Genomic DNA, 57,030 nt, shown 5'->3' on the forward strand with positions numbered 1-57,030 from the left:
ACTTAATAAAAACTGAGTAGTAACCACTTTGCCCGTGAGGGCATCACCAAGGAGGTGTCTCGAAATGGCGGTTCCGAAGAGTAAAGTCTCTAAGCAGAGACGGGATAAGCGGCGTGCCAACTGGAAGCTGGCAGCTCCCGCAGTCACGACCTGCCCCAAGTGCGGCGCATATCGGCTGCCCCACCGGCTGTGCAAGGCCTGCATGACCTATGACGGCAAGGTGTTTGGTCAGGTTCAGCAGGAGAACGGTTAATACGCGGAAAAAGAAGAGGGGACCGCCCCTCTTTCTTTTTTTGCGCAAGTACGGGAGAGAGCCCGGGAGAAAGGCGGAAGAGCCATGTCCAAGACGATCATACAAACCGTCCAGCCGGGCAGTCCGGCGGACCTTGCCGGGGTGCTGCCTGGCCAGCGGCTTCTGGCCATCAACGGCCACCGGGTGGTGGACGTGCTGGATTACAAATACTATTCCTATGACGCCAAGCTCACCCTGACCCTGGAGGGGGAAGGCCCCCGGGAGGTGGACCTCACCAAGGACGTGGGGGAGGATCTGGGGCTGGAGTTTGAGACCTACCTCATGGACCGGGCCCGGTCCTGCGCCAACAAATGCGTGTTCTGCTTTGTGGACCAGCTGCCCGAAGGGATGCGGGAGACCCTGTATTTTAAGGACGACGATGCCCGTCTGTCCTTTCTCATGGGGAACTATATCACCCTCACCAACCTGAGCAAGCGGGAGCTGCAGCGCATCCAGGACCTGCACATTTCCCCCATCAACATTTCCGTCCACGCCACCGACCCGGAGGTGCGGAAGGTGCTGTTGGGCAACCACCGCCGGGGCGGGGAGTGCCTGGAGATCATGCAGAAGTTTGCCCAGGCGGGGATCGTGATGAACTGCCAGATCGTCTCCTGTCCGGGGCTCAACGACGGCCCGGTGCTCCAAAAGAGTATGGAGGACCTGACGGCTCTGTATCCCCAGGTGAAGAGTGTGTCGGTGGTGCCTGTGGGGGTGACCCGTCACCGGGAGGGCCTGTATCCTCTGCGGCCCTACACGGTGGAGGAAGCCCAGGGAGTGGTCCGCCAGGTGGAGGCCTTTGCGGAGACCTGTCTGGCCGAGAAGGACAGCCGGATCTTCTGGTGCTCCGATGAGTTTTACCTCCAGGGCCATCTGCCCCTGCCGGAGGATGAATATTACGAAGAGTATACCCAGCTGGAGAACGGCGTGGGGATGCTCCGCCTGCTGGAAGTAGAGCTGCGGGGGGCCTGCATGGGCGCCCCGGAGGGGATGCAGGTCAAGCCCTTTTCCATTGCCACCGGGGTGGCGGCCGCCCCTTTCCTGCGGGAAATCATTGACAGGGCGGCGGGAAAATGTCATACTGAATTAGATTACCAAGTCTATCCAGTAGTGAACCATTTCTTTGGGGAGACCATTACCGTGGCGGGCCTTTTGACCGGGCAGGATTTAAAGGCGCAGCTGCAGGGGAAAGACCTGGGGTGCCGCCTGCTCATTGCCCAGAACATGCTGCGCCATGGGGAGACGGTGTTCCTGGACGACATGACCTTGGAGGAGCTTTCCCAGGCCCTGGGCGTGCCGGTGATCCCGGTGGAGCAGGATGGGTTTGCGTTATTCGAGGCTATATTTGAGTCAGACTTTTAAAAGGGGCAAGCGGGGCTTGGTGCTTCGTTCGGTTTGGTAGAGAACGGGGGTATCAAGCTTTCTGTTTGGTATGTGGCCCCTTTTAAAAGTAAGGGATAGCAGCCTCTGCGCGCGCCCTTCGGGCACACTGGAGGCTGAGAAGTAAAAAAGTCCCGGCAGAGCCGGCACTTTTTTCTATCCGATTTTCTTCCCCTGTCTGCGGACAGGGGAACTCTGCGAGGCTGGGGCGACAAACCATAGACGTCCTGAAAGGGCGAATGTGTCACCCTGCGACCGTTTCGGAGAAGCGTTCCCAAATCGACGGAGAACAACAATGGGGAAGAAGGGAAGCCCATCAGGGCTTTGCATTCCCCAGGCGAGCGAGTGAGAACGAGCGGACCATTACGGGGTCCAGGGGCTTGCCCCTGGTGCTCTTTCGCCCGGGCTTTCTCCAGAGAAAGCCTGGGAAAGGTTCCCATTCCCTCGGGGTGGACAGGGCATCCGAACGGATTTTGTCTTGCCGGTCGCCAACTTGAAGGGAAAACCGAAAGATTGGAACTGGTTTCGACCTGGAGAGAATGTAAGAAGGATTCACACCGGAACGGCGTGTGAAATAATACGAATTGTAATAGAAAAGGAGGTTACAGAACCATGGCAAAACCTCTGGTAGCGATTGTAGGACGGCCCAACGTGGGCAAGTCCATGCTCTTTAACAAGCTGGTGGGCCGTCGGCTGTCCATCGTGGAGGACACCCCCGGTGTCACCCGGGACCGTCTGTATGCCGAGTGCGAGTGGCGGGGCCGCCGGTTTGACATTGTAGACACCGGCGGTATCGAGCCGGGTACCACCACGGAGATCCTGGCCTTCATGCGCAAGCAGGCGGAGATCGCCATTATGAACGCCACGGTGATCGTCTTCCTGTGCGACATTAAAACTGGCCTGACCGCTTCCGACCAGGACGTGGCCAACATGCTCCTGCGCGCCCGGAAGCCGGTGGTGCTGGCGGTGAACAAGATGGACCAGGTGGGTATGCTGAACCCGGATGTGTACGAGTTTTACAACCTGGGTCTGGGCGATCCCATTCCTGTCTCTGCGGTCCACGGCCACGGCACCGGCGACCTGCTGGACGCCTGTTTTGACTACTTCCCCCCCGAAGAGGAGGAGGAAGAGGAGAGCGACGTCATCAAGGTGGCGGTGATCGGCAAGCCCAACGTGGGCAAATCCTCCCTGATCAACCGGGTCCTGGGAGAGGAGCGGGTGATCGTCTCCAACATGGCAGGCACCACCCGGGACGCTGTGGACAGTTACTTTGAGAACGAGGACGGAAAGTTCCTGTTTATCGACACCGCAGGGATGCGGAAGAAGTCCAAGGTCAACGACCAGATCGAGAAGTTCTCGGTCCTTCGGGCCACCATGGCCATTGAGCGCTCCGACGTGTGTCTCATTATGATCGACGCAGCGGAAGGGGTCACAGAGCAGGACACCAAGGTAGCCGGTCTGGCCCACGAGTCGGGCAAGGCCTGCATCATCGTGGTGAACAAGTGGGACTCCATTGAGAAGGACGGCAAGACCATGGACCGGATGCGGGAGGATATCCGCCGGGACCTGAGCTATATGAGCTATGCGCCCATTCTGTTCATCTCGGCCCTCACCGGCCAGCGGGTCCCCCGTCTGTTCCAGCTTATCAAGTACGTGAACGATCAGGCGGCCATGCGCATCACCACCGGTATGCTCAACAGTCTCCTGGCCGACGCCACGGCCCGGGTCCAGCCCCCCTCCGACAAGGGGCGCCGCCTGAAGATCTACTATATGACCCAGGCGGGGATCCGTCCGCCGCACTTCGTCTGCTTCTGCAACGACACGCAGCTTTTCCATTTTTCGTACCAGCGTTATCTGGAAAATCAGATTCGGAACACCTTTGGCCTGGAGGGTACGCCCATTCGGCTGACCATCCGGCAAAAGGGAGACAAGGAGGACTAACACCCTATGGAACAAGGCATTTCGGTGCTGTTGGAGGCCCTGCGCCCTGGCTCGGCGGCCCTCTGGCTGCTGGTGACGGCGGTCATTTCCTACCTGCTGGGCACCTTGAACGGGGCCATTCTGGTCTCCAAGTTCTTTTTAAAGGATGACGTGCGCAAGCACGGCAGCGGCAACGGAGGTCTCACCAACTTCCAGCGGACCTACCGGGGCAGCAAGCTGATCCTCATTGTGCTGGTCACGGACATGCTGAAGATGGTGCTGGCAGTGGCCATCAGCTGGGGCCTGTTTTCCGTGGCGCTGGCCGGGGCTCCGGTGCCTCTCTTTGTGAAGTATTGGGCCGGTGTGTTCTGCGTGCTGGGCCATGTGTTTCCCTGCACCCTCCACTTCCAGGGGGGCAAGGGCATTCTGGCCGGTGGGACCCTGGCTCTTCTGGTGGACTGGCGGGTGGCGCTGTTTGCCTGGGGCTTTTTCCTGCTGGGGGTGGTGTTCACCCGGTGGGTGTCTCTGGGTTCGGTGATGGCGGCCACGGCCTTTGGTGTGAGCTCGTCCATTCTGTTCCCTATCCCGTCCATTATGATCCCCGCGCTGCTGGCAGCCGCTCTCATTGACTGGAAGCACCGGGGCAACCTGAAACGACTCATCCGGGGGGAGGAGCCCAAGCTCTCCTTCCGCAGTAAGAAGAAGGAGTAGTCCTTCCCATTCACGACCGAAAGAAGGTGCAGTCATGAAGACAGTGGTACTGGGCAGCGGCGGCTGGGGTACGGCTCTGGCGATGCTGCTGGTGGAAAACGGCCATGAGGTGACCCTCTGGTCCTATCTGGAGGAGGAGTCCCGACGGCTGCGGGAGACCGGGGAGAACCCCCTTCTGCCCGGGGTCAAGCTGCCGGAGGGGTTGCGGTATACCAGCGACCTGTCCTGCGTGCATGGCAGCCAGGTGGTGGTGATGGCCACGCCCTCCTTTGGGGTGCGGTCTACCGCAGAGCAGATCAAGGGCTATCTCACCCCGGATATGACCCTGGTCTCCGTGTCCAAGGGCATTGAGAAGGGGACCTCCCTGCGGATGACCCAGATCATCCAGCAGGCCACGGAGGATCGCTGCCCGGTGGTGGCGCTGTCTGGTCCCTCCCACGCAGAGGAGGTGGCCCGGGGGGTGCCCACAGCGGTGGTCTCCGCCTGCCCGGACCGGGCAGCAGCGGAGCGGATCCAGGACCTGTTTATTAACCAGCGGTTCCGGGTGTACAGCACCTCCGACGTGGTCGGGGTGGAGCTGGGGGCGGCGCTGAAAAACGTCATGGCCCTGTGCGCCGGGTGCTGCACCGGCATGGACTACGGCGACAACACCAAGGCCATGCTCATGACCCGCGGTCTGGCGGAGATGGCCCGTCTGGGCGTAGCCCTGGGGGGCCGTCGGGAGACCTTTGCGGGCCTGGCGGGCATGGGTGACCTGGTGGTGACCTGCACCTCCATGAACTCCCGGAACTACCGGGCAGGCATCCTCATCGGACAGGGGGTCCCCGTCCAGGAGGCCATCCAGTGGATCGGCGCCGTGGTGGAGGGCTATTACGCCGTGGACTCTGCCCGGGAGCTGGCCCAGAGCGTAGGGGTGGAGATGCCCATCACCCAGGCGGCCTATGAGGTGCTCTACCAGGAGAGAGACCCTGGGGACGTGGTTTTGTCCCTGATGCGCCGGGAAAAGCGTCACGAGACCGAAGAAACCTGGCTCTGATTTTTTTGACCCCGCTGAAAAAACTGTAAAATAGGACTTGCATTTTTCCCGTATTTCTGCTATTATACTAACCGATGCTTTTTAGATATCAATGCACTGGTACCAAGGGCGGTTCTCCTGTCCCCGGTTCCGGTGGAATCATAAACCAGCGAGGAGGTTCAAGCGAATGGCTAAATGTGAATTTTGTGACAAGGGCGTCGTGTTCGGCATTCAGGTTTCCCACTCCCACCGACGCTCCAATCGTCCCTGGAAGCCCAACGTGAAGCGCGTCAAGGCGATCGTCAACGGCACCCCGAAGCACGTCTACGTGTGCACTCATTGCCTCCGTTCGGGCAAAGTGACCCGCGCTGTCTGATCGACAAGCCAAGAAAAGCACAGGCCAGTGGCCTGTGCTTTTTTGCGTTTTCCGGGCGGCTGGAGCAGGGCTGTCTTGTCAGGGGGGCGGGGGTATGCTATAATGACACAATCCCTTGTTTTCTGCCCTTTCCCCGGGCGGGGACAGGGGGGCCTGCCGGGGCGGCCTGGCAGGCGGTTCCCAAGCATCCCTGAACGTGGAGCGAATCCAACAGACTGCCGGGCCGGCGGGAAAGCCGGTCCAGATCACAAGAGGAGGAATTATTGTGGCATCGCAATCGTCTATTAAACTCTCCAAACTGGTGGAGCGGTTCGAGCTGGAGATCATCAACCTGGGCAAGAACTATGACAGCTGCCTCATTCGAAAGAATGACATCAACCGGCCCGCACTGCAGATCCTTGGTTTTTTTGACTATTTTGACCCCAGCCGCCTCCAGGTGATCGGCAAGGTGGAGTGGACCTATCTGAACAACCAGACCTCTGAGGAGCGCCTGAGATGCTTCGACGCCTTTTTCCGGCGTCCCATCCCGGCCCTGATCCTCACCCGCAGCCTGGAGCCTTTCCCCGAGCTTATGGAGATGGCGGTGAAGCATGAGCGCACCATCCTCCGCAGCAAGGAGAATACGTCTCTCTTTATCCCCAACCTCACCGACGTGCTGAAAGCCAAGCTCTCCCCCCGGATCACCCGGCACGGGGTGCTGGTGGACGTCTACGGCGAAGGGGTGCTGCTCATGGGCGAGTCCGGCGTGGGTAAGAGCGAGACCGCAGTGGAGCTGCTCAAGCGCGGCCACCGTCTGGTGGCGGACGACGCCGTGGAGATCCGGCACATCGGCACCCGCCTGGTGGGCACCGCCCCGGAGATCATCCGGCACTACATCGAGCTGCGCGGCATCGGCGTGGTCAATGTCCAGCAGCTGTTCGGCATGTCCTCGGTGCGCGAAGAGAAGAACCTGGACCTGGTGGTGAATCTGGAGCCTTGGAACGAGAACACGTTCTATGATCGCATGGGCACCAACGAGGAGTTCACCACCATTCTGGATATGAAGATCCCCTCCATCACCATCCCCGTGAAGCCCGGCAGAAACCTGGCCATCATCGTAGAGGTGGCTGCTATGAACAACCGCCATAAGCGCATGGGTTACAACGCCGCCAAGGAGTTTGCCAAGCAGCTGGACGCACATTTCGAGCAGATGATGCAGAACTCCCAGCTGGAAGCGGCAGACGACTACGACGAGTATGAGGACCTGAGCGCCCAGGACGAGGATTGATGCGTTCCCTCATAGGGAAAGGAGATGGAAACAAATTGAATTTTAAGAAAGCAGCAGCGCTGCTGCTGGCAGGGACCTTATCCCTGGGGCTTCTTTTGTCCGGCTGCGGCCAGGACAAGGGGGCCGAGACCCCGGGTCAGACCGAAGAGACCCAGAAGGTCAACGTGAACTATGGCATTTCCAACGGCTGGGATTCTCTGATGCCCTACTACACGGTGTCGGGGAGCAACTATTCCCGGATCATCTATGATAAGATCTATGACCGCCTGGCCTACATCCAGCCGGACGGCACCTGCCTGCCCCGGGGGGCAGAGAAGTGGGAGAGCGCAGACAATGGCAAGGCCATCGTCTTTACCCTGGACAAGGATGCGGCCTTCCACGACGGCACCAAGGTGACCGCCCAGCACTGGGTGGAGACCATCCAGCGGGTGACGGACCCAGCCAGCCAGACCCTGGGCCGCACCACCTTTGCCGGCCTCACCGGCACCGATGACACGGGTACCGCCGTGGCCGGGGAGAAGCTGGGGGCCGAGGCAGTGGACGACTACACCCTGAAGCTCACCTTTGATCACCCGGTGATCCCCGAGGAGTTTCTGGTGGACAAGAGCCGGGACCTGTACGTGCTGCCCACCCACCTGCTGAAGGACATCTCTGCGGAGGAACTGGTGAAGGCAGACTTCTGGCAGAAGCCGGTGGGCTCCGGTCCCTGCAAGTTCGTCTCGGAGGTCTCCGGCAGCAGCCTGGTGCTGGAGGCCAACAAGGACTATCAGCTGGGCGCACCCGGGTTTGACACCATGATCATCACCGTGATGGACAAGGCCAACCTGCTCACCGCCCTCATTGCCGGCGACCTGGATTACTATACCTTCGGCGGCACCGTGTCTGAGGAGAACCGGCCTGTGGCAGAGCAGGCAGGCTTTACCGTGTCCGAGGGCACCGTTCCCAACATCTTCTACGAGCTTATGCTGAACAATGAGACCATTTCGGAGCGGGCGGTCCGCCAGGCCATCAACATGGCCCTGGATAAGGAGCTGCTGTGCCAGCAGACCACCGGAACCCTGGGGTCTGTGACCAACTCCAGCATCCTGCCGGACACCCCCTATTCTCAGCCCATGACCGCAGGCAGCTACGATCCCCAGGGGGCCATCAACCTCCTGAAGGACAGCGGCTACCAGGGCCAGACCTACACCCTGGCCTGCACCAGCGCCCGGTCCAGCCTGGCTGCCCTCATCCAGCAGAACCTGGAGGAAGCGGGCATCAAGACCGAGATCCAGACGGTGGATTCTTCCACCCTGTTTTCCGGGTTCTCCGATGGGAAGTATGACATGGCCATTGCCAGCCACACGCCCAACAGCCTGCCGCTGTGGTTTGTGAGCAGCCGCTTCAACCAGGACAACAACATGTTCCGGGTGGCGGACCTGAAGAACTACACCACCTTGATCGGCGCCATTGGTCAGGAGACCAACGAGAAGGCGCGGATCGCACTGGTGGATGAACTGGAGGCTTATTTGAGCCAGGAGATGCCCTTCGTGCCTCTCTGGTTCGGCAAGGCGCTCCATGTTCAGTCCAAGACCGTCAGCGGCATTGACTACGCGGCGGCGTCCTACTGCAACGAGAACGTGTGGCAGTGGGAGAAGAAGTAAAGGGAGACCCTTTGCTTTTACATGATACATGAACCTCCGTAAGGCGGGGCACTGCCCCTGCCTGTGCCCTTCGGGGCCGGAAGTGCAGGAGGGATTTTCTTGGGAAACTATACTGTGAAACGGCTGCTGGGTGCCATTCCCGTGTTTTTCGGGATCACCTTGCTGGTCTTTTTCATGATGAATATGGCCCCTGCCACCATTGCGGATGCGGCAGGGGCAGGGGAGGCCTCCAGCGCAGCGATGCGGGCTGCGCTGGAGGCTGATCTTGGTTTGGACAAGCCCATCGTGGTACGGTACGTGCTGTGGCTGAAGGAGGTCCTTACCGGGGACCTGGGGCTGTCCTACCGCACGGGGCAGCCGGTGCTGGATATGATCGCCCAGCGGGTGGCCCCGTCTCTGCTTCTCACGGGGACAGGGGTCGGGCTGGCGGTCCTTCTGGGGGTGCCCCTGGGGGTCATGGCCGCCTGGAAGCCCAAGACCGTCTGGGGCCGGCTGGCAGGGGGATTGACCCTCTTCAGCTTCAGTGCGCCGGGCTTTTTCCTCTGCCTGGTGGGTATTTTTGTGTTTTCGGTGGTGCTGGGCTGGCTGCCTGCCGCCGGGATGTACACGGCGGGGCACAGCGGCAGCGGAGGGGACCTCTTGCGGCACCTGATCCTGCCGGCCTCGGTGGTGTGTCTGGGGAGCCTGGGGAACCTGATCCGCCAGACCACCTTCGCCTGCCGGGAGGTCCTGTCGGAGGATTACATCCGCACTGCCCGGGCCAAGGGCCTCAGCGAAGGGGCGGTGGTGTGGAAGCACGGCTTCCGCACCGCCCTCATCCCGGTGCTCACCACCATTCTAAACCATATCCCCCATGTGATCGGCGGCTCCATGGTGGTGGAGCGCATCTTCGGCTGGCCGGGGATGGGAAGCCTGTTTTTCACTTCGGTGAACAGCCGGGACTATCCTGTTATCATGGGCCTCACGGTGGTGATCGCCCTGGCGGTGCTGCTCACAGGCATTCTTATGGACCTGGTGTACCGGCTGGCGGACCCCGGCATGGGGTGGGGAGGGGCGAGACCATGAAGAGACGAACCCTTTCCCCAACGGCAGCGCGGTTTTTCGCCCAGCGCAGCGCTGTGGTGGGCCTGGTGTTTCTGGTGATAGAGATTGCCCTGGTGCTGGTGCTCCCCCTGGTTTTGGGCCAGGACCCCAACGCAGTGGACCGGACGGCGGGCTTTTGGGCGCCCCCGGGCGGGGCCCATCTGCTGGGCACCGACGACGTGGGCCGGGATGTTCTGGCCCGTCTGCTGTACGGCGGACGGATCTCTCTGCTGGTAGGGTTTTCCTCTGCGGCCCTCAGCGCTGTGATCGGCATTCCTTTGGGCCTTTTGGCCGGGTATAAAGGCGGCCGCTGGGAATACTGGATCATGCGGGCCTGCGACACCTTCCAGTCCTTCCCCAGCCTGATCCTGGTGCTCTGCCTGGTGTCCCTGGTGGGGCCGTCGGTGTGGAACCTGATTCTGGTGATCGGCGGGCTGGGCTGGTCCTCTCTGGCCCGGCTGGTGTACGGCAGCACCTTGTCAGTGAAGGAAAAGGAATATGTGGAGGCGTCCCGGGCCCTGGGGGCCTCCGATCGGGAGATCCTGCGATACACCGTCTTCCCCAACGTGGTGGCGCCGGTGTGGGCTTCCCTGCCCATGAAGGTGGCCCGGGCCATTTTGTCGGAGTCCAGCCTGAGCTTTCTGGGGGTGGGCCTGCGGCCCCCCCAGGCCTCCTGGGGCAACCTCATGAAAAACGCCATGGAGCTGGCGACCCTCACCGGACGGCCCTGGGTATGGGTCCCGCCGGGGCTGTGCATTATGGCCACGGTGCTCTCCCTGCTGCTGGTGGGGGAGGGCCTGCGCAAGGCCATGAATCCCAGGACCTGGACCAAGGCGTAAGAAGAGCCTTGCCTTTTTCCGGGAAACTGTGTACAATATATCCTTCTAAAGCATTGGAACGAACACGGCACGGACGTCCCAGAGGGACGGAACACATGGAGGTACCATACCGTATGAGAAAAACCAAAATCATTTGCACCCTGGGCCCTTCTACGGATTCCCCGGAGGTGCTGGAAGCTATGATGCAGAGTGGCATGGACGTAGCCCGGTTTAATTTTTCCCACGGCTCCCATGCAGAACATAAGAAGCGGCTGGATCAGCTCAAGGCGCTGCGGAAGAAGCTGAACAAGCCGGTGGCAGCCCTGCTGGACACCAAGGGGCCGGAGATCCGCCTCAAGACCTTTTTCAACGGGAAGGAGACCCTGGAGGCCGGGCAGATCTTTACTCTGACCGCCCGGGATGTGGAAGGCACGAAAGAGATTTGCAGCGTCACCTACCGGAACCTGGCCCAGGACGTCCGGGTGGGCAGCCAGATCATGCTGGATGACGGACTCATCAGCATGACCGTGGTGGAGCGCACTGAGACGGACATCACCTGCCGGGTGGAGAACGGCGGTCCCATCAAGGACCGGAAGGGAGTCAACGTCCCCGGGGTCCATCTGTCCATGCCTTATATGAGCGCCCAGGACCGGGCGGACATCCTCTTCGGCATTGAGCAGGGCTTTGACTTTGTGGCAGCCTCCTTCTGCCGCAGCGCCCAGGACGTGATGGAGATTCGCCGCCTGCTGGACGAGAACCATTCCGAAATGCGTATCATCGCCAAGCTGGAGAACCAGGAGGGCGTGAACAACGTGGACGAGATCCTGGCGGTGGCCGACGGGGTGATGATCGCCCGAGGCGACATGGGCGTGGAGATCGACTTTACCGAGATCCCGGTGATCCAGAAGGATATCATTGCCTACACCCTGGGTTACGGCAAGCATGTCATCACCGCCACCCAGATGCTGGACAGCATGATCTCCAATCCCCGGCCCACCCGTGCGGAGATCACCGACGTGGCCAACGCCGTGTACGACGGCACCTCTGCCGTCATGCTCTCCGGGGAGACCGCCGCGGGAAAATATCCGGTGGAGGCGGTAAAAACCATGGCGGCCATTGCCCGGCGCACCGAGGCGGACATCAACTACTTCGGCCGGATGCGGAACATGACCCCGGACATTCGCCTGGGCATCGGCGGGGCCACGGCCCACGCCGCCTGTACCACGGCGACGGATACCAACGCTTCTGCCATCATTACCGTGACCAAGAGCGGGGCTACCCCCCGGCTCATCAGCCGGTTCCGTCCGGAGACGCCCATCATCGCCTGCGTGATGGATGAACCGGTCCAGCGGCAGCTCTCCCTCACCTGGGGCGTGTACCCCATCATCATGCCTTGTGTCCAGAGCACCGACGAGATGATCGAGGGCTCGGTGGAAGTAGCCAAACAGGCGGGCCTCATCCACGACGGGGAGATCGCTGTGGTGACCGCCGGTGTGCCGGCCGGTATTGCGGGAACCACCAACATGATCAAGGTGCATCTGGTGGGCAGCAGCCTCATCAGCGGCGCCGGTGTGGGAGACGAGAATGTGAAAGGCATCCTCTGCGTCTGCCGGACCCTGGAGGACGTGAAGATCAAGTTCCGCGCCGGAATGATCCTGGTGGTGCCTCACACCAACAATGAGATGATGCCCTATCTCCGTCAGGCGGCGGGAATCATCACCGAGGAGAACGGCCTGGGCAGCCACGCAGCTGTGGTGGGCCTGAGCCTGAACAAAGCGGTGATCGTAGGGGCCATCGGGGCCACCCGCACCCTCCACGACGGCATGAAGGTCTCCATGGACTGCCGGCAGGGGTCGGTGCAGAGCCTCGCGGAGTAAAAGATTTTTAAAAGGGGAACGAGGGGTTGTTTCTTCGTTCGGTAGGATAGAGAACGGGGGAGTCAAGTTTTTTGTTTGGTTTTTATCCCCTTTTAAAAATGATAAATTGCAGCCTCTGCGTGCGCCCTTTGGGCACACTGGAGGCCGAGAAGAAAAAAAGTCCCGGCGGAGCCGGGACTTTTTTGTATCTCATTTGCTTCCCCCGCCTGCGGGCGGGGGAACTCTGCGAGGCAGAGGAGACGATCAGCAACAATAAAATTGAATACACATCGTGATGCATAGATTCGATTCTTTATCTCGTTCACTCCAATTGAGGTTACGCATCATTTTTTTCTTTAGACTTGTTGGAACCCATGGTGTTTGCTTGACAAACTTACCTGCCATGTTATAATAAGGGTACGGGTACTGCGACAAGCGGTTTCAACCCGTCAATGAAGTTCTTTTATCGTCAAAGAAACCGTCACTTGCCGGAGTGGCGGTTTCTTCCTTTTATCCGTACCGTTACGGTATATCCAAAGATATGTAACGTGATCGTGATAGGCATGGCCTCTGCGGGAGGATCTGGCTGAAACCGCCTGCCGTTGTTGCAGTACTCGTACGCTTGTATTGTATCATTTTCGTTGTTTTGTTGTCAATGTGAATCCCCGCGCCCACCCTTGACAAGCGGCGGGGAAAGGACTATAATACCCCCGTCAAATTGGCAACGACGGGAACCTTCCCGGAATCCCCGCCCAGAGAGGGTGCGCCTTGGGCTGAAAGCGCGCCTGCGGAGGGAGGCCGGAGCAAGCACCATCCCTGAGCCGCCCACCGAGCGCGCGAGCAGTAGGCTGGGCCGGGCCCGCCCGTTACAGCGGCAACGAAGCGGCGCAGGCATGAGATGTCCTGCGCAAGCAGGGTGGAACCGCGAGATATTTCTATCCCGCCCCTGACAGAAATGCAGGGGCGGGATTTTTTTACGCCCCAATATCCAATCAGGAGGAGTTTGTTATGTCTGACGCAAATCTGTATACCTTTGAGAATCCCGAGTATAAGCAGACCTATTGGCACACCTGTTCTCACGTCCTGGCCCAGGCTATGAAGCGCCTGCACCCGGAGGTGAAGCTGGCCATTGGTCCTTCCATTGAGAACGGCTTTTACTATGACTTTGATACCCCCGAACCCTTCAGCGAGGCCCAGCTGGCTGAGCTGGAAGGGGAGATGCGGAAGATCTGCAAGGAGAAGCTGAAGCTGGAGCGGTTTGAGCTCCCCCGGGCAGAGGCCATCAAGTTCATGGAGGAGAAGGGCGAGCCCTACAAGGTGGAGCTCATCAACGACCTGCCCGAGGACGCTGTCATCTCCTTCTACAAGCAGGGCGAGTTCACCGACCTGTGCGCCGGTCCTCACCTGGATTCCACCGGCCGCATCAAGGGCAACGCCATCAAGCTCACCGCCTGCAACGCTGCCTATTGGCGCGGCGACTCCAACCGCCAGACCCTGCAGCGGATCTACGGCATCGCCTTCCCCAAGAAGGATGAACTGGACGAGTACCTGAAGAAGCAGGAAGAGGCCCTCAAGCGGGACCACAACAAGCTGGGCCGTGAGCTGGAGTACTTCACCACCGTGGACGTGATCGGCCAGGGCCTGCCCATCCTGCTGCCCAAGGGCGCCCGGGTCATCCAGACCCTGCAGCGCTGGATCGAGGACGAGGAGCAGCGCCGGGGCTATCAGCTCACCAAGACCCCCTTCATGGCCAAGCGGGACCTGTATCGGATCTCCGGCCACTGGGATCATTATCTGGACGGTATGTTCGTGCTGGGTGACCCGGAGGACGAGACCAAGGAGTGCTTCGCCCTGCGTCCCATGACCTGCCCCTTCCAGTATCAGGTCTTCCTGAACCGGGGCCGGTCCTACCGTGATCTGCCCATGCGTCTGGGCGAGACCTCTACCCTCTTCCGTAATGAGGACTCCGGCGAGATGCACGGCCTCATCCGTGTCCGTCAGTTCACCATTTCCGAGGGTCACCTGATCCTCCGTCCCGAGCAGCTGGAGGAAGAGTTCCGCGGCTGCTTCGAGCTGGCCAACTACTGTCTGGAGACCCTGGGCCTCAAGGAGGACTGCTCCTTCCGGTTCTCTCAGTGGGACCCCGACAACACCGACAAGTACGAGGGTACCCCCGAGCAGTGGGCCCACGCACAGGAGGTCATGGGCAAGATCCTGGACGACCTGGGCGTGGATTACACCATCGGCATTGACGAAGCTGCGTTCTACGGCCCCAAGCTGGATATCCAGTGCAAGAACGTGTTCGGCAAGGAAGACACCCTCATCACCATTCAGATCGACATGCTCCTGGCAGAGAAGTTCGGCATGGAGTATGTAGACGCCGACGGCCAGAAGGCCCGTCCCTATATCATTCACCGTACTTCCATGGGCTGCTATGAGCGCACCCTGGCTCTGCTCATCGAGAAGTATGCCGGCGCTCTGCCCTGCTGGATGGCGCCCGAGCAGGTTCGTTTCCTGCCTGTGACCGACCGTGCCTCCGACTACTGCGCCGACCTGGCCAAGACCCTGACGGCAGAAGGCTACCGGGTGGAAGTGGACTACCGCAACGAGAAGATCGGCAAGAAGATCCGGGAAGCCCAGCTGGAGAAGGTCCCCTATATGGTCGTGGTGGGCGACCGGGATATGGAGAACGGCACCGTGTCTCCCCGTCACCGTTCCGCCGGCGACCTGAGCGCCATGTCCTTCCAGGACTTCCAGCTCATGCTGAAGAAGGTCGTGGACGAGAAGCGGAAGGACAGCGACCTGTAAACAGCCATGGCAGCGAAGAAGGAGATGGTTCGGGATCGGCTTATCGTCCGAACCAGTGTCATTGCGATTGTCACCAACCTGTGCCTGGTGGGGTTCAAGGTGCTGGTGGGGCTTATGGCCAACTCCATCGCCATTGTGCTGGACGCCATGAACAACCTCAGCGACGCGCTCTCCTCGGTCATTACCATTCTGGGAACCAAGCTGGCCTCCCGGCCGCCGGATAAAAAGCATCCCTTTGGATACGGCCGGGTGGAGTACCTGACGGCGATTTTGATCTCCTGTCTCATCCTCTTTGCCGGGGTGAGCTTTGCGGTGACGTCAGTAAAGAAGATCATTCACCCCGACGAGACCAACTACTCCCTGGTTACGGTGGTCATTGTTGTGGTGGCCATTGTGACCAAGCTGGTGCTGGGCGCCTACACCAGGCGGATGGGGAAGGAGACCGAGTCCGATGCCCTGGTGGCGTCGGGGGCGGACGCCACCTTTGACGCGGTGATCTCCGCCGGGACCCTGGTGGGCGCTCTGGTGGCCATGGCCACAGAGTATGTGATCGACGGCTGGATCGGCGCCCTTATCTCCCTGGCCATTATGAAGGCCGGCCTGGAACTGCTGATGGACACCCTGAGCAGCATTGTGGGCCGCCGGGCGGACAGCGCCCTGACCAAGGAGATGAAACAGCGTCTGTGCACCGTGGATGGCATCCTGGGAGCCTATGACCTGGTGCTCCACAATTATGGTCCCACCCGGACCATCGGCGCAGTAAACGTGGCCGTGTACGACTGGCGCACTGCGGCAGAGCTCCACGCCATCAGCAAGCAGGCCCAGCAGCTTATTCTGGATGAGTACGCCATCCAGCTGTATGTTGGGTTTTACGCGGTGAACACCCAGGAGGATGATCTGAAAGAACTGGAGCAGTCGGTGCGGGAGTATGTGCAGGCCCAGCCCTATGTGCTGTCCATGCACGCCTTTTATGAGGACAGCAGGACGAAAGCCATCTCTTTTGACGTGGTGATCGACTTTGCCGCCAGCAATGTGCGGCGGGAGCTGGCCCACGGCTTGGAGGAGGCTCTGGAGGCCCAGCATCCCGGTCGGAGCTTCTCCATTCGGATCGACCGGGACTACAGCGACTGACAAGGAGGAAAGGGCATGTTTCTGGAGACCACCCCGGAGGGGAAGATGCGGAAGGAACCGGCAGATTACCACTTTGTGGACCCGGAAGGGTTGGGCCGGTACGCGCTGTTTATCCGTCCCTCCCAGGGGGACATCATTCCTGCGCCCCAGATGGAGCCCGCCCTGCTGGTGACCGGACGGTACCGCCCGGTAAGCCTGGAGGGACGGAATCTGTTTGTGACCAAGGACTGCTATGCCTTTTTCCGCCATTTGGACGAGAAGGGCATTGAGGCCACGGAAAAGGGCGTGGTGGTGATCGCCATGGGCAAGCTGCGGGAGATCCTGCAGGAGAGCCCCGAGGCCCTGGACAACGCCCGTCTGACCGCAGACGGGAAGAGCCTGTACCTCATTAAGAATAAGCGAACCAATTTAGGATGATAGAAGACAGGGGAAGGACTGCGGCCCTTCCCCTGTTTCTGTTGCGGGAGGGACCCCCTCCCGGATAGACGAGAGAGAAAAGGGGGTAGCTATGACCTTTCAATCCTACGGCTTTCTGTTTCTCTTTCTCCCCCTGACGGTGCTGCTCTGGTGGCAGCTGAACCGAAAAGGGTGGGGGAAAGGTGCCCAGGTTTGGCTGCTGGGGGTGTCGCTGTTTTTCTACGGCTGGCACCGGCTGACCTGCCTGTGGGTGCTGCTGGGAAGCATCCTGTTTAACTTCCTGCTGGGGAAGGCGCTGGCCCGGACGGGGCAGAAACGGTGGCTGATCCTGGGGCTTGTGGGCAACCTGGGGATCTTGGGGTACTTTAAGTACGCCAACTTTTTCCTGGAAAACCTGAATCTCCTCTTTCCCACGTCCTTTGGGACCTTACAGCTGCTGCTGCCTTTGGGGCTCAGCTTCTTCACCTTTCAGCAGATCGCCTTTCTGCTGGACGCAGCCCACGGGGAAAAGACCGACTACACTTTGTTGGAGTACGCCTGTTTCGTGAGCTTTTTCCCCTGCGTTGCGTCGGGGCCCATGGCCTTTCACCATGAGGTGATCCCCCAGCTGCGGTCGGCCTCGGGCCGCACCCTGACCCGGGGAGAGCTCACCCAGGGGCTATGGCTCTTTTCCCAGGGCTTGTGGAAAAAGGTGATCGTGGCGGAGGCCTTCGACGCGGGGGCGGACTGGGGGTTTGCCAGCGTGGGCCAGCTGAACAGCACCACGGCGGTGCTGGTGGCCCTGAGCTATACCTTCCAGCTGTACTTTGACTTTTCCGGCTACACTGACATGGCCCGGGGCTTGGGCCGGATGCTGGGCCTGAACCTGCCGGACAACTTTGACACCCCTTACCAGGCTTTGACCATTGGCCAGTTCTGGAAGGGATGGCATAGGACCATGACCCGGTTCTTCACCCGGTATGTGTACATCCCCCTGGGGGGCAGCCGCCGGGGCACGGCGGTGACCTGTCGGAACATTATGATCATTTTCCTGCTTTCCGGCCTGTGGCACGGGGCGGACTGGTCCTTTGTGCTGTGGGGTGGGCTCCACGGAGCCGCCATGGTGGCAGACCGTCTGCTGGGCAAGCGGGTGGAGCGGCTCCACCCGGCGCTGTCCTGGGCGCTGACCTTTGGGTTTGTTACCTTCTGCTGGGTGTTCTTCCGGGCGGAGAGCATTTCCCAGGGGATGGACCTGTGCCGCGCTGTGGGCGTGTGCAGCTTCGGGGGGATCGACCCCGGCTTTACCTCTGCCTTCCTGCTGCCCCTGCCTGCCTGGCTCACCCGGTTTTTGTCCCTGGACCCCCAGCGGGCGGCGCTGGGCATGACCCTGGTGTTTTTCGCCTTTGCCTTCCTCTTCTGCTTCCAGGAGCGGGGCGGCAAGGAGAAGGAGACCCGGGTGTCTCTGGGCGGCTGGACCGGGGTGCTCTGCGGCCTGCTGCTGTTCTGGTCGGTGATCTCCCTCACCGGAGTGACCCAGTTCCTTTACTCGGAGTTTTAAGGAGGCAGGACCATGGAAAAACGATTTTTACGGGGCTTTTTTGCAGTCTTTCTGGTGCTGACCCTTCTCTTTGCCGGGGTGGTATACGTGGTGGACCCCTGGTACCATTACCACGGCCCCTGGGGGAACCTTCCCCTTTGCCTGCGGGACGGGCGATACCAGAACGACGGGGCCGCCCGGCACCTGTCCTATGATACCCTGCTTCTGGGTACGTCGGTGACCGCCAACTTCCGGGCGGAGGATATGGATCAGTACACCGGGGGCACCACCCAGAAGCTGATCGTCCAGGGAGGATACTTCCAGGACTTTTACGGCCCTCTGGACGCAGCGCTCTCCACCCATTCGGTGGAACAGGTCTACTGGGGGGTAGACTCCAACTGCTTCCGGCGGTACGACAGCGAGAGCACCTGGCAGGCGCCCTCCTACCTGTTTGACCGCAACCCCTTCAACGACGTAAAGTACCTTCTGAACAAGGACATGATGTTCTGGGACCTGACGGAGGTGCTGGAGCGGGCCGCGGAGGGGAACCGACAGGATGAGAAAACCGGCGGTTACACCTGGGGCGAGGACCAGGAGTGGTCCCGGCGGATGGCTCTGGGCTGCTATCACCGCCCGGAGGTCCAGGCAGCGCAGCAGCCCAAGGACGCTTTCCTGGGTCCCACGGAGGAGAATCTGCGCAACGTGTTGCAGCGGGTGGACGACCATCCCCAGGTGACCTTTACCTTCTACCTGGCCCCTTACAGCATTCTCTTCTGGGACGATGCCATCCGCACAGGGGAGCTGGACGCCACTCTGGAGATGCATCGGGTGATCCTGGAGGAACTGACCTCCCGGGAGAACACGCGGATGTTCTACTTTATGGACAACACCCAGCGGATCACCCACCTGGACAACTACTGCGACTACATCCATTACTCACCGGAGGTTTGCCGCCAGCTGGCGGAGGAGATGGTGACGGGAACCCCCATGACCCGGGAGGAGATTGCCCCCAGACTCCAGGCCTTTCGGACCTTCCTGACAACCTATGACTACGAGAGCCTGTTTTCGTAACCAATGCAAAACGGCAGGGACTGCGTATGCAGTCCCTGCCGTTTTTGGTTCAGGGTAAGGCTTGGGTAGCTGCTACCGGAATCCCCAGACCGAAGGGGTCGGGGTAGAGGACGGTGCCGGGGGTCACGGGTCCTGCCGGGGCGGGCAGGGCGGAGAGACGAGCGGCGCAGTCCAGCAGCGCTTCTTTGGGGACAGCGCCCAGGGTTTTCATCGGCAGAAGGGTGCCGTCCGGGCGGCGGAGGGTGGTGGTGAGCACCCGGCGGGGGACTTTGGTCCCGGCCAGGGCGTAGGCTTTCCCCTTGGGACAGCAGTTGCCAGTGACCGTCCCCTCCTTGTCTACCTCCACCCGGCAGCCCTTGGGGCAGAGGATACAGGTAATGGCCCCCGGGCGGGGCAGGCCTTTGGCCATGGCGTTGGAGGTCTCCGGGGGCATCTCTTCCAGAGGTTTCCCTGGACGAAGCCGTCGAGGATGCCGTCGTCATGTACGTAACCTTTCTTCGTATTCATAGATCTGTATTCCTATATACAAAGTATATCTGTGTCAGTATAGCACGCCTCAAGCCGTTCCCGCACCCTCATTGGCAATTCAGAACAAGAATTGGGCAGTTTGTACCAAATTACTTGAAATGCGGGTAGGGGGTTGGTATAATAAAAAACAATTCAATAAGTGCTCCCAACGGTTAGCTTTTGCTAACCGTTGGGAGCCAAGGTATCATATGCGAGAAAGGCTGTTCATGAAAGTAAAGATTAATCAAGATAAGAACATGTCCGAGATTGAGATTATCGTCAACTGCCCCACTGTGGATACCCACGTGCGCAATCTGCTGGACGTCCTACAGCAGTGTGCGGTGTCGCTGCCGGGCATGGTAGATGATATGTCCGTTTGCGTTCCTCTCTACGCCATTCTCTATATCGAGAGCATCGATCGGAAGATTTTTTTCTATGATGAAAGCCGGGTCTTCCAGCGCAAGGATTCCTTGGCTGCCCTGGAGTCTCTGCTGGAGCAGTACCGCTTCCTCCGCATCAGCAAGAATTGTATTGTCAACATCTTCCAGATAACTGCTACCTACCGTTGTGACAATCATCGGTTGGGTATCCTGCTGCGGAACGGGGAACGGCTGGTGGCAGGTCGAGTCTATACGTCGAAGGTGCGGAAGAGCATCCAGCAGCTTGGGATGTCCCTGTCTGGGACGGCACAGATGCTGGAGCATTCTTGGCAAGAGCGGGACACATGAGGGACTGGTTGGATGGTTCCGGAGAGAAAACTGCTGGAGCATCTTTTTTTGGCACAAAGTTAGCGGAAGCTAATTCTTTGGGTGGCTTGCTTTCCGGAGAAAGCATCCCTGTGTTTTTGTTTGCCATCCATCGCCTGCACTCGGACATCTTGGAAAAGGCTGCTCCATTCCTCACACCAGAGCGCTGGCGTCGAGCTACCGCCTTTCACCGGGAGGCAGATCGACTGCGCTGTGTGGCCGCTGGGCTGCTGAGCAACTTTTGCTTGTGGAAGTGGTGCGGGGAACGTCCTATGACGTTGCGGCGGAACCGGTACGGAAAGCCTTTTTTGGAGGGGAGCCCAGTCCAGTTCAGCCTTTCTCACGCGGGAGATTGGGTGGCCTGTGGGCTGGCTGATTGTCCCCTTGGTGTGGACATCGAAAAAGTCCAGCCGGTTGAGCCGGAGATGTACGGACTGTGCTTAACACCTCGGGAGCGACAGCAGCTGGAGTGGATGCCAATGGCTCCAGAGCGACGATTTATCCAGCTTTGGACATTGAAGGAGAGCTTTGGTAAGCTGCGCGGGGACGGGCTGAACTGTAGGTTTCCGCGATTTCAGGTGGAACCGTTGGAAGGATCCCTCTACCATGCCGTCATCCGCCATGTCCAGACCGGCCAACCCTGCGCCAACGCCGTCACCCAGTCAGTGGAAGAGTGCTACTGCCTCTCCGCTTGTGTGCTGCCAGAGCGAACGCTGCGTTCCGTTGTCACCGTGCCGGTGACCTTGGCGGACATGGAGCCGTGGATGGTGCAGACAAAGTCGGTCAGATGGTTGTAGACGGAGCGGGTAGAAAGGAACTTATGAAGCTGATTTGTTTTCCACATGCCGGTGGATTTGCGTTCTATTTTAACTTTATAAAGAGGATCGAGACGCTGGACAAAGAGGACGTCTTCCTCTACGAATACCCCGGCCGTGGCTACCGGGCCAGAGAACCCGGTGCCAAAAGTCTCATGGACATCGCTCAGAAAGCGGCGGCGCACATCGCGGACTTCGTCGGCGACGAGTCTTTCTGCATCTTCGGACACAGCATGGGCGCCTTCGTGGCCTACGAGACGGAAGTCATATTGGAAGCCGAACACGGCAAACAGGCTACCCGCCTCATCCTATCCGGACAGCACCCGCCGGTGTGCTTCCAGCCGCGCCGTTACGGGTTCGATTCTGAAGAGGAGCTGAATCACTACCTGATGCATCTGGGTGGCTTCCCGGAGGAAGTGAAGAGAAATTTGGAAATGTTCCATACGCTTTTCGTCCTCTGCTGGGAGGACATCCGGCTGTTAGAGCAGTACCGTCCCACCTGTGATGTCGTCCAGGCGGAGACAGTGGTCTTATGCGGCGACGATGACGCAGAGGTAAGGGACCTGGAGAAACTAATCCAGTGGCGGGAGACCACCCCCAACCTATTGGAGGTAAAGGTCTTCCCTGGTGCCCACTTTTATATGCGCGAACAAGAAGCGGATTTTCTGTGTTATATCCAACAAACCATAGAAGGAGAAAAGACAGTATGAGTACATTGATCAAAGGAATTGGTGGGTATCTGCCGGAACGGGTGGTTACCAGCGAGGAACTGGAGGAGATGGTCGGCTACAAGGAGCACGGCGTGAAGTTTGGCCTGTGCAAAATGCTCACCGGCTGCGCCTCCCGCCACTGGGCAGGCGAGGACGAGTTGTGTTCCGACATCGCCGCCCGAGCAGGGGAGATTGCCATGAAAGAAGCCGGCGTGGAACCTCAGGACGTGGACGCCATTTTGTTCACATCAGTCACCCAGGATTTCGTGGAGCCAGCCACTGCCAACGTGGTGGCGGATAAGCTGAACATCCGCAATGGCTTTGCGTTTGATGTCAAAAACGCCTGTAACGCCTTTCTCAGCGGCGTGGACATCGCCGACAGTTTCATCGCCACCGGCAAAGCGGAAACCATCCTGGTGGTCTCCGGTGAGTGCTTGTCTAAGTGGACCAAGCTCCACTACGAGGATAAGGAAGAACTCATCCAGCGTGCCCCGGTGGCGCTCTCTGTGGGCGACGGCGGCGGTGCCTTCCTACTGCAAAAGTCTTCGGACAACGAGCGAGGCATCCGCACCTCTTGGTTCAAGACCACCCCGGAGATTTGGAACAACAACGTCATCTGGGGTGGCGGCGTAGCGTACCCCGGTGACCCGGATAAGATGTACGTCCCCGGTACCACCAAAGTTCTTATTGACGCCGCAGCGGAAACGCCCTACACTATCCCTAAGGTGCTGGCTGCCGCTGGTTGGACCAAGGAGGATCTGGACTATATCGTCCCCACTCAGGTGGCCAAGTGGATTGTGGCCCACATCAGCAAGGCTATGGACATGGATTTGAGCAAGATTGTGGAGATTGTCAAGGACTGCGGCAACATGGGTGCCAGCAACGTGCCTCTGGCGGCTTACCGCGCCTGGCAGGACGGGCGGCTCCGTGATGGGTCCAAGGTTTTGATGGTAGGCGGGGCGGTCGGCGCCAATATCGGCATGATGACCGCTGTTTTGTGAGAGGAAAAGGGTCTTATGGAGCAGAGAATGAATTTTCGGACCTTGTTGGAAGAGACCGTTGGCAATATGGCCGGTCACACCGCAATCGAATATTACGTAGACAAGGAGAAAAGGAAGGTCAGCGGTGATACCTACCTGACCCACATCCAGGCCATGACCAACTACCTGAACCACCGGATGCAGCCCCTGGAACCAGGTGCTTGGGTGGCGCTGAAAGCCCCCAACTCTGTCTACTGGTTCGGTGTCATGTTTGCCCTCATGAAATGCGGTTATCGGGTCATACTGATAGACGCCCAGAACCCCCGCCAGTTGGATGAGCACTTCGTGACAGAGGCCGGAGTGAAAGCCTTCATCAGCCACCGTCCCGCCGGCATCCCCGGTGTCCTGGATGTGGACATTGTAGAGGTGGAAAGCATCGGCGACCAGACGATTTTGAGCGACCCGGCCACTTACCCGCCCGTAGGCGATGACCGCTGGGCGGACAAGGTCTCCTTTCACACTTCTGGTACCACTGGCACCGCCAAGGCCTACGTTTTCGCCGCCTCCGCCATCGTGGGGACGGTGCGCTACATAGCAGAGTATTGGCTGAGCAACGACTGCATCACGGAGCGGATGATTTCCTCCGACTTGGAGGAGAATAAGAGCCTGATGGCTCTGCCTTTCCGGCACATCTCTGGCTTTTTGCTGGTGGTCACCTTCTGGCACAGGGGGAGCTGCTTGGTCTTCCCACCCAACAGCGGGGTGTTCTCCATCATCGACATCTGTAAGCAGGAGAACGTCTGGATGATGTTTTGCGTCCCTGCCATGTGGAAGAGTTTTATTCGCATCGCCCAGGCGCGTTACGGTGGCTGTGGGGAAAAAGAGTTCCAGAAGCTACTGGGCAAGAACCTCAAAGTGGGCATCAGCGCAGGCGCCAAGCTGGATGCGGAATCCGTCAAAGTCCTGTTGCATAGTGGCATCTACTTCCTCAACAGCTGGGGAATGACTGAAATTGGTGCCTCCACCATGGGTGGCATCGACGAGGACCCCTCTGTCGATTACGTAGGCTGCTTCTTCAACAAGCACAAGGCCAGAATTTTACTGGAGGACGGCACCTATGTAGACAATGGCATAGGTGAGTTGGTACTGGACGGCCACTCTTTGTACGAGTCCATTCTTATTGGTGGAAAAGAGGTTTTCCGGGAAGGGCCTTTCCGCTCCGGCGATATTTTCAAGCTGGACGGACAGCGTGCTTACTTCCTGAGTCGTTGCAAGAGCGTCATCGTCACCGACTCCGGCGAGAACGTTTACCCGGAGGAGATCGACGTTTATTTCGAATTCCTCAACGACTACTCTAGCGGCTACTGCACCGCAGGCTATCAGGATCAGGTGACCCTCTTTGTAAGCCCCAATGACTATGATGAGTTCGAGCAGACGGAGTGCTTCGCACAAATTCGCAAGGTAAACGCTGGTCTGCCTATAAATAAGAAAGTGACCAAGCTCTACGCCTTCCGCGATCCGTTGCCACGGACGGGCAAGGGGGAAGTGGCACGGTTCCAGATGGCCCAGGTGCTGGAGGAACGGGCAGACGGCGTGAAAGAGATCAAGATGAAGGGACGGAATGTATGAGATGACCATTGAAACAGTAAAGAGCACCATCAAAGGCCACCTGGGTGAGCTGCTGAACCTGGACCCGGCGCAGATTGACGATAACGACCTGCTCATCGACGACCTGGGGGCGGACAGCATTGTCATCGTCCAACTGTACCTGAGCTGCCAGGAGGATTTTGGCGTCCTGATGTCAGAGGAATTGGATCTGTACATCTCCCAGAGTGTGCAGTTGCTCAGCGAGGTGGTCATGCAAAAGCTAAGTGAGGAGGCAAGGCAGTAAATGTTTATCGAATTGAAGGACGCCAGCAAGGTGTATGGCGAAGGAGAATCCGCCGTCAAAGCCCTGGACAGGGCAGAGATGAGCGCCGAGCAGGGCGAAGTCATCGTCGTGTTGGGTCCCTCCGGCTCTGGCAAGAGCACCATGCTCAACATCATCGGTGGCTTGGACACCCTGGACAGCGGTTCCCTGACCGTAGGCGGCCGGACGGTCTCTGGCTTGAAACAGAAGGCACTGACCGAGTGCCGCCGAGAGGACTTGGGGTTCATCTTCCAATTCTATAACCTCATCCCTGACCTGACCGCCCGGGAGAACGTGGAAGTGGTGGCGGACATCGCTTCCAGGCCCATGAATATGGACGAGATCTTCGACACCTTGGACATCAACGGCCTCCAAGACCGCTTCCCCAGAGAACTCTCCGGCGGCCAGCAGCAGCGGGTGGCCATTGCCCGCGCTATGGTCAAGAATCCCAAGTTGCTCCTGTGTGACGAGTTGACCGGCGCTCTGGACACCAAGTCCTCCCTGGGCGTCCTCCAGGCAGTGCAGGCCCTGAATGACCGTTATCACACCACGGTGGTCATCATAACCCATAACGCCGCCATCAGCGGCATGGCTGATCGGATCATCCGGATTAAGGACGGCAAGATTCAGAGCAACGAGGTAAACGTAAACAAAGTGAGTCCGATGGATCTGGTGCTGTGATGAAACTGAATCGAAGATATAAGCATAATATCAAACACAACCTTTCCTTCTACCTGGCAACCATCGTCCTGACGGCGGTCTCCATCTTCCTGTTCTTGTCCATCCTGACCACCGGCACCGGGCTGGACGGCTACGTGACCGATTTCGCAGAGCGGCACAACATGGAGGGAGCCCAGTTCTCCACACTCATTCCCGTTGAGAAGGAAGACCAGAAGGAATTTGAGAAGAAATATGATCTGAGCCTGGAAGAGACCGGCTACGTGGATGTGGAGGAGAAGGACTACACCGTCCGTGTCCTGAAACGGAACCGGAAGATCGACACATATGAGGTCTTCGAGGGAAAGGATGTGGTGGACGACGACGAGATCGTGATCTCCAAGGGCTTCGCCCAGGCCAATGACCTGACCATCGGGGAGAAACTCAAGCTGGACGGTAAAAAATATACCATTACCGGCTTTATGCTCCGTCCTGACTATATCAACTGCCTGAAAAACCTCACCGACTCCTATCGAGACAACGAGGGCTTCGCCGTGGCGGCAGTGTCTGACGCCGCCTATGACAAGCTGGAGGACGAGACCGTCTATTACACAGTGGTCTACCATGACTCCGCCAAAGAAAAGGTGTTCCGCAAAAAGGTGAACAAGGACTACACCATCCTTCAGTACACCGATGCCTGCGTCAACCCCCGCATCGAGGCGGTGCAGAACAACCCCAAGACCTACATGATCATGTCCTACATGATCATGTGCCTGATGATGGTCATCGTCAGCGTCCTGGTGGCGGCCGTCCTGAACCGGAAGGTCAAATCCGAGTGTAAGATCATCGGCACCCTGAAAGCTCTGGGCTATCGCAAGGGTGAGTTGGTCCGCCACTACGCCGCTATGGCCCTCATCGTCAGTATCGCTGGCACCGTTATTGGTCTAATCATGGCCGTTGTGGGCGCACAGAGTATGGCGGAATACTACGCCGTGGACTACGAACCCATGCCCATCCACTACGCCGTCCCCTTATACGGCGCGGCCATCTGCATCGTCCTTCCTACTCTCTTCTACGTGGTCTCTGCCATCCTGACCACCGAGCGGCTACTCCGGTGGAACGCAGTGGACCTGCTCAAGGCTTCCACCAGCAAGAATGGCGGTTCCAAAGCCTTTGCCAGCAATCGCACCATGAAATTCAAGTGGAAGTTCCGTCTGCGTACCCTGCTCAGCAACAAGGCCCGGGCGCTGGTGGTGCTCATAGGCCTGGTAGTCGGCGGCTATATCATAGCCATGGGGCTGACCTTCTTCGACAGCTGCGACAACTTTGTCAACAACTCGGTCAACAACATCGGCAGCTTCTCCTACCGCTACTACCTGACCAGTTATGAGACAAAGGAACAGGGGAAGGGCTGCGAAACCTACATCAACGAGTCCCTCCAGCCCAAGGATATCGAGAACAGCCAGTTCAACCTAAGTGGATTGCAGAAGGATTCCAAATACATCACTCTCACCGACCTGGACGGAAAGAAGGTCTCTCTCCAGGACGGGGACTACTACCTGACCGAGATGGCCGCCAAGGTCTACGGCTTGGACGCTGGGGATAAATTCACCTTCTTCAGCCCCATTACCATGGACGAGTACACGGTAAAGATCACCGGCATCGTAGAAGACTGCGCTCAGAAAACCCTGTACACCACCGGCAAGACGGTGCGGGACCTGATGGAACTGGACAACGATGTGTATAACGTCATCATGTCCGACCACAAGCTGAAGCTGAAGGACAGCGAGGTGGCCGTGACCAACACCAAGGAGTCGGTGCAGAATCAGATCCAGTCGGTGATCAACGACCTTCAGCAAATTATTATGGTCATGATCCTCTTGGGTGCTGTCCTCTGCGTGGCAGCTGTCTACCTGACCGTGAACATGATGGTGGAAGAGAACGGAAACACTATCTCCATGCTGAAGATTTTTGGATACCGGAAGAGTGAGATTAACTCCCTGGTCCTATCCGCCAACCACATCCTGGTGCCTCTCAGCATAGTCATCAGTATCCCCTTAGGCATACTGGCCGGCGACCTGTTCTACACCATGATGATTGACAACCTGTCCGCTTACATCAAATCGGTCATCAGCGTCAAGAGCAGTATCATCTGTGCGGTGCTGGTGGTGGTCAGCTACATCATATCCCTGACCCTGCTCAAGTGCAAGGTGTTCCGGGTGAACATGGTGGAATGCCTGAAGGACAACCGGGCGTGACCCAGATTTGACAGTAGAACCATAAGACGAACATAGCCGGGATGGGAGATCCTTGTCCCGGATGTATGTGATTCAGAAAGGGATTTTTATGACTATCACATTGGATTTGAATCAGTTTCAAGAGAAAGATAAGAACTTTTTCACCGAAATGCTTCCTTATGTCTCCCCAGCCATCCGGAACATCCAGCGCCAGGGCGACCAGGTGTCGGTGGAGTTGGAGGAACGGGACGAGGCAGAGGTGACCCAGAAGGTGGGACAGCTGCGAGACATGATCCTGAACGGCCAGCTCAGCGGCAAGGAGGTCAAGATTAGGACTCTGGAGGATCACTCCGGCTCCGTGCCCTTGAACCAGTCTCCCATCTTCCAGACCCTCCTGGATACCGAGGGCGTTAAGGAGATCGCCGATGGCGTGTACGCCTACAGCGACCTGTTCCTGCAGGTCTATCGCTACTTTGACCGAAAAATTGAAGCCTTCGGCAAAGAGGCCTTTGGGCCGGTAAAACAGTACGATTTTCCGGTGCTCTATCCCATCGACAGCTACGAAAAGGGTGGCTACTTCGAGACATTCCCCCACTACATCATGTTTCAGACCACCATGAAGAACGACCTGGCCGTGCTGGATCGCTTCGCCCAGAACGGCACCCAGGACAAGACAATCTTTGAGGAGATGAAGACGCCCGCTCTGGTCCTCCGCCACGCCACCTGTGCTCCGGTCTATCAGTTTCTCAGCGGTAGCACCATCCAGCGGGACGCGCCCCAAACCTACCTGGTCTCCGGTCGCTGCTTCCGAAACGAGGCGGGAAACGCCTACGAGCTGGCGCGGCTGAACGAGTTCAACATGAAGGAGTATGTCTTCGTGGGCGCACCGGAGACCTGTGTGGAAAAAATCGGCCAGGCCAAGGAACTGTGGCACTTCTGGCGGGACACCTTTGACCTGAACTGCAAAGTGAACACCGCCAACGACTCCTTCTTCGCCAGCAACTACAAGAAGTTGCAATTCTTCCAGGCTCTGGGCGACTCTAAGCAGGAGTTCGTCTGCCGCCTGGACGATCCCAACAAGGAAATTGCCGCCGCCTCCGCCAATTTCCACCGCACCCACTTCTCCAAGCCCTACAACATCCGCTTGGACAACGGCAACTTCGCCTACACCGCCTGCTTCGCCTTCGGCGTGGAGCGGTTGACCTATGCGCTGTTGTGCCAGAAGGGGTTGGATGTGAGCAAATGGGACGAGAAGACCGTACAGGAGTTAAAACAGTATGACATTGAACTATAACGGCCCTCGTTGCGCCTGTTGCATCATGCCGGAAGCCAAGGGACATATTACCCTGGGCGACGACGGCGTGTGCAACGTCTGCCGGGCTCTGCAAGAAAAAGTATCCCCCAGCCAGTCCTTCGACAGCAAGATCCCGGAGGAGAAGCTGGAGACGCTGAAAAAGATCGTCGCCCCCTACAAAAAGGGCAACCAGTACGACTGCGCCGTCAGCGTATCCGGCGGCAAGGATAGCATCATGACCCTGTATGTAGCCGTCTGCGTCCTGGGTCTCACCCCCCTGGCCATCATCATAGACAACGGCTTCGCCCTGGATGAGATGTACGACAATGTCAAGAATGCCACCGACATCCTGGGAGTGGATCTGATGGTCTTCAAGACCGCCGATCTGCTGAAAATCTTTCCCCAGATGATCCGCTCCGGCAAGCCCATCTACTACTGCAGGGTCTGCCATGCCCTCATCGACAACGCCATCCGCCGCATCGCCCATCAGAACGGCATCGACCTTATCTTAGGCGGCTATACCAAGGGACAGCAGTACATCCGTAACTCCGAGCTGTTCTGGATCTATAAGGAGTCTGACGAGAACGCAATGGAGTTGTTCCGGAATATGCCGGGCTACGAGGACTACGCCAACCTCATCCACAACCAGAACAAGTACTTCCGGGAGCACTACGGCAACATACGATTGCTGTCCCCATTCAAGTACATCGAGTGGAACGAGGATAAAATTTTGGACATTATCACCCGGGAATTGAAGTTCCAACTGCCCAAGCGGAGCTGGCCAGATAAGTCCTCCAACTGCTCCTTCAACTACGTGGCCCAGTATCTGACCGAAAAGATCTTCCACTATGGCCAGCATGAAGTGGAGCTGAGCGAGCTGGTACGGGTAGGCGAGTTGAGCCGGGAGAGGGCGTTGGAGATCATCCATTCCCCGATCGAAGAACGTGATTTAGAAAAACCTCTGGAAAAGATGGGACTGACAGTGGAGGATGTGTATTGCTATGACAAACAGTGAAATGAAGAAACAGATCATCGAAATGTTTCTGGAGAACGTGCCCGAGTTGGAAGGCATCAAGATCGCCAACGACACCATGCTCATCTCCTCCGGCTACGTGGACTCGTTTAGCATCATCAAGATGATTGTCCTGTTCGAGAAAGCTTTTTCCGTGACCATCGCCCTGGACGAGATTAACTACGAGGATTTTGAGACGGTGGAATCCATCGTGGACAAGGTGATTTTGAAGGGAGGTCCGCATGATGCAGATGAGACCGCTGACCGAAACTATGGTGGCCGATTGCAGTGACTTTTTGTTCGCCACCGAACTGGGGCGGCGCTATTATCCCCTGCGCAGATTGCTGGACGACGCGGTAGAAAAAGCCTGCCAGCGGGACGACATCTTCCTGGCCTACGAGGGTCAGCGACTGGTGGGGGTGTTGTGGTACGTAGAGGAGGGCTCCTTTTATATCTACCCCTACCTGCACATGATCGTAGTAGACGAGTCCTGCCGGGGCAAGGGCTACGGACGGCGGATGCTGGCCTATATGGAGGAGTGTCTGCTGGAAAAGCGGATGACCAGTAAGATTTACCTGATAGTTACCGAGAACAACCAGGCCGCCCAGGAGTTGTACGCCAGCGTGGGCTACCGGAAGGTGGGACGGCTGGAGAACCTGTATCGGAAGGGCGTCCACGAGCTGCTGATGGAGAAATTCCTCAGTAAGATGACCAAGATCGGGCAGCTGAACGCCAGTTGAGGATGCAAATCGTTTCTGCTACTGAATGCGTCTGCGCATATAGTTGTAGCGTCCGTATCTACTTTTCGCATGTGAACAAGATAGTCTTTCCTCCTTACGGCTCTTCTGTCCAAGATTTTTCCGTAGGCCCTTATCTTGAATTAGGAAGGTGCATGTTCGCTCTACGGTGGCACTATATCAAGTCAATTCCGAGGCATAATACTGATAAATATCTGCGGCTGGATTTGTACATAAAGAAAGCGGCCATGCAGGAGCATTTCTGCTCTTGCATGGTCGTTGTTTCGTTTTAGTCCATTATCTGAAAGGTGTCTCTCAAAGATTCGCGGTTTCTGAAAATTCCTAAGTTGCACCAACCTTGGCCACAGCGTTTTCGGTCAGGTAGAATAAGTTTCGCAAAAAGGAAAGAGAGACATGGTTTGCAGATCTCTGGTAAAATGAAGTTGTGACACTAAACATTCGAAAGGAGACAGCAAACCATGTCCGAGAAAATTGTACAGCTAAACGAAGAAGTTATCAAGGGGCAGATCAAGGGACTTGTGCGCGGAAGCGTAGAGGAAACCCTCAACGAGTTTCTGGAGACCGAGGCGGAGAAGCCAACCCAGGCCGGTACGAGCGCAACGAGCAGCTCCAGGGCTACCGCAGCGGCCACTACAGCCGTAACCTCACCACCACTTCTGGGGATGTCACTCTCAAGGTGGAGCTCCTCCTGGGAGAGCAGACGGAGCCCCGGCAGCCGTTGGCGATCCCATGGTCCCGGAGGTGAGCCAGCACGTCCGGGTCCTCCTGGTGGAAGGCCACTAAGAGTTTTCCGGTTTTCCGGCAGGGAACGTCTAGTTCCTGGCACAGGGCGGCAAAGCCCTGGCTCCTCTGGACGCAGAGTTTGGCCATGAGGCTGCCGGGTTTGTTGTTAAACCTGGCGTGGATGACGGCGGAGTTGCGGCCGCGCATCAGGGCGTCCATTCCCTCCTGGACCAGTTTTTCCGTGCGGGTGTCGATGGAGGAGGTGGCCTCATCCAGGATGAGTACCGGAGGATCGGCAAGGCAGCCCGGGCGATGGCCAGCAGCTGGCGCTGGCCCTGGCTGAGGTTGGTGCCGTCGCCGGTGAAGAGGTGAGTATCCTGGAGAACGATGCCCAGGGAGCGGCGGGGGTCGGTTTTTTTGATCTTGTTGATGTTGATGCCGTCGTAGCGGATCTTCTGAATGTTGGTCACGTCGGTGGTCAGACGGGTGATGAGTCCGGCGGTGCTGAACTTGTCGATGTTGGAGAAGGAGAAGGTCTGGATGTTCTCAAACACGGCCTGGCGCAGGTTGCGGGCCAGGCCGGCGGCCAGACCGATCAGGGCGATGAGGAGCATCCATGTGCCGGTGATCTGGATGTGGCGCAAGTCACCTTTGGAGACGCCGTTGTCGATGATGGAGGCCATCATGAGAGGAATGAGCATTTCCGTGGCCACTTCGGCCAGCATGAAGAGGGGGTCAGGATGGAATCCCGTTTGAATTCTTTAATCTGGGATGCAATGGTTTTCAGCATGGGAACACTCCTTTTCGGTCAGATTTTGCTGGATCATATCGCAGAGAGAGAGGAAGGTCTGAATCTGCTCTGGGGAGAGGCCGCGGACTGCAGCAGCCTCCACCACTTCGAAGGCATCCATGGCCTGCTCGCAGAGCTGGAGCCCCAGGGGGGTGAGGGTGAGCTTTTTCAGCCGGGCGTCCTGGGGGACGCTCTGGCGCTGGATGTGCCCCTTTTCCTCCATGTGCTTCACGATGCCTGCCACAGAGGAGCGGGTGATGTGAAAGGCGGCCTCCAGATCCCGCTGGAAAATATCTCTCTGCTGGTGGCAGTATAGAAAGCCCAGGATGCGGTTGTGCATAAGGGAGAAGTCATCTGCGCCGGCCGAGCGGGTGATATCCAAAAACTTTCGGGTAAAGGCGTGGTTCAGAAATTTGATGCGGGGTCCGATGGCCAGGGGACGTTCGGTGGGATGCATGGGAGGACCTCCTTTAAAAAAGTTCGATACCGAACAGTTTGGCTCCGTACATTTTAAGAAGGAAGGACCGGTTTGTCAAGAGGGGTTGGGTCCTTTTGCCTGGGAGCGCACAGAGGGGGGCTCTGGTCTGGGTTCCTGCGGGGGAAAGAGTTGACAGGAACCGGGAAGTAGGGTACAGTTTGAAAGAAAACGACTGGTTTCTCAAGAACGGAACTACCAATGTAAGGGGGAGATACTATGAGCAGATTACGTGCGCGGATTTTAGCGCTGGGATTAACCCTGGTGGTGGTGGGAGCCCTGTCGGTCTCCATGCTGCCGGTGACCTATGCGGCCTCAGAGTACGATTGTCCCGGGCAGAAGCTGGCGGCGCTGACCTTTGACGACGGACCCAGCGCCTATTCCGACCAGATTCTGGATGCCCTGCGGGACCACGGGGCCAAGGCGACCTTTTTCATGAACGGCTATAAAATGTGGTCCTATCCCGACGCAGTGCGCCGGATGGCCCGGGAAGGGCACCAGGTGGCCAACCATACCTACAACCACCCCTATCTGGCCCAGTGCACGGACCAGCAGATCCGGCAGGAGCTGGACGCCACCGCCCAGGTCATCACCTCCCTCACAGGGCTCACCGGGACGGGCGAGACCGGCTTCTATATGCGCCCTCCCTATTTCAGTTACAACGAGCGGGTGCTGGCCGCTGCCGGTGTGCCGGTGGTGTGGTGCACGGTGGACTCTTCCGACTGGAAGTACCAGAGCGCTGACCGGCTGGTCAGTTATGTGAGCAGCCAGCTGCAGGACGGGGGGATCGTGCTCATGCACGAGACGGTGAAGAGCACCGCCCAGGGTCTGGGCCGCCTCATCGACACCCTGAAAGCCCAGGGCTATGAGCTGGTGACCGTGGACGAGCTCTTCTGGCGGCGGGGCATCACCCCCCAGCCCAGCACCTACTACACCAGCGCCCCCAACACGGGGATCAACCGCTGCGCCCGGGCGCTGTATTTTGACGAGAGCAAGCTGGATACCCACTGGGCCTATGAATCCATCTGCTATGTGAAGGAAAAGGGCCTCATGACCGGGAACGCCTATGGGGAGTTCACCCCCAACTTCCCTCTGACCCGGGGCATGTTCGTGACCATTCTGGGCCGGATGGAAGGGGTAGAGGATGCCGGGGTGGACACCGGCTTTGCCGACGTGCCCCAGGGCCACTACGCTGCCCCCTATGTAGCCTGGGCCAAGGAGAAGGGCATCATGATCGGGACGGGCGAGGGCTTTTTCGGCGTGGACCGGCCCATCACCCGCCAGGAGCTGGCTGTCACCCTGGCCCGGTACGGGACCATGCGGGGTCTGGAGCCCGAGCCCTTTGACCTTACCGCCTACCAGGACCACGAGCAGATCGCAGAGTGGGCCAAGCAGGGGGTGGCGGACTGCTCCGCCCTGGGCTGGCTCAAAGGCGTAGGAGAAAACTTTGAGCCCCTGGGGAACACCACCCGAGCTATGGGTGCGGTGATCCTCCAGCGGCTGTGCGAGAGCACCTTCCCCGGCGACAGCCAGGAATAACAGAGACCGACCCCCGGTATCCCTGCGGATACCGGGGGCCGTTTCCCTTTTTCGGGGAGGGTTTCTTGACAGAGGGCCTATAATGAAAGAGAGAAGAAAACCCAGCGGGGAGGTGGGAGACAATGAAACGGACCCCTGTGACCCATCCTGTGCGGCGGTACGGGGTGCTGTGCGTGGGGCTGGCCATCCTGGCCCTGGGCATCGCTTTTTCCATCAAAGCCGGGCTGGGTACGTCGCCCATTTCCAGCCTGCCCTATGTGGTGAGCCTTTTTGCCCCTATGAGCGTGGGGGTGGCCACCATCGCCCTGCACTGTGTCCTTATTCTGATGCAAATGGCGCTGCTGCGGAAGAATTATGACCCGGTTCAGCTCATCCAGCTGCCGGTGGCGATCCTCTTTGGCTACCTCATGGACCTGAGCGTCTGGCTCATCCGGGACCTGCCCTGTGAAGGGTACGGGATGCAGTGGGTGTACTGCATCGTTGGCATCGTTCTGGTGGGCATCGGCGTGAGTTTTGAGGTGACCGCCAACGTGGTGACTCTGGCGGGCGAGGGCGCGGTCCTGGCGCTGTGCCAGGTGTTCCCCGTCCCCTTCCCCCGGGCCAAGGTGGCCTTTGACAGCAGCCTGGTGCTGCTGGCAGTGGTGCTGTCTCTGGCGGTTCTGGGTTACCTGGCAGGGGTGCGGGAAGGCACGGCGGCAGCGGCGCTGCTGGTGGGCGTGGTGGCCAAGCAGGGGAACCGAACCATGGCCCCCTTTGCCCAGCGGTATCTGGCGTGACCCTTTCATATTGTGCAGACAGGAAGGCGCAGAGGAGGCCCCTTTGCGCCTCCTGTTTTTTGTCAGGAGGTGTGCTCGGGGGAGGCTATAGGTCAGGCGTTATGTTGTATTACGTTGCAAGGACGGAAAGTTTTTGGTATAGTAAAACAACACACGCAGTCAAAAAGGCCTTTTCTTCCCACCGGGAAGAGGAGGCAGGGGGCAGGTCCCGCCGGAAGATCCGGAGGAGGACCGCCCTTTTCCGTTTTCTCCGGGAAGCTGCAAACAGAAAAGGAAAGAAGGGATTTCTTATGCAGCGTCACGGCACTCCTGCGCCGGACATGTCCCAGCAGCTGGCCACCGCTCCGGTGACCAAACTGCTCATTCGCCTGGCCATCCCCACGGTGTTGGCCCAGCTGGTGAACCTGTTGTACAACATTGTGGATCGGATCTACATCGGTCATATCCCCCAGGTGGGGGAGATCGCCCTCACCGGGGTGGGCCTTTGTTTTCCGGTGATCTACCTGATGTCCGCCTTTGCCTTTCTGGTGGGGCAGGGAGGGGCCCCCAGGGCGTCCATCGCCATGGGGCAGAAGAACCATCAGGAGGCGGAGCGGATTTTGGGCAGCTGTTTTACCTCGCTCATTGTGGTGGCCATTCCCCTGACGGCGGTCTTTCTCATCTGGAGCCGCCCTCTGCTCTACCTCTTCGGGGCCAGCGATAACACCATCGTCTACGCCCTGCCCTATATGCGGATCTACGCCAGCGGTTCGATCTTCGTCATGCTGGCCCTGGGGCTTAACCTGTTCATTACCACCCAGGGACACACCCGGTTCGCCATGATCACGGTGCTCATCGGGGCGGTGACCAACATCGTTCTGGACCCCATTTTCATCTACGCCTTTGGGATGGGGGTCAGCGGCGCAGCTTTGGCCACCATTCTCTCCCAGGCTCTGTCGGCAGTCTTTGCCGTGTGGTTTCTCACCAGAAGCCCTCAGACCGATCTGCGGGTCCGGCGGCAGTATCTGCGCCCCACGAAAAAGGTGATGCTGCCGGTGCTGGCCCTGGGGCTGGCGCCCTTTGTGATGCAGGCCACCGAGGCGGTGCTGAACGTGGCCTTTAACGCATCCCTTTACCGGTACGGCGGGGACATTGCGGTGGGGGCCATGACCATCGCCAGCACTGTGATGCAGATGGTGTGGCTGCCCAGCCAGGGCATCGGCCAGGGCGCCCAGCCCATCATGAGCTATAACTACGGCGCCAAGAATACCAAACGGGTGATGCAGGCGTTCCGGAGCGTTCTGGTGCTCAGCGCAGTGTATATGACCCTCCTGTGGGCGCTCATCCAGCTCTGGCCCCAGGTGTTCATCTGGATCTTCAACAGCGAGTCCCAGGCCCTCATGGAGACGGGGATCTGGACCCTCCGGGTCTATACGGCGGTGCTTTGCCTGTTTTGCATCCAGATGGCGGTGCAGCAGGCCTTCCTGTCCATTGGCATGGCCAAGGCCTCTTTGTTCATCGCCTGCCTGCGGAAGGTGATCCTGCTGATCCCCCTCATTTATATCCTGCCCCATTTCATCGAGAACCAGGTGTTTGCGGTGTTTCTGGCAGAGCCGGTGTCGGATATCATCAGCATCACCGTCTCTCTCGTCCTCTTCCTCACGGTGTTCCGCCGGGAGATGCGCCGGATCGAACCCAGGACCGCTTGAGACCAAACAACCAGTGGAAACAGAAAGAGACCGCCCGATGGGCGGTCTCTTTTGCTCTGGGGAGAAACCTTATTTCATAAGCTCTGCTCGTTTGTCGTCGGCGGCTTTCAGACCGGCGTCGTGGTCGTAGCCATAGACATAGCTCAGCTCTGCGGGCTCAGAGATCTTGATGGAAGTCACCTTTCCATTTTTTACAAAGAAGGTGATATCCCGCACGTCGTTGGTCTCCGGGGTAAAGGGCTGATACAGATACGCGCAGTCGTAGTCCAGGGTGGGGACTGGTTCGTTTTCGCTGGGGTTGCACAGGGGCTCTGCCGCGTCCTTTGCAATGGAGTAAAGGTCCTTGGTATAGGCGGCCAGAATATCCCGCTCTGTGCTGCCCACCCCCACGTTCCGACCGGTGGTGGCTCCCTCTGCGTTGGTCCACAGGGCAGAGATGGTCTCCTGGCCGGAGACCGTCTTGGTCTCTACATACAGCTGGGCAGAGGCCACCAGGTCAAACCAGTAGTGGGCATAGGCCGCAGCGGTGCCGTCTCCGGAGAGCTTGCCTTGCCAAGTGGCCTCTTGGACGGCCTGGAAGGGCTCCCGGAGGGAGAGGATGTTGTTCTGGTATCCGGTGTCCAGGTTCTTGGGAAATTGCAGGAAGAAAACAGTTTGTTCTGCGGTGGGATCGGACCCTTCATGGGCATCCGGGGCTTTGGGGTCAGTCTGTCCGGTGGGCTCCGTGGGGGCAGGTGCCGGGTCGGGCGAGGGTTTCTCGCCGGTGCAGGCAGTCAGGCCGAGCAGAAGCATCAAGGCCAGTAAGGCTGCTGCGACGGAGTGTTTGCGCCGTTTCATAGGGGTCCCTTCTCTTGCAGGAAATCTGCAGTATGTATTGTTGGGCGTGTGCCCTGGTACTTTGATTATACTCCCCCCGCAAAGAAAAACAAGGAAGGACGTCGGATATCAAATTTTAAAAATGATTAAGAAGAAAGCCGGAGGTCTGCTTTGGCAGACCCCCGGCTGGGAGGAATCATTTCATTAGGTGAGCTGAAGGGAAGCTTTCGCACCCATGAGGAGGGTGACCACGTCGGGGGCATTGATGAGCTCAAATCTGGGGTCCATCTGCTCTGCGCGGAAGCCGTTGTGCTCCATGCAGGCGTTGCAGATGCAGACCTGGCCGCCCAGGTTCAGGAACTCTTCCAGGGTGCCGCCCACTTCGGGGAAGGGAGCGCCGATGTCCACGCCCTTGGTCTCGCCGGGCTGGCCCAGGCCCACGGCATGGACCATGAGAACGATGCTTGCGGTATGACCCTGGTCCAGGGCTTTGCGAGCCAGCAGCACGCCAACGGTGAGGTTTTCGGGGTTTTCTTTGCCTTCAAAGAGGGTTACGACGAAATCAGTCTGCTTCATGGTGGAAATCTCCTTTCAAGGTTTGGCTTATGGATAAAACGTGGTGAAAATTTGAGAATTTGGCGAAGAGGCGATTCGTTTATGGGAGAGAAGTTCGTCTCTTGCTTTGTGAGCTTATCATAACCCATGGGTTATGATGTTACCGTGATGTGGTCACAAAGAGAAGAAAAAATTTTTTGAGGGCGAATTTGGTTTGAAAAAAGGGAGAATCCATGAAACGATAGCGCGGTTCGTGCGTTTCAGAGATAGAAGGGGGTGAAGCTGTGTCAGAGTTTGAGGCGGTGTATCTGGCGCATTTTGAAAAGGTATACCGGTATGTGCTGTCCCTCTGTCAGAACAGCGCCTTGGCAGAGGAGATCACCCAGGAGACCTTTTGTAAGGCCATGGAGCATATGGACCAATTTGACGGGAAGGGACGGATCTCCACTTGGCTGTGCCAGATCGCCAAGAATACGTACCTTTCCCACTATCGAAAGCACAAGCGCCTGGTGCCGGAGGCATCAGGGGAAGACTGGGCTGGGACGGCATCGGATATGGAAGAGGCCTACCTGGACCGGGAAACCGCCCGGACCCTGCACCGACTGCTCCACCAGCTGCGGGAGCCCTATAAGGAGGTGTTCATGCTGCGCACCTTTGGCGAGCTGCCCTTTGGACAGATCGGGGAGATTTTCGGCAAGACGGACAGCTGGGCGCGGTTGGTGTTCTACCGGGCGAAGAATGAACTGAGGAGGCGATTGGATGAAGGTGACCTGTCAGGTAATTGAAGATTTGCTGCCGCTGTATCACGACGGCGTGTGCAGCCAGGCCAGCAAAGCGTTGGTAGAGGAGCATATAAAGGACTGCCCCTCGTGCCAGGAGGAGCTGCGCCGGATGGAGGAAGCGCTGGTGCTGCCCCACGTTGCGCCAGACAGCGAAGGGGCGCAGAAGGCCATTGCCTCTGCCTGGAAGAAGGCCAAGCGGACGGCCTATGTGAAAGGGATCGTGCTGGCTGGGGTGCTGTGTGTGCTGGTGGTGGGTGCCTTTCTGGGTCTGACCCAATGGGATGTGGTTCCGGTCTCGGCGAATGCCATGAAGGTAAGCGACCTGTCGGAGCTGCCCGACGGCAGCACGGTGTTTCGCTTGGAGTTTACCGACGGGAAAGCGGTGCGGAGCGTGCGTTATGACAGGGGCGAGGACGGGAGCCTGTACGTGACCCCGGTGCGGCCTGTGCTGGCCTTTGCCCGGGAGGAGGGGAGAGCCTACCCCTGGCATGTGTTCCAGTTTGACGGCGGTGAGCGGAAAAGCCTTGCCTTCCCGTCCATTCCTATGGATGGGGTGACCAAACTTTACGTAGGCCCTCGGGGAGAGGGGACCCTCCTCTGGGAGGAAGGGATGGACCTTCCGGCGGCCACAGAGGACGTGATTGCAGAGGTCAGTCTCAAGGGAAGCTGAGAAAAAAACCGTGGGCTGCGGAGCTCCCGCAGTCCACGGTTTTGCTGATCTGGAAAGGAAAAACGAAAGGAGAGCATCTACAGAGTAGATGCTCTCCTTGGTCCGAGTGCTGAGATTCGAACTCAGGGCCTCTTGAACCCCATTCAAGCGCGATACCAAGCTTCGCCACACCCGGAAGTCTTTTGCCGTGTCAGACAGCTTAATCATAATAGCATGGGTTGCGCAGAAATGCAAGAGTTTTTTGAAAAAAGTTGAGAAAAAGTTGTACAACAGAAATGTGTGAAATGATGAATTATCCGTCAAATTAGACAGATGGGTCGAAAATCACGGCATTTGCGGCGATTTGGGACCAGGTTTCCAAGGAATCGAAGCAGGAGCGGAGCTCCTGGGCGGTGACCCACGCTCCCTCCATTTTTTCTGTTTCCCGGACGGAGACGGTACCTTCGGCCTCCAGAAGGTACACCAGGGCGGTGTGGTAGTCGCTGACGCCCCCGCTGTTCTCGTTGATGAGGCCCAGGCAGGTGAGGGAGCGGATGGACTCCACCTCCACTTCCTCTCGGAGCTCCCGCATGAGGCCGGCTTCCAGCGGGTCGGCGGCTTCCTCTTCGGTGGGGTTGATATGGCCGCCCACGCCCAGAGAGAGCTTTTCGTGGAGGCGGGCTTCGGTCTGTTTCTTCAGGCGGCGGAGGAGGAACCAGCGGTTCTTCTGCCGCAGGAGGACATAGGGGATGATCTGTTTGGCGGTGGTGTCATACTCCGCCTGTTCCCGGGGCAGGAAGTAGTGGCGGTCCAGAATGAACTGGCGCAGGGAATCCAGGTCCTGGGTGACCCAGACCTGGCCTGGCAGACGTTCTTCCAGCTCCTGCCGGGAGACGACCAGAACATGTTCCATGGGAGATCCCTTCTTTCTTTGGTTTTTCTGCTATTGTATCAGATATTCTTCCCAACGCAAGGAAAAGAAACAGCGCGCACCGGTTCTCTCGGTGCGCGCTGGGGGGAGATCATACCTTGTCGATCTTCCGCTCGGGGATCACGAAGATGAAGAGGAGGGAGCTCAGGAGCAGAAGGAAGGGGTAGTAGAGGTTGGGGATCACCTGGAAGGCGGACAGCTCGTACCCCATTTCGTTGGCGGCGGTGAGGGCCACCAGCATCTGGGCGCCGTAGGGGATGATGCCCTGGAAGACGCAGGAGAAGGTGTCCAGCAGGGAAGCGGTCTTCCGGGGAGAGATGCTGTAGTCGTCGGACATTTCCTTGGCGATGGGGTTGGCCATGACGATGGCCACGGTGTTGTTGGCGGTGGCGATGTCCATGGCGCCCACCAGCAGGCCCATGCCCAGCTGGCCGCCCTTCTTGCCCTTAAAGACCCGCTTGATGCCGTAGAGCAGGGCTTCAAAGCCGCCGTACTCCCGGATGAGGGCGCAGATGGCGGAGACCAGGATGGCCACCATGGTGGTCTCAAACATACCGGAGACGCCGGAGCCCATGCTGGCCAGCAGCTCGGTGGGGGCGGTGGCGCCGGTGACCAGCACGATGAGGGCGCCGGAGACGATGCCCACCAGCAGGACCACAAAGACGTTGATGCCGATGATGCCGCCCACCAGGACCAGAACATAGGGGATGATCTGGATAAGGTGATAGTCGTGGATGATGGGCTGGCCCGGGTCCTGGCCGAAGGAGAGGATCAGGATGAGAGCCAGGGAGACCAGGGCGGCGGGCAGGGCGATGGCGAAGTTGGCCCGGAACTTGTCCTTCATCTGGCAGCCCTGGCCGTTGCAGGCAGCGATGGTGGTGTCAGAGATGAAGGAGAGGTTGTCGCCGAACATGGCGCCGCCGATGACGGAGGCCACGCACAGAGGCAGGGCGAACCCGGAGGCAGCGGCCAGGGAGACGGCGATGGGGGTGATAAGGGTGATGGTACCAACGGAGGTTCCCATGGAGAGGGAGACGAAGCAGCTGACCACGAAGAGGACAGCCACGGCGAACTGAGGCGGGATGACGGACAGGAGGAAGTAGGCCACGCTGTCAGCGCTGCTGCGGCCCACCACGCCCACAAAGATACCGGCGGTCATGAAGATGAGGATCATGATCATGATGTTTTTGTCGCCCACGCCTTTTCCCATGAGGACCAGCTTTTCGTCAAAGGAGAGGGCGCGGTTCTGGATACACGCCACCAGAAGGGCGATAAGGAAGGCCACTACAATAGGAATATTGTAAAAGCCCATGGGGATTTTGAGTCCGTATTCAAATAGGATGCCCAGACCCAGATAGATCACCAGGAAGACGCCAATGGGCAGCAGCGCCTTTACGTTGCCGTGCTTCTGCTTCATATAAATACCTCCGAATTCTCTCAAAGTGTCAGGGTCCGGCAGACCCTGCACAACAAAGGAAACGTTACAGGAAATGATAGGATTTGTCAAGGGCGGCAGGGGAAAGGGGAGGGATCCTGGCGAAGAGGACGGAAAGAAGGGGAAAACCCCCGTTCCGGGGAAAAATGGTCTTGCAATTTTGCCCGGAGACTGGTAGAATACCATAGGTCTATGTAAAAAAGGGTGGTCCTCTGGGACGCTGCCAAAAGGGCAGCACCGCTTTGTCCTACGAACACCTGTATAACAGGAGGAAAAAAGACTATGGATCTCATGAAAAGCTTTATTGAGAAGAACATGCCTGCCAAGGAAGCACCCCAGGTCAGCGTGGGCGAAACCGTCCGTGTGCACCTGAAGGTCAAGGAAGGCAACCGCGAGCGTATCCAGGTGTTCGAGGGTACCGTCATTGCCAAGAAGCACGGCGGCATCAACGAGACCTTCACCGTTCGTCGTATCTCCTACGGCGTCGGCGTGGAGAAGGTGTTCCCCCTCTACAGCCCCGTCATCGAGAAGGTGGAGACCGTCCGCAGAGGTAAGGTCCGCCGCGCCAAGCTGTATTATCTGCGCGACCGCGTGGGTAAGGCAGCCAAGGTCAAGGAGAAGCTGTAAGCCATATGAGTTTTCCGAAAAAGGGAGCGCCCCGGGCGCTCCCTTTTTTTAGGATTCCCGCCGAATCCCCGGAAGGGGCCTTTTCAGCGGGGGAAAAATCGTGTATACTAAATAATCTAATTGTAACGAGAGACCATACCCGCCCTCTTGCAGAAGGCGGAGTGTCCAGGGAGGTGGAACCATGCATATCCAATGGTATCCCGGTCATATGACCAAGACCCGGCGGATGATCGGGGAGAACCTGAAATATGTGGACGTGGTGGCGGAGGTGATCGACGCCCGGATCCCCATCGCCAGCCGGAACCCCGACATTGACGACCTGGTGGGCAGCAAGCCCCGGGCGGTGATCCTGAACCGGTCGGACCAGGCGGACCCGGCGGCCAGCAAGGCCTGGGGGGCCTATTTCCGCAGCAAGGGCATGTCGGTGCTGGAGTGCGACGCCCGCAGCGGGGCTGGGGTCAAGCAGTTTTCCCCGGTGATGCGTGAGGCGCTGAAGGAGCAGATCGCCAAGTGGCGGGAGAAGGGCCAGGTGGGCCGTCCCGTTCGCGCCATGGTGGTGGGCATCCCCAACGTGGGCAAGTCTACCTTTATCAATAAGGTCGCCAAGAAGAAGTCTGCCAAGGCCTCGGACCGTCCCGGTGTCACCCGGGGCAAGCAGTGGGTCACGGTGGACCAGGGCCTGGAGCTGCTGGACACCCCGGGTATCCTCTGGCCCAAGTTTGAGGACGAGACCATCGGCCTGCATCTGGCCTTTACGGGGGCAGTGCGGGATGCTATCATGGACGTGGAGACCCTGGCCTACCACCTGATCCAGCTGCTGGCCCAGCGCAAGCCCGAGGCCCTGCTCTCCCGGTTCAAGATGGAGCCCCAGGAGGGCATGACCGGCTGGGAGATGCTGGAGCTGGCGGGCCGGAAGCGAGGCTTCCTGGTGTCCGGCGGCGAGGTGGACCTGGAGCGCACCGCCAACATCCTGCTGGACGAGTTCCGGGGCGGCAAGATGGGCCGCATCACCTTGGAGATGCCCGAGGACCTGGAGAAGGAAGGGGAGGCCGATGGAACACCCTGAGTTCTGGCAGATCGAGGAGGATTGCTTTGCCCGAGGCTTCGCTGTGGTCTGCGGCGCAGACGAGGCGGGCGCCGGTCCTCTGGCGGGCCGGGTGTACGCCGGGGCGGTGATCCTGCCCCGAGGCTGGGACGCCCCCTACCTGAACGACTCCAAGAAGGTGACGGAAAAGCGCCGGGCGGTCCTCTATGAGAAGATCACCCGGGAGGCAGTGGCCTGGTCGGTGGCCTGGGCAGATGAGAAGGAGATCGACGAGATCAATATCCTGAACGCCCGGATGCTGGCCATGGAGCGGGCCATCCAGGGGTTGTCCCTGTGGCCGGACCTGGCCCTCATTGACGGCAACCGGAACACCGGCATCGCTGTACCCAACCAGACCGTGGTGAAGGGGGACAGCAAGAGTGCCTCCATTGCGGCGGCTTCCATCCTGGCCAAGGTGGCCCGGGACCGGTACATGATGGAGATGGCAGAGCGCTATCCCCAGTACGCCTTTGAGAAACACAAGGGCTACCCCACCAAACTCCACTATGAGCGGCTGCGCCAGTATGGGCCCTGCCCCATCCACCGGCAGAGCTTTTTGAAGAAGCTGTGAGGGGAGGCGACCGACAGGCCCTGGGCCTGTGGGGCGAGGAGCAGGCCGCCCGTTATCTGGCAGGGAAAGGCTACCGCCTGCTGGCCCGGCGGTACCGCTGCCGCCAGGGAGAGCTGGACCTGGTGATGGAAAAGGATGGCATCCTCTGCTTTATCGAGGTGAAGCTGCGGAAGAACGCCGCCCTGGCCCAGGCCCGGGAGTTTGTAACAGCCTCCAAGCGGGACAAGCTGCGCATGGCAGCCCTGTCCTATATAACAGAACATCCCACGGACCTTCAGCCACGGTTTGATGTGGTGGAGGTCTACGCCCCCTGGGGCACCCAGACGAAAGAACCGTTGATCCGACATTGGGCCAACGCATTTGAATAGAACCGACCCAACGATATGTAAAAAGGTGTGTGAATCAAAATGAAGTATATCAGCACAAGAAATAAGGGCGTTTCCCTCAGCGCCAGCCAGGCCATCGCCCAGGGTCTGGCCCGGGACGGCGGCCTGCTCACCCCTGAGGTGCTGCCCACCCTCACGGAGGAGATGCTCAAGGACCTGTCCGGCAAGACCTATCCCCAGCGGGCTGTGGCCGTGATGAAGCTCTTCTTGGAGGACTTTTCCGAGGAAGAACTGAGCCGCTTTACCGCTGCCGGTTACTCTTCCGAGAAGTTTGACGACAGCCGGGTGGCCCCCCTCCATCCCCTCAACGACGAGACCTACTGCCTGGAGCTGTGGCATGGCCCCACCTCTGCGTTCAAGGATATGGCTCTGCAGATCCTGCCCCATCTGCTCTCCGCTTCCCTGGTGAAGAACCAGGAGGAGAAGACGGTGTGCATCCTGGTGGCCACCTCCGGCGACACCGGCAAGGCTGCCCTGGAAGGGTTCAAGGACGTGGACCGCACCAAGATCCTGGTGTTCTATCCCAAGGACGGCGTGTCTGCGGTGCAGGCCCTGCAGATGCAGACCCAGCAGGGGAACAACGTGGGTGTGTGCGCCGTCCACGGCAACTTTGACGATGCCCAGACCGGCGTGAAGATCCTCTTCTCCGACGAGGCCCTCCGGGGCGACCTGGCAGACCGGGGCTACTTCCTGTCCTCTGCCAACTCCATCAACTGGGGCCGCATCCTGCCTCAGCTGGTGTACTATATCTCCGCCTACTGCGACCTGCTGGCCCAGGGTAAGATCACCATGGGAGAGAAGGTCAACTACTGCGTGCCCACCGGTAACTTTGGTAACATCCTGGCCTGCTGGTACGCCAAGCAGATGGGTCTGCCTGTGGGCAAGCTGATCTGCGCTTCCAACAGCAACAACGTGCTCACGGACTTTATCACCACCGGTACCTATAATAAGAACCGTCCCTTCCACACCACCATGTCCCCCTCCATGGACATTCTGGTGTCCAGCAACCTGGAGCGTCTGCTCTTTGCCCTCTCCGGCCAGGACGACCAGGCGGTGGCGGACTACATGAAGCAGCTCAGCGAGACCGGCACCTACACCGTGCCCGAGGCCCTGAAGGCCAAGCTCCAGGCGGACTTCTACGGCGGCTACTGCGACGAAGAGACCACCAGCCAGGTGATCCGCAAGGTGTGGGAAGAGGAGAAGTACCTGATCGATCCCCATACCGCCGTGGCCTACCACGTGATGGAGACCTACCGCAAGGAGAGCGGCGACCGGAACAAGACCGTGTTTGTGTCCACCGCCAGCCCCTTCAAGTTCTGCGACAATGTGCTGCGCAGCCTGGGGGTGGACCAGGTGAAGGAAGGTCTGGACGCCCTGGATCAGCTGGAAGAAGTGTCCGGCCGTCCGGCGCCCCAGCCCCTGGCCTCTCTGCGGGATAAGGCAGTCCGGTTCCGGGAGAGCGTGGACAAGGAAAAGATGATGGACGTGGTCCTGGACATGCTGAAGTAAAAAGCGGGGTGACAGGGTGGCACTGTATGTGATCGGAGACACCCATCTTTCCCTGGGCAGCAGCAAGCCCATGGACGTGTTCGGCGGCGCCTGGGAGGGGTATATGGAAAAGCTCTCCCAGGGCCTGGGCGTACTAAGAGAGGAGGACGTGCTCCTTGTTGCGGGGGATGTGTCCTGGGGCATGAGCCTGGAGGAGTCGGAACAGGACTTTGCCTGGCTGGATGCCCTGCCGGGGACCAAGATCCTCATGAAGGGGAACCACGACTACTGGTGGAACACCGTGTCCAAAATGGAGCGGTTTTTCCGGGAGAAAGGCTTTGAGAGCCTGAAGATCCTGCACAATAACTGCCACCTGTACGGGGAGACCGCCCTGTGCGGCACCCGGGGATGGTTCTACGAGGAGGAGCGGGAAGGCCAGAGCCAGAAGGTCTTTCTGCGGGAGCTGCAGCGGCTGGAGACCTCGCTGAAAGCGGCGGGGGACCGGGAAAAGCTGTGCTTTCTCCACTACCCCCCCTTCTACGCCGGGTACTGCTGCCAGCCCATTCTGGATTTGCTGGAGGCTTACCATGTGAAGGCCTGCTATTATGGGCATCTTCACGGAGCAAGCCACCGTCTGGCCATCCAGGGGGTGCGGGGAACGGTGGATTACCGTCTCATTGCGGCGGATTACCTCAAGTTCCGCCCGGAAAAAATCTTGGAATGAAGAAAAAAAGGCTGGTAATTCCAGAAAGAATCTGATAATATAGCCTATATATGCTGCAATACAATGCCCTTTCCGGCCCACGCGGGACCAGGAGAGGACGTTTTACAGGAGGAAAAAAGGACATGAATGTCAAGAGTGTAGTAGAAAACAAAGAGAAGTTTGAAGTCGAACTGATCGTGGAAGTCGGTCAGGAAGAGTTCGAAGCCGGCATTGATAAGGTGTACCGCAAGACCCGCGGCAGCATCTCCGTTCCCGGTTTCCGTAAGGGCAAGGCTCCCCGTAAGGTGATCGAGGGCATGTACGGCTCCGGCGTGTTCTATGAAGATGCCATCGAAGAGCTCTATCCCCAGGCCTGCCAGGACGCCATCCAGGAAAAGGGTCTGGACTCCGTGGCTCCCCCCCGTGTGGAGATCATCGACCTGGGCAAGGAAGGCTTCACCTTTAAGGCTACTGTGACCGTTCGTCCTGTCATCACCCTGAAGCAGTATAAGGGTCTGGAGGCCGACAAGGTGCTCCCCACCATCACCGACGACGCTGTGGACAACGAGCTGAAGCAGTACGTGGACCGCGCCACCCAGCTGGAAGTGGTGGACCGCGCCGCCGAGATGGGCGACTCCGCTGTGCTGGACTATGAAGGCTTCAAGGACGGCGTGGCCTTCCAGGGCGGCAGCGCCAAGGGCTATGAGCTGGCTCTGGGCTCCCACACCTTCATCCCCGGCTTCGAGGAGCAGGTGGTCGGCATGAAGGCCGGCGATGAGAAGACCATCGACGTGTCCTTCCCCGAGGACTATCACGCAGAGGACCTGGCCGGCAAGCCCGTTCAGTTCAAGGTGAAGTGCATCGAGGTCAAGGAGAAGAAGGTCCCCGCTCTGGACGACGAGTTTGCCAAGGACGTGTCCGAGTTCGACACCCTGGCTGAGTTCAAGGAAGACCTGAAGCAGAAGATCGTGGACCGGAACATGGCCCAGAGCGAGGCAAAGTTCCGTCAGAGCCTGCTGGCCATGCTGTGCGACCAGGTGGACATCGAGCTGCCTGAGGCTATGGTCGACACCCAGATCAACCGTCTGGTGGACAACTATGCCGCCCGTCTGGAGCAGCAGGGCATCAGCATGGAAATGTACATGCAGTACATGCAGATGGATGTAAACAAGATGCGGGAGGATCTGAAGGATCCCGCCGTGACCCAGATCAAGCAGCAGCTGGTTCTGGACGCCGTGGCAGCCGCTGAGAATATCGTTGTGTCCGACGAGGACGTGGAAGAAGAGGTCAAGAAGGCCGCCGCCAACCTGAACGTGCCCTACGAGCGCGTGGTGGAAGGCCTGGACCGTGAGGCTCTGAAGCTGGACCTGGCCCGTGACCGTGCCATGGCTGCTGTGGCCGCTGCTGCCAAGCCCCACCTCATCACCGCTGAGGCCGACAACGGCGAGATCAAGGTGACCGAAGTGACCAAGGACGAGGAGAAGAGCGAAGAGGCTGAGGAGAAGGCAGAAGAGAAGAAGCCTGCAAAGAAGCCCAGAGCAAAGAAGGCCGCCAAGCCCGCAGAAGAGGGCGAAGAGGCTGCTCCCAAGAAGACCACCCGGAAGAAGACCGAAGCTGAAAAGGTAGAGGAATAATTTTCCGATTGGCGGGCATACTTTGCTCTGAATGGAAAAGGAGATCGAGCTATGAGTTTAGTGCCCTATGTAGTAGAACAGACCAACCGGGGAGAGCGTTCCTATGATATCTTTTCCCGGCTGCTGAACGATCGGATCATCTTCCTGTCGGAAGAGGTAAACGACACCACCGCCAGCCTTGTGGTGGCCCAGCTGCTGTATCTGGAGGCCCAGAACCCGGATCAGGACATCCAGTTTTATATCAACAGCCCCGGCGGCTCTGTCACCGCCGGCATGGCCATCTACGACACCATGCAGTATATCAAGTGCGACGTGTCCACCATCTGCATCGGTATGGCTGCCAGCATGGGCGCGTTCCTGCTGGCCGCCGGCACCAAGGGCAAGCGCATGGCGCTGCCCAATGCGGAAATCATGATTCACCAGCCTTCTGCTGGAACCCAGGGTCAAATTACCGACATGGCGATTCACCTGAAGCGTTTGGAGACCATCAAAAAGCGCATGAACCATATCCTTTCGGAGAATACCGGGAAACCCCTCGATGTGGTGACGGCGGACTGCGAGCGGGACAACTTTATGTCCGCAGAAGAGGCTATGGAATACGGCCTCATTGACAAAGTGATCGAGAAGCGCTGATACGAGGGAAAGGGGGGCGTACAGCCCCCTTTTTCTGCGTTAGAAAGAGGTGACTGACTATGGCCAAAAACGACGAGAAACGGGCGATCCGCTGCTCCTTCTGCGGCAAGCACCAGGACCAGGTGGCGAAGATCATCGCCGGACCCGGGGCCTATATCTGCAACGAGTGCGTCCATCTGTGCATGGACATTCTGGATAACATGGCCCCGCCGGAGGAACAGATCTCCCCGGATATGCCTGACATCATCCCCAGCCCCAAGGAGATCAAGGCCTACCTGGACGAATACATCATCGGCCAGGACACGGCCAAGGTCGCCCTGTCTGTGGCGGTGTATAACCATTATAAAAGAATTTACTTCGGCGGCGGCGACGATGTGGAGCTGCAGAAGAGCAACATCCTCCTTCTGGGCCCCACCGGCAGCGGCAAGACCCTGCTGGCCCAGACCCTGGCAAAGATCCTGAAGGTCCCCTTTGCCATTGCCGACGCCACCACCCTCACCGAGGCCGGTTACGTGGGCGACGACGTGGAAAACATTCTCCTGCGCCTGGTGCAGGCTGCCGACTACGACGTGGAGCAGGCCGAGCGGGGGATCATCTATATCGACGAGATGGATAAGATCGCCCGGAAGAGCGAGAATACCTCCATCACCCGGGACGTCTCCGGCGAAGGGGTGCAGCAGGCTCTGCTGAAGATCCTGGAAGGAACGGTGGCCAACGTGCCTCCCCAGGGGGGGCGGAAGCATCCCCACCAGGAGTTCATCCAGGTGAACACCAGAAACATCCTCTTCATCTGCGGCGGCGCCTTTGACGGCGTGGAGAAGATCATCGAGAAGCGGATCAACCAGAAGGGCATCGGCTTCGGCGCAGAGATCATGGGCAAGGAGGAGCTGGAGCAGCGCAAGGTGCTCAGCCAGATCCAGCCCCATGACCTGCTGAAGTTCGGGATCATCCCCGAGCTCATCGGCCGTCTGCCGGTGATCACCGCTCTGTCTCCCCTGAGCCGGGAGGATCTGGTGCGCATCCTCACCGAGCCGAAGAACGCGCTGGTGAAGCAGTATCGCAAGCTGCTGGAATACGATATGGTGAACCTGGTCTTTGATCCGGGCGCTCTGGAGGCCGTGGCAGATAAGTCCATGGAGCGGGGCATCGGAGCCAGAGGCCTGCGTGCCGTGCTGGAAGAGGTCATGACGCAGATCATGTACGACATTCCCTCGGACGGCACCATCACCGAGGTTCACATCACCCCGGAGAGCGTCAAAGACGGCGCAGAGCCGATGCTCGTCCGGGACCCTGACCGGACCCCCCGTCCTCCCCTTGGGGCTGCGGCCCTGCGGGCCCAGAGCGGCGGCCTGGCCCGGCGGGACGGAACAGCGTAAGCAAACAGTGGGCGGAGGGGATGACTCTCCGCCCTTCCTGTCTCTATCATAGCAACTGGCATCCCGGCGGCAGCGCCGGGGACCGGGGCCCTCAAAGGGTCCCGCGAAAGGAAGTGAATTGGTATGCCAGAGGAAGAAAAGACCAATCGACAGACCATCCCGGCCCTGGCGTTGCGGGGCCTTGCGGTCTATCCCAAAATGTTGATCCACTTTGACGTGGGGCGTGAGATGTCCATCAACGCCCTGGAGGAATCCATGACCTCCAACCGGCCCATCTTCCTGGTGGCCCAGAAGGATATCCGGGTGGAGAACCCCGGCCGGGATCAGCTCTTCACCATCGGCACCGTTTCTGTGGTGCGGCAGATCCTCCGCCTGCCGGGGAAATCCGTGCGGGTGATGGTGGAAGGCCAGTACCGGGCAAAGCTGTGGGACCTGGTGCAGACCGATCCCTACCTGGCGGCAGAGGTGGAGCAGGTGGAGTTCCCCAAGGACCCGGAACTGGAGAGCAAGGGGAACACCCTGCGGGCAGAAGCAGCCATCCGGCAGGCGTACGAGCTCTTTGACCGGTACGCAGAGCTCACCCCCAAGAACACCGCCTCTGAGATGCTGATGAATATTATGTCCAGCGAGGATGCGGGCTATATTGCCGACTTCATCGCCCAGAATGTCTCCATGCGGGTGATGGACAAGCAGTCCATTCTGGACGAGCTGCGTCCGGTGCAGCGCCTGAACAAGATGAACCGGCTGCTGCGGCGGGAAGTGGAGATCCTGGAGATGGAGCAGAGCATCCAGCGCCGGGTGCAGGAAAACATGAGCCAGAACCAGAAGGACGCCTTCCTGCGGGAGCAGGTGCGGGTGATCCAGGAGGAACTGGGAGAGGACGGCGAGAACGAGATCGCCGGCTACCGCCGCCAGATCGCCGACGCCAAGCTGCCGGAAGAGGTGGAGGCCAAGCTGCTCAAAGAGGTCATCCACCTGGAGAAGCAGCCCTTCGGCTCGGCGGAAGGCTCGGTCATCCGGAACTACCTGGATGTGTGCCTGGAGCTGCCCTGGACCAAGACCACCAAGGAGCGGGTGAACGTCCAGGCGGCGAGAAAGATCCTGGACGATGACCACTTTGGTTTGGATAAGGTCAAGGACCGTATTTTGGAGTTCCTGGCCGTGAAGCAGCTGGCACCCGACCTGAAAGGACAGATCATCTGCCTGGTGGGCCCTCCCGGCGTGGGCAAGACCTCCATTGGTATGTCCATGGCCCGGGCCATGAACCGGAAGCTGGCCCGGATCGCCCTGGGCGGCGTCCACGACGAGGCGGACATCCGGGGCCACAGAAAGACCTATGTGGGGGCCATGCCCGGGCGGATCATCAACGCCCTGCGGCAGGCAGGCACCCGGAATCCCTTGCTGCTGCTGGACGAGATCGACAAGCTGGGCAGCGACATGCGAGGCGACCCCGCAGCGGCCCTGCTGGAGGTGCTGGACAGCGAGCAGAACGGCACCTTCCGGGACCACTTTGTGGAGCTGCCCTTTGACCTGTCCGACGTGCTCTTTGTGACCACGGCTAATACCACCTCCACCATCCCCAAGCCTCTGTTGGACCGGATGGAGGTCATTGAACTGGCCAGCTACACCGACGAGGAAAAGTTACAGATCGCCAAAAACCACCTGCTGCCCAAGCAGCTTAAGCGCCACGGCCTGAAGAAGAGCCAGCTGCGGGTGACTGACGACGCCATCCGTGAGAGCATCGTGTCCTACACCCGGGAGTCCGGCGTGCGTATCCTGGAGCGGGAGCTGGGGGCCCTGTGCCGCAAGGCGGCCATGGCCATCGTCTCCGACGGGGCCAAGCAGGTGCGGGCCACCAGGGACAACGTGGAGACCTACCTGGGTCCCCGGAAGTACCACCCGGAGAAGAACGGCATGGAAAACCAGGTGGGCCTGGTCAACGGCCTGGCCTGGACCTCTGTGGGCGGTACCCTGCTGGAAGCCGAGGCCAACGTGATCCCCGGCAGCGGCAAGGTAGAGCTCACCGGTAACTTGGGTAACGTGATGAAGGAGTCCGCCCGGGCCGCCTTCACCTATATCCGCAGCCGGGCTGTGCAGCTGGGGGTCCCCGCAGATTTCTATAAAGAGAAGGACATCCACGTCCACTTCCCGGAGGGCGCAGTGCCCAAGGACGGCCCCTCGGCGGGCATCACCATCTGCACCGCCATGGTCTCTGCCCTCACCGGCATTCCCGTCCGGGGCGACGTGGCCATGACCGGCGAAGTGACCCTGCGGGGCCGGGTGCTGCCCATTGGCGGCCTGCGGGAGAAGTCCATGGCGGCCCTGCGCAACGGCATCCACACCGTGATCATTCCCCAGGAGAACGCATCCGATTTGGAGGAGATCGACCAGACGGTGCGCAGCGCCCTGCAATTCATCCCCGTGTCCCACGTAGACCAGGTGCTGGCCCACGCCCTGGAGCATCTGCCCCTGGCAGAGCCCTCTGACCTGGGGGAGATCCCCAGCGGGATGCCGGAGGCAGGGACCCACGCACCCCTCCATCAGGCCTGAGAGGTATGCTATGAAGTTTAACACACAGAACGCGGAGTTCATTCTCTCCGCTGCGAAAATGGCGGATTGCCCCCGGGACGATCTGCCCCAGATCGCCTTTGCCGGACGGTCCAACGTGGGGAAATCCTCCGTCATCAACCGTCTGCTGGGCCGGAAGAACTTTGCCCGGGTGGGTTCTGCCCCGGGCAAGACCACCCATATCAACTATTTCCGCATCGACAAGCAGGTCTACTTTGTGGACCTGCCGGGCTATGGCTACGCCAAGGTGTCCAAGCAGGAGCGGGCCCGCTGGGGCAAGCTCATTGAGCAGTGGTTTGCCGACGCCAATCTGCTGACTCTGGGTATCCTGCTGGTGGACCTGCGCCATAAGCCCACCAAAGATGACTGCACCATGGCCCAGTGGTTCAAGGACAGCGGAAAGCCCTTTGTGGTGGTGGCCAACAAGCAGGACAAGATCAAAAAGAGCGAGTGGGAGCCCAACCTGGCCCGGATCCGGGAGACGTTGGAGCTGCCGGATACGGTGCCCATCATCTCCTTCTCCGCGGAGAAGGGATTGGGTAAGGAAGAACTGCTGGGTGTGATTTTGGATCACATCCACGGCGGGTACAAGCAGGAGAAAGAGGACTAAACAGAGACAAGAGAAAAGGAGTGATTGGATGAAACGGAGCGGGGGGATCCTTCTCTATGGCATTCTGGCAGGATTCTGCATTGGGTTAGGCGGCACAGTATTTCTACGCCTGAAAGACGCCTTCCCAGGCGGTCAAGTGGCGGGGGCGTTCCTCTTTGCCATCGGATTGTTCACCATCTGTACCCGAGGGTACCTCCTTTTCACGGGAAAAGCCTGTTACCTCTTCGACAACCCCTGGCCGGGGTATCTGTTTGATCTGCTGCTCATCTGGGTGGGCAACTTCCTGGGCTGCATGATTTTGGGCGGCCTGGAGAACCTCACCGGCATCACCGGCACGGAGGCCGGGGTGGACGCTGCGGCGGCCGCTCTGGTGGCGGGCAAGATGAATTCCTCTTTGCTGAGCCTCTTTGTGCTGGGCATCCTGTGCAATGTGTTCATTTTCATTGCGGTGAATGGGTATGCCAACAATCCCCACCAGCTGGGCAAGTACCTGGCTCTCTTCCTGGGCGTGGCCATCTTCATCCTCTGCGGCACGGAGCATAGCGTGGCAGACATGTATTACTGGTGTGTGTCCGGTACGCTGTATGACCAGCCGGGAGAATCCCTGCTGCGCCTGGTGGTGGTTTCCCTGGGCAACGTGGTAGGCGGTGTGCTGCTGCCCCTGGCCGAGAAGGCCAAGGCACGCCTGGATGAGAAGCAGGCGGCCAACGTGTAACACCAAACAACAAGCAAAAGACGCTGCGGTTTCATTCCGCAGCGTCTTTTTTATCCTTCGTCGGTGAACTTGTAGCCAATGCCCCAGATGGTCTGGATGTACTGGGGGGCGTCGGGGTTGGGTTCGATCTTTTTCCGCAGCTTTCGGATAAACGCCATGATGTTGCTGGCGTCCATCAGGTATTCGCTCTCCCACACAGCCTGGTAGATCTGCTCCTTGGTAAAGACTTCTCCCCGGTTCCGGGCCAGGAAGCAGAGGATGTCGAACTCCTTGGGGGTGAGGGGAATGTCCTGGCCCGCCCGGGTGACCCGGCGGAACCGGGGCTGGATCACCAGGTCCCGGCACTGGATGGCGTCGGGGGCCGGGGGCGGGGTGTCCCCGGGCTGGGCCTCCACCATGAGGCAGCTGCCCGGGGTTTGGAGCAGGTCTTCCAGGCTCTCCTGCAGGTCTTTGGCCCCGGGGAGCTCCGCGGGCGCCAGCCGGAGCTTGTCCGACAGCCAGGAGAGAAGGGAGGCGTCCAGGGTGAGATAACTGATGGGTTTCTTCATGGGGGCGCCTCCTTTCTATATGAGGGTGTGGTATTTTTTCAGGTACCGGGCTTTGGCGGCGGAGACCAGCAATAAATAGAGCAGGACCACCGTCACCAGGAAGGCGAAGTACCACAGGGGCAGGGCGGTGAGCCCCAGCAGCTGGGCCAGGGGGGTGTAGGTCACGGCGGTGAAGCAGAGAGTGCCCAGCAGGGTGACCAGGAGCACCGGCTTGGAGGGGAGGGTCTGAAGGAAGGGAAGCTTCTTGGACCGAAGCAGGTGAAGGATGAGCACCTGGGTCCACATGGACTCCAGGAACCAGCCGGTGTGGAAGAGGGCCAGGAAGAGGGCCTGCCCGCCCGGGGTCAGGGCGGCGAAGGGGCCGCCGCAGAGGGTGGGGCAGAGGAAAAAGTAGAGGAAGAGGAAGGTGGCAATGTCAAACAGGGAGCTGATGGGCCCAAAGGAGAGCATGAAGCGTCCCAGGGTTTTGCCGGACCAGTCGTGGGGGGAGAGGAACTCCTCCGGGTCCACCCGGTCGAAGGGGAGGACGATGCACAGGGCGTCGTAGAGGAGGTTGAGCAGCAGAAGCTGCACCGCCATCATGGGCAGGAAGGGGAGGAAGGCGCTGGCGCAGACGATGGAGAGAATGTTGCCGAAGTTGGAACTGGCCGTGATCTTAATGTACTTGAGCATGTTGACGAAGGTCTTTCGTCCTTCCAGAATACCCTGTTCCAGGACCCCCAGGTCCTTGTGGAGGAGCAGGACGCTGGCGGCGTCCTTGGCGGCGTCCACGGCGTTTTCTACAGAGATGCCTACGTCTGCTTTCATGAGGGCGGGGATGTCGTTGAGGCCGTCCCCCAGGAAGCCTACCGTGTGGCCGTTGTCCTGGAGGGCGGTCATGATGCGGACCTTCTGCCCAGGGGTGAGCTCGGCAAAGACGTGGATCTCTTCCACCAGAGTCCGAAGCTGTGCGTCAGAGAGCCGGTTGAGTTCCTCTCCGGTGAGCAGGCCCTGGGTGGAGATCCCCACCCGGCGGCAGATGGACAGCGCCACAGCGGCCTGGTCGCCGGTGAGGATCTTGGGGGTGAGGTTTCGGGCTTTCAGGGCGGCCACCGAGGCGGCGGCAGAGGTTCGGGGGGCGTCGAAAAAGGCCAGGTAGCCCAGCAGGGTCATGTCCTTCTCCTGGGAGAGGGAGAGGGTCTCCTGCTGGTCCGTGTCCTTGCGGGCCACGGCGATGACCTTCATGCCGTCTTCCAGCAGCTCCTGGACCACAGCGTTGACGCTGTCCTCCGGGTGGTCGGGCAGAGGGAGGGTCTCGCCCCGGTACTCCACCTGGCGGCAGCGGGCCAGGACTTCCCGGATGTCTCCCTTCATGAGCAGCTGCTGCCGTCCCTGGCTGTCCCGGGTGAGGACGGTGACCACCTTGCGGGAGTAGTCAAAGGGGAGTTCATCCAGCTTTTGGGTGGTGGCCGCCAGGTTCCGGAAGTGGTCCTCCCGACCGGGCATGGTCTGGCAGGCCAGGATGGCGGTGTCGATGGGGTTGTGCACCCCGGAGTGGAAGTGACTGTTGAGAAAGGCAGCGTCCAGAACGGTGGGACTTTCGTTGCCCAGAATATCCATGTAGTATTCCAGCAGGATGCCGTCCTGGGTGAGGGTGCCGGTTTTGTCCATGCACAGCACGTCCATGCTGCCGAAGGCCTGCATGGCGTTGATGTTCTTGACGATGGTCTGTTTCCGGGAGAGCAGGGTGCTGCCCCGGGCCAGGCAGGCGGAGATCACCATGGGGAGAATCTCCGGGGTGAGGCCCACGGCCACGGACAGGGCGAACACAAAGGCGTTGAGCCAGTCCCCCCTGGACAGGCCGGAGATCACAAAGACCACCGGGACCAGCACCGCCATAAAGCGGATCATCACTCCGGCGATAGAGTTGGCCCCCTTTTCAAAGGCGGTGGAGCCGGGGTGCTGGGTGCGCAGGAAGCTGCCGTAGAGGGTGTCCTTGCCCACGGCGACGACAACACCTTCG

The 57,030-nt window shown here is 59.2% G+C and carries 53 protein-coding genes, 1 tRNA gene and 2 pseudogenes (1 of these 56 only partly in view); 46 read left to right on the top strand and 10 right to left on the bottom strand.

The genetic code is table 11. The annotated features are described in order from the left end of the window. Positions 1-64: 64 nt before the first annotated feature. The 16 genes from rpmF to SOR61_RS06355 all read left to right on the top strand — a co-directional run bounded on the left by rpmF (position 65) and on the right by SOR61_RS06355 (position 19,301). Positions 65-253, top strand: a complete 189-nt coding sequence (gene rpmF / locus SOR61_RS06280) for a 50S ribosomal protein L32 (protein WP_320611817.1) — start codon at positions 65-67, stop codon at positions 251-253. A gap of 84 nt (positions 254-337) precedes the next feature. Beyond that, positions 338-1,651, top strand: coding sequence for a DUF512 domain-containing protein (locus tag SOR61_RS06285; RefSeq protein ID WP_320611818.1), 1,314 nt, complete (start codon positions 338-340; stop codon positions 1,649-1,651). A gap of 630 nt (positions 1,652-2,281) precedes the next feature. Continuing rightward, on the top strand, positions 2,282-3,610 hold the full coding sequence (gene der, locus SOR61_RS06290; RefSeq protein ID WP_320611819.1) for a ribosome biogenesis GTPase Der: 1,329 nt from the start codon (positions 2,282-2,284) through the stop codon (positions 3,608-3,610). A gap of 6 nt (positions 3,611-3,616) precedes the next feature. Beyond that, positions 3,617-4,300, top strand: coding sequence for a glycerol-3-phosphate acyltransferase (locus SOR61_RS06295; protein ID WP_320611820.1), 684 nt, complete (start codon positions 3,617-3,619; stop codon positions 4,298-4,300). A 34-nt stretch (positions 4,301-4,334) separates the two neighbouring features. Continuing rightward, the gene (locus SOR61_RS06300; RefSeq protein WP_320611821.1) at positions 4,335-5,336 is read left to right on the top strand and encodes an NAD(P)H-dependent glycerol-3-phosphate dehydrogenase; all 1,002 of its coding nucleotides are present in this window, start codon (positions 4,335-4,337) and stop codon (positions 5,334-5,336) included. Between the two features lie 166 nt (positions 5,337-5,502). Next, positions 5,503-5,691, top strand: coding sequence for a 50S ribosomal protein L28 (rpmB, locus tag SOR61_RS06305; RefSeq protein ID WP_320611822.1), 189 nt, complete (start codon positions 5,503-5,505; stop codon positions 5,689-5,691). A gap of 265 nt (positions 5,692-5,956) precedes the next feature. Beyond that, the gene (gene hprK, locus SOR61_RS06310) at positions 5,957-6,958 is read left to right on the top strand and encodes an HPr(Ser) kinase/phosphatase (protein ID WP_320611823.1); all 1,002 of its coding nucleotides are present in this window, start codon (positions 5,957-5,959) and stop codon (positions 6,956-6,958) included. A gap of 35 nt (positions 6,959-6,993) precedes the next feature. Beyond that, entirely contained in the window at positions 6,994-8,601 is a 1,608-nt protein-coding gene (locus tag SOR61_RS06315) for an ABC transporter substrate-binding protein (protein WP_320611824.1), read from the top strand. Positions 8,602-8,700: 99 nt separating this feature from the next. Next, the gene (locus tag SOR61_RS06320) at positions 8,701-9,666 is read left to right on the top strand and encodes an ABC transporter permease (protein ID WP_320611825.1); all 966 of its coding nucleotides are present in this window, start codon (positions 8,701-8,703) and stop codon (positions 9,664-9,666) included. Next, complete coding sequence (locus tag SOR61_RS06325; protein ID WP_320611826.1) at positions 9,663-10,523, top strand: ABC transporter permease; 861 nt, start codon at positions 9,663-9,665, stop codon at positions 10,521-10,523. The genes SOR61_RS06320 and SOR61_RS06325 overlap by 4 nt, the downstream gene beginning before the upstream one ends. Positions 10,524-10,636: 113 nt before the next feature. Continuing rightward, positions 10,637-12,379 carry a pyruvate kinase gene (gene pyk / locus SOR61_RS06330; RefSeq protein WP_320611827.1) on the top strand — a complete coding sequence of 581 codons (1,743 nt, stop codon included), beginning with the start codon at positions 10,637-10,639 and terminating at the stop codon, positions 12,377-12,379. A gap of 987 nt (positions 12,380-13,366) precedes the next feature. After that, positions 13,367-15,166 (top strand): threonine--tRNA ligase, encoded by a 1,800-nt coding sequence (gene thrS / locus SOR61_RS06335; RefSeq protein ID WP_407066515.1) that lies wholly within the window; start codon positions 13,367-13,369, stop codon positions 15,164-15,166. A gap of 6 nt (positions 15,167-15,172) precedes the next feature. Continuing rightward, complete coding sequence (locus tag SOR61_RS06340) at positions 15,173-16,297, top strand: cation diffusion facilitator family transporter (protein WP_320611828.1); 1,125 nt, start codon at positions 15,173-15,175, stop codon at positions 16,295-16,297. Positions 16,298-16,312: 15 nt separating this feature from the next. Continuing rightward, positions 16,313-16,714 (top strand): hypothetical protein, encoded by a 402-nt coding sequence (locus tag SOR61_RS06345; protein ID WP_320611829.1) that lies wholly within the window; start codon positions 16,313-16,315, stop codon positions 16,712-16,714. A gap of 91 nt (positions 16,715-16,805) precedes the next feature. Next, positions 16,806-18,251 (top strand): MBOAT family O-acyltransferase, encoded by a 1,446-nt coding sequence (locus SOR61_RS06350; RefSeq protein WP_320611830.1) that lies wholly within the window; start codon positions 16,806-16,808, stop codon positions 18,249-18,251. A 12-nt stretch (positions 18,252-18,263) separates the two neighbouring features. Then, positions 18,264-19,301, top strand: a complete 1,038-nt coding sequence (locus tag SOR61_RS06355; RefSeq protein WP_320611831.1) for a hypothetical protein — start codon at positions 18,264-18,266, stop codon at positions 19,299-19,301. Between the two features lie 49 nt (positions 19,302-19,350). Here the strand turns inward: SOR61_RS06355 and SOR61_RS06360 are convergent, their stop codons facing one another. Next, positions 19,351-19,734, bottom strand: coding sequence for a DUF1667 domain-containing protein (locus tag SOR61_RS06360; protein WP_320611832.1), 384 nt, complete (start codon positions 19,732-19,734; stop codon positions 19,351-19,353). A 301-nt stretch (positions 19,735-20,035) separates the two neighbouring features. Here SOR61_RS06360 and SOR61_RS06365 point away from each other — a divergent pair, with 301 nt between their 5' ends. From SOR61_RS06365 to SOR61_RS06425, 13 genes and pseudogenes are all read left to right on the top strand, one after another. After that, positions 20,036-20,536 carry a LytTR family DNA-binding domain-containing protein gene (locus tag SOR61_RS06365; protein ID WP_320611833.1) on the top strand — a complete coding sequence of 167 codons (501 nt, stop codon included), beginning with the start codon at positions 20,036-20,038 and terminating at the stop codon, positions 20,534-20,536. Positions 20,537-20,646: 110 nt separating this feature from the next. Further along, positions 20,647-21,351 carry a 4'-phosphopantetheinyl transferase superfamily protein gene (locus SOR61_RS06370; protein WP_320611834.1) on the top strand — a complete coding sequence of 235 codons (705 nt, stop codon included), beginning with the start codon at positions 20,647-20,649 and terminating at the stop codon, positions 21,349-21,351. Between the two features lie 23 nt (positions 21,352-21,374). After that, positions 21,375-22,079 (top strand): alpha/beta fold hydrolase, encoded by a 705-nt coding sequence (locus SOR61_RS06375; protein ID WP_320611835.1) that lies wholly within the window; start codon positions 21,375-21,377, stop codon positions 22,077-22,079. Next, positions 22,076-23,080, top strand: coding sequence for a ketoacyl-ACP synthase III (locus SOR61_RS06380; RefSeq protein WP_320611836.1), 1,005 nt, complete (start codon positions 22,076-22,078; stop codon positions 23,078-23,080). Before SOR61_RS06375 ends, SOR61_RS06380 begins: the two co-directional genes overlap by 4 nt. Before the next feature lie 15 nt (positions 23,081-23,095). Next, on the top strand, positions 23,096-24,688 hold the full coding sequence (locus SOR61_RS06385; protein ID WP_320611837.1) for a class I adenylate-forming enzyme family protein: 1,593 nt from the start codon (positions 23,096-23,098) through the stop codon (positions 24,686-24,688). A 1-nt stretch (position 24,689) separates the two neighbouring features. Beyond that, complete coding sequence (locus SOR61_RS06390; RefSeq protein ID WP_320611838.1) at positions 24,690-24,950, top strand: phosphopantetheine-binding protein; 261 nt, start codon at positions 24,690-24,692, stop codon at positions 24,948-24,950. Next, positions 24,951-25,649, top strand: coding sequence for an ABC transporter ATP-binding protein (locus tag SOR61_RS06395; RefSeq protein WP_320611839.1), 699 nt, complete (start codon positions 24,951-24,953; stop codon positions 25,647-25,649). Beyond that, the gene (locus SOR61_RS06400; RefSeq protein ID WP_320611840.1) at positions 25,649-27,883 is read left to right on the top strand and encodes an FtsX-like permease family protein; all 2,235 of its coding nucleotides are present in this window, start codon (positions 25,649-25,651) and stop codon (positions 27,881-27,883) included. Before SOR61_RS06395 ends, SOR61_RS06400 begins: the two co-directional genes overlap by 1 nt. 88 nt (positions 27,884-27,971) lie before the next feature. After that, positions 27,972-29,156, top strand: a complete 1,185-nt coding sequence (locus SOR61_RS06405) for an aminoacyl--tRNA ligase-related protein (protein WP_320611841.1) — start codon at positions 27,972-27,974, stop codon at positions 29,154-29,156. Further along, positions 29,140-30,171: a phosphoadenosine phosphosulfate reductase family protein gene (locus SOR61_RS06410; protein ID WP_320611842.1), complete on the top strand. Its 1,032-nt coding sequence runs from the start codon at positions 29,140-29,142 to the stop codon at positions 30,169-30,171. Before SOR61_RS06405 ends, SOR61_RS06410 begins: the two co-directional genes overlap by 17 nt. Then, on the top strand, positions 30,158-30,460 hold the full coding sequence (locus tag SOR61_RS06415; protein WP_320611843.1) for a phosphopantetheine-binding protein: 303 nt from the start codon (positions 30,158-30,160) through the stop codon (positions 30,458-30,460). The genes SOR61_RS06410 and SOR61_RS06415 overlap by 14 nt, the downstream gene beginning before the upstream one ends. Further along, positions 30,414-30,908 carry a GNAT family N-acetyltransferase gene (locus SOR61_RS06420; protein WP_320611844.1) on the top strand — a complete coding sequence of 165 codons (495 nt, stop codon included), beginning with the start codon at positions 30,414-30,416 and terminating at the stop codon, positions 30,906-30,908. The genes SOR61_RS06415 and SOR61_RS06420 overlap by 47 nt, the downstream gene beginning before the upstream one ends. Before the next feature lie 476 nt (positions 30,909-31,384). Next, positions 31,385-31,620: pseudogene (locus SOR61_RS06425) on the top strand (transposase); the annotation flags it as partial. Between the two features lie 194 nt (positions 31,621-31,814). On the opposite strand, the pseudogene SOR61_RS06430 reads toward SOR61_RS06425, so the two are convergent. Both SOR61_RS06430 and SOR61_RS06435 read right to left on the bottom strand, forming a co-directional pair. Next, positions 31,815-32,374: pseudogene (locus SOR61_RS06430) on the bottom strand (ATP-binding cassette domain-containing protein); the annotation flags it as partial. Between the two features lie 36 nt (positions 32,375-32,410). Continuing rightward, positions 32,411-32,896: a MarR family transcriptional regulator gene (locus tag SOR61_RS06435; RefSeq protein WP_320611845.1), complete on the bottom strand. Its 486-nt coding sequence runs from the start codon at positions 32,894-32,896 to the stop codon at positions 32,411-32,413. A gap of 237 nt (positions 32,897-33,133) precedes the next feature. Between SOR61_RS06435 and SOR61_RS06440 the strand changes: the two genes are divergently transcribed. The 3 genes from SOR61_RS06440 to SOR61_RS06450 all read left to right on the top strand — a co-directional run bounded on the left by SOR61_RS06440 (position 33,134) and on the right by SOR61_RS06450 (position 36,917). Continuing rightward, positions 33,134-34,453: a polysaccharide deacetylase family protein gene (locus tag SOR61_RS06440; RefSeq protein ID WP_320611846.1), complete on the top strand. Its 1,320-nt coding sequence runs from the start codon at positions 33,134-33,136 to the stop codon at positions 34,451-34,453. A gap of 122 nt (positions 34,454-34,575) precedes the next feature. Then, positions 34,576-35,229, top strand: a complete 654-nt coding sequence (locus SOR61_RS06445) for a DUF6198 family protein (protein ID WP_320611847.1) — start codon at positions 34,576-34,578, stop codon at positions 35,227-35,229. Between the two features lie 290 nt (positions 35,230-35,519). After that, positions 35,520-36,917 carry an MATE family efflux transporter gene (locus SOR61_RS06450; protein WP_320611848.1) on the top strand — a complete coding sequence of 466 codons (1,398 nt, stop codon included), beginning with the start codon at positions 35,520-35,522 and terminating at the stop codon, positions 36,915-36,917. A gap of 69 nt (positions 36,918-36,986) precedes the next feature. Here SOR61_RS06450 and SOR61_RS06455 read toward each other — a convergent pair whose 3' ends face one another. Next, positions 36,987-37,754, bottom strand: coding sequence for a hypothetical protein (locus SOR61_RS06455; protein ID WP_320611849.1), 768 nt, complete (start codon positions 37,752-37,754; stop codon positions 36,987-36,989). A gap of 183 nt (positions 37,755-37,937) precedes the next feature. Then, positions 37,938-38,309, bottom strand: a complete 372-nt coding sequence (locus tag SOR61_RS06460) for a DsrE family protein (protein ID WP_320611850.1) — start codon at positions 38,307-38,309, stop codon at positions 37,938-37,940. Between the two features lie 263 nt (positions 38,310-38,572). Here SOR61_RS06460 and SOR61_RS06465 point away from each other — a divergent pair, with 263 nt between their 5' ends. Together SOR61_RS06465 and SOR61_RS06470 are read left to right on the top strand one after the other, a co-directional pair. Next, positions 38,573-39,073 (top strand): RNA polymerase sigma factor, encoded by a 501-nt coding sequence (locus SOR61_RS06465; RefSeq protein ID WP_320611851.1) that lies wholly within the window; start codon positions 38,573-38,575, stop codon positions 39,071-39,073. Continuing rightward, positions 39,048-39,740, top strand: coding sequence for a zf-HC2 domain-containing protein (locus SOR61_RS06470; protein ID WP_320611852.1), 693 nt, complete (start codon positions 39,048-39,050; stop codon positions 39,738-39,740). Before SOR61_RS06465 ends, SOR61_RS06470 begins: the two co-directional genes overlap by 26 nt. A 98-nt stretch (positions 39,741-39,838) precedes the next feature. Here the strand turns inward: SOR61_RS06470 and SOR61_RS06475 are convergent. From SOR61_RS06475 to SOR61_RS06485, 3 genes are all read right to left on the bottom strand, one after another. Further along, positions 39,839-39,915: transfer RNA gene (locus SOR61_RS06475), tRNA-Pro, on the bottom strand. Between the two features lie 129 nt (positions 39,916-40,044). Next, positions 40,045-40,632: an NUDIX domain-containing protein gene (locus tag SOR61_RS06480; protein WP_320611853.1), complete on the bottom strand. Its 588-nt coding sequence runs from the start codon at positions 40,630-40,632 to the stop codon at positions 40,045-40,047. Between the two features lie 109 nt (positions 40,633-40,741). Further along, positions 40,742-42,067 carry a Na+/H+ antiporter NhaC family protein gene (locus SOR61_RS06485; RefSeq protein WP_320611854.1) on the bottom strand — a complete coding sequence of 442 codons (1,326 nt, stop codon included), beginning with the start codon at positions 42,065-42,067 and terminating at the stop codon, positions 40,742-40,744. Between the two features lie 300 nt (positions 42,068-42,367). Between SOR61_RS06485 and rplS the strand changes: the two genes are divergently transcribed. The 12 genes from rplS (at position 42,368) to SOR61_RS06545 (ending at position 54,480) form a co-directional block, all read left to right on the top strand. After that, positions 42,368-42,712, top strand: coding sequence for a 50S ribosomal protein L19 (rplS, locus tag SOR61_RS06490; RefSeq protein ID WP_320611855.1), 345 nt, complete (start codon positions 42,368-42,370; stop codon positions 42,710-42,712). 181 nt (positions 42,713-42,893) lie between these two features. Then, on the top strand, positions 42,894-43,778 hold the full coding sequence (ylqF, locus tag SOR61_RS06495) for a ribosome biogenesis GTPase YlqF (RefSeq protein WP_320611856.1): 885 nt from the start codon (positions 42,894-42,896) through the stop codon (positions 43,776-43,778). Further along, positions 43,765-44,367 (top strand): ribonuclease HII, encoded by a 603-nt coding sequence (locus tag SOR61_RS06500; protein WP_320611857.1) that lies wholly within the window; start codon positions 43,765-43,767, stop codon positions 44,365-44,367. Before ylqF ends, SOR61_RS06500 begins: the two co-directional genes overlap by 14 nt. Beyond that, positions 44,364-44,735 (top strand): YraN family protein, encoded by a 372-nt coding sequence (locus SOR61_RS06505; protein ID WP_320611858.1) that lies wholly within the window; start codon positions 44,364-44,366, stop codon positions 44,733-44,735. The genes SOR61_RS06500 and SOR61_RS06505 overlap by 4 nt, the downstream gene beginning before the upstream one ends. Positions 44,736-44,774: 39 nt before the next feature. After that, a complete protein-coding gene (gene thrC, locus SOR61_RS06510) occupies positions 44,775-46,262 on the top strand; it encodes a threonine synthase (RefSeq protein ID WP_320611859.1) in 1,488 nt (495 codons plus the stop codon). A 16-nt stretch (positions 46,263-46,278) separates the two neighbouring features. Continuing rightward, positions 46,279-46,965, top strand: a complete 687-nt coding sequence (locus tag SOR61_RS06515) for a metallophosphoesterase (protein WP_320611860.1) — start codon at positions 46,279-46,281, stop codon at positions 46,963-46,965. Between the two features lie 122 nt (positions 46,966-47,087). Beyond that, a complete protein-coding gene (gene tig, locus SOR61_RS06520) occupies positions 47,088-48,578 on the top strand; it encodes a trigger factor (RefSeq protein WP_320611861.1) in 1,491 nt (496 codons plus the stop codon). A 51-nt stretch (positions 48,579-48,629) separates the two neighbouring features. Further along, a complete protein-coding gene (clpP, locus tag SOR61_RS06525) occupies positions 48,630-49,211 on the top strand; it encodes an ATP-dependent Clp endopeptidase proteolytic subunit ClpP (RefSeq protein WP_320611862.1) in 582 nt (193 codons plus the stop codon). Between the two features lie 59 nt (positions 49,212-49,270). Next, on the top strand, positions 49,271-50,587 hold the full coding sequence (clpX, locus tag SOR61_RS06530) for an ATP-dependent Clp protease ATP-binding subunit ClpX (protein WP_320611863.1): 1,317 nt from the start codon (positions 49,271-49,273) through the stop codon (positions 50,585-50,587). Between the two features lie 123 nt (positions 50,588-50,710). After that, a complete protein-coding gene (gene lon / locus SOR61_RS06535; protein ID WP_320611864.1) occupies positions 50,711-53,137 on the top strand; it encodes an endopeptidase La in 2,427 nt (808 codons plus the stop codon). A 10-nt stretch (positions 53,138-53,147) separates the two neighbouring features. Beyond that, positions 53,148-53,765, top strand: a complete 618-nt coding sequence (gene yihA, locus SOR61_RS06540; protein ID WP_320611865.1) for a ribosome biogenesis GTP-binding protein YihA/YsxC — start codon at positions 53,148-53,150, stop codon at positions 53,763-53,765. Positions 53,766-53,793: 28 nt separating this feature from the next. Next, on the top strand, positions 53,794-54,480 hold the full coding sequence (locus SOR61_RS06545; RefSeq protein WP_320611866.1) for a formate/nitrite transporter family protein: 687 nt from the start codon (positions 53,794-53,796) through the stop codon (positions 54,478-54,480). Positions 54,481-54,530: 50 nt separating this feature from the next. On the opposite strand, the gene SOR61_RS06550 is transcribed toward SOR61_RS06545, so the two are convergent. Both SOR61_RS06550 and mgtA read right to left on the bottom strand, forming a co-directional pair. Continuing rightward, entirely contained in the window at positions 54,531-55,028 is a 498-nt protein-coding gene (locus SOR61_RS06550) for a winged helix-turn-helix domain-containing protein (RefSeq protein ID WP_320611867.1), read from the bottom strand. Between the two features lie 15 nt (positions 55,029-55,043). Then, a protein-coding gene (gene mgtA, locus SOR61_RS06555) for a magnesium-translocating P-type ATPase (protein ID WP_407066516.1) crosses the window boundary here: on the bottom strand, positions 55,044-57,030 show its 3' portion. It continues 668 nt past the right edge of the window; only the last 1,987 of its 2,655 coding nucleotides appear in the window; its start codon lies off the right edge, out of view; its stop codon occupies positions 55,044-55,046.

Source organism: Evtepia sp., assembly GCF_034090835.1.
Classification (GTDB): domain Bacteria; phylum Bacillota; class Clostridia; order Oscillospirales; family Oscillospiraceae; genus Evtepia.

What these genes read in the sequence shown, in the direction of transcription:
- clpX (WP_320611863.1), top strand. Translation starts at nt 49,271, where the DNA reads ATGGCCAAAAACGACGAGAAACGGGCGATCCGCTGCTCCTTCTGCGGC.
- SOR61_RS06450 (WP_320611848.1), top strand. Translation starts at nt 35,520, where the DNA reads ATGCAGCGTCACGGCACTCCTGCGCCGGACATGTCCCAGCAGCTGGCC.
- SOR61_RS06410 (WP_320611842.1), top strand. Translation starts at nt 29,140, where the DNA reads ATGACATTGAACTATAACGGCCCTCGTTGCGCCTGTTGCATCATGCCG.
- rpmB (WP_320611822.1), top strand. Translation starts at nt 5,503, where the DNA reads ATGGCTAAATGTGAATTTTGTGACAAGGGCGTCGTGTTCGGCATTCAG.
- SOR61_RS06455 (WP_320611849.1), bottom strand. Translation starts at nt 37,754, where the DNA reads ATGAAACGGCGCAAACACTCCGTCGCAGCAGCCTTACTGGCCTTGATG.
- ylqF (WP_320611856.1), top strand. Translation starts at nt 42,894, where the DNA reads ATGCATATCCAATGGTATCCCGGTCATATGACCAAGACCCGGCGGATG.
- SOR61_RS06345 (WP_320611829.1), top strand. Translation starts at nt 16,313, where the DNA reads ATGTTTCTGGAGACCACCCCGGAGGGGAAGATGCGGAAGGAACCGGCA.
- SOR61_RS06445 (WP_320611847.1), top strand. Translation starts at nt 34,576, where the DNA reads ATGAAACGGACCCCTGTGACCCATCCTGTGCGGCGGTACGGGGTGCTG.
- SOR61_RS06385 (WP_320611837.1), top strand. Translation starts at nt 23,096, where the DNA reads ATGGAGCAGAGAATGAATTTTCGGACCTTGTTGGAAGAGACCGTTGGC.
- SOR61_RS06300 (WP_320611821.1), top strand. Translation starts at nt 4,335, where the DNA reads ATGAAGACAGTGGTACTGGGCAGCGGCGGCTGGGGTACGGCTCTGGCG.
- SOR61_RS06405 (WP_320611841.1), top strand. Translation starts at nt 27,972, where the DNA reads ATGACTATCACATTGGATTTGAATCAGTTTCAAGAGAAAGATAAGAAC.
- SOR61_RS06360 (WP_320611832.1), bottom strand. Translation starts at nt 19,734, where the DNA reads ATGCCCCCGGAGACCTCCAACGCCATGGCCAAAGGCCTGCCCCGCCCG.
- rpmF (WP_320611817.1), top strand. Translation starts at nt 65, where the DNA reads ATGGCGGTTCCGAAGAGTAAAGTCTCTAAGCAGAGACGGGATAAGCGG.
- SOR61_RS06395 (WP_320611839.1), top strand. Translation starts at nt 24,951, where the DNA reads ATGTTTATCGAATTGAAGGACGCCAGCAAGGTGTATGGCGAAGGAGAA.
- SOR61_RS06350 (WP_320611830.1), top strand. Translation starts at nt 16,806, where the DNA reads ATGACCTTTCAATCCTACGGCTTTCTGTTTCTCTTTCTCCCCCTGACG.
- SOR61_RS06470 (WP_320611852.1), top strand. Translation starts at nt 39,048, where the DNA reads ATGAAGGTGACCTGTCAGGTAATTGAAGATTTGCTGCCGCTGTATCAC.
- pyk (WP_320611827.1), top strand. Translation starts at nt 10,637, where the DNA reads ATGAGAAAAACCAAAATCATTTGCACCCTGGGCCCTTCTACGGATTCC.
- SOR61_RS06375 (WP_320611835.1), top strand. Translation starts at nt 21,375, where the DNA reads ATGAAGCTGATTTGTTTTCCACATGCCGGTGGATTTGCGTTCTATTTT.
- SOR61_RS06355 (WP_320611831.1), top strand. Translation starts at nt 18,264, where the DNA reads ATGGAAAAACGATTTTTACGGGGCTTTTTTGCAGTCTTTCTGGTGCTG.
- tig (WP_320611861.1), top strand. Translation starts at nt 47,088, where the DNA reads ATGAATGTCAAGAGTGTAGTAGAAAACAAAGAGAAGTTTGAAGTCGAA.
- lon (WP_320611864.1), top strand. Translation starts at nt 50,711, where the DNA reads ATGCCAGAGGAAGAAAAGACCAATCGACAGACCATCCCGGCCCTGGCG.
- SOR61_RS06380 (WP_320611836.1), top strand. Translation starts at nt 22,076, where the DNA reads ATGAGTACATTGATCAAAGGAATTGGTGGGTATCTGCCGGAACGGGTG.
- SOR61_RS06480 (WP_320611853.1), bottom strand. Translation starts at nt 40,632, where the DNA reads ATGGAACATGTTCTGGTCGTCTCCCGGCAGGAGCTGGAAGAACGTCTG.
- thrS (WP_407066515.1), top strand. Translation starts at nt 13,367, where the DNA reads ATGTCTGACGCAAATCTGTATACCTTTGAGAATCCCGAGTATAAGCAG.
- SOR61_RS06365 (WP_320611833.1), top strand. Translation starts at nt 20,036, where the DNA reads ATGAAAGTAAAGATTAATCAAGATAAGAACATGTCCGAGATTGAGATT.
- rplS (WP_320611855.1), top strand. Translation starts at nt 42,368, where the DNA reads ATGGATCTCATGAAAAGCTTTATTGAGAAGAACATGCCTGCCAAGGAA.
- SOR61_RS06545 (WP_320611866.1), top strand. Translation starts at nt 53,794, where the DNA reads ATGAAACGGAGCGGGGGGATCCTTCTCTATGGCATTCTGGCAGGATTC.
- SOR61_RS06285 (WP_320611818.1), top strand. Translation starts at nt 338, where the DNA reads ATGTCCAAGACGATCATACAAACCGTCCAGCCGGGCAGTCCGGCGGAC.
- SOR61_RS06420 (WP_320611844.1), top strand. Translation starts at nt 30,414, where the DNA reads ATGCAGATGAGACCGCTGACCGAAACTATGGTGGCCGATTGCAGTGAC.
- SOR61_RS06440 (WP_320611846.1), top strand. Translation starts at nt 33,134, where the DNA reads ATGAGCAGATTACGTGCGCGGATTTTAGCGCTGGGATTAACCCTGGTG.
- SOR61_RS06390 (WP_320611838.1), top strand. Translation starts at nt 24,690, where the DNA reads ATGACCATTGAAACAGTAAAGAGCACCATCAAAGGCCACCTGGGTGAG.
- SOR61_RS06325 (WP_320611826.1), top strand. Translation starts at nt 9,663, where the DNA reads ATGAAGAGACGAACCCTTTCCCCAACGGCAGCGCGGTTTTTCGCCCAG.
- thrC (WP_320611859.1), top strand. Translation starts at nt 44,775, where the DNA reads ATGAAGTATATCAGCACAAGAAATAAGGGCGTTTCCCTCAGCGCCAGC.
- SOR61_RS06550 (WP_320611867.1), bottom strand. Translation starts at nt 55,028, where the DNA reads ATGAAGAAACCCATCAGTTATCTCACCCTGGACGCCTCCCTTCTCTCC.
- der (WP_320611819.1), top strand. Translation starts at nt 2,282, where the DNA reads ATGGCAAAACCTCTGGTAGCGATTGTAGGACGGCCCAACGTGGGCAAG.
- SOR61_RS06485 (WP_320611854.1), bottom strand. Translation starts at nt 42,067, where the DNA reads ATGAAGCAGAAGCACGGCAACGTAAAGGCGCTGCTGCCCATTGGCGTC.
- SOR61_RS06500 (WP_320611857.1), top strand. Translation starts at nt 43,765, where the DNA reads ATGGAACACCCTGAGTTCTGGCAGATCGAGGAGGATTGCTTTGCCCGA.
- SOR61_RS06460 (WP_320611850.1), bottom strand. Translation starts at nt 38,309, where the DNA reads ATGAAGCAGACTGATTTCGTCGTAACCCTCTTTGAAGGCAAAGAAAAC.
- SOR61_RS06400 (WP_320611840.1), top strand. Translation starts at nt 25,649, where the DNA reads ATGAAACTGAATCGAAGATATAAGCATAATATCAAACACAACCTTTCC.
- clpP (WP_320611862.1), top strand. Translation starts at nt 48,630, where the DNA reads ATGAGTTTAGTGCCCTATGTAGTAGAACAGACCAACCGGGGAGAGCGT.
- SOR61_RS06295 (WP_320611820.1), top strand. Translation starts at nt 3,617, where the DNA reads ATGGAACAAGGCATTTCGGTGCTGTTGGAGGCCCTGCGCCCTGGCTCG.
- SOR61_RS06415 (WP_320611843.1), top strand. Translation starts at nt 30,158, where the DNA reads ATGACAAACAGTGAAATGAAGAAACAGATCATCGAAATGTTTCTGGAG.
- SOR61_RS06340 (WP_320611828.1), top strand. Translation starts at nt 15,173, where the DNA reads ATGGCAGCGAAGAAGGAGATGGTTCGGGATCGGCTTATCGTCCGAACC.
- SOR61_RS06435 (WP_320611845.1), bottom strand. Translation starts at nt 32,896, where the DNA reads ATGCATCCCACCGAACGTCCCCTGGCCATCGGACCCCGCATCAAATTT.
- yihA (WP_320611865.1), top strand. Translation starts at nt 53,148, where the DNA reads ATGAAGTTTAACACACAGAACGCGGAGTTCATTCTCTCCGCTGCGAAA.